Raw genomic sequence first — 56,996 nt, 5'->3', positions numbered from 1 at the left:
TGCTACAACACCTGGTATTCCAATTGGTTCTATGCAACTTTTAGGAGAAAAGAGGACTGATACGTCTAGTAAGGCTTAACTTAGAGACCGTTTTAGTTCTCCTCTTTCTCTTATTTAATATATAAATTCAAAGTAAAGGAGACCGTTGTATGCCATTAGAGCAAAACTGTAACAATAATCCTGTTACATCGTCAAATTTATTATGAACACTAATAGCAAATATTCTATGGGGTTACATAAAGAACAGAAGCAATCGATTAAAACTGCAAGAATAACAGGCGTATGGTATTTAATGATGGCTATTTCAGGGATTTTAGGGTTTATGGTCTTTCATTCTGAAATATTTGTCTCTGGTAATCCTGAACAAACGCTAACGAATTTAGTGGAACTAAAATCTACGGCAAGAATTAGGTTGTTATTAGAGTTTGCCATAGTAATATCACAAGCACTTACCGCAGTTTGGTTTTATAAATTATTTAAAGACAATTATGAATGGGAAGCTTGGACTCTAGGTATATGGGGAATGGTGAATGCTTTAGCCATTATGATAAGTGCAATTTCAATCGCCTCTGCCTTAGGTGTTGCCAATTCTGATATAAGTACTATGGGAGACAAAATTTTACTAATTCAGGTTTTTCAAAATATAATTTCAAATGCTTGGGGTATTGGTGGTCTTTTCTTTGGACTTTGGCTATTTCCTATGGGATATATAGTCATCAAATCTAAAAGAATGCCTGTCTGGTTAGGAAGAGTTATTGTTTTAGGTGGTATTGGCTATCTAATTAGCACTGTTATCCGCTACGCAGGAATTGATTTTAGCTTTAATAGATTTCTTATTCTACCCGCAACCATTGGAGAATTTTGGATGATAGGTTATTTGCTAATTTTTGGAATAAGACCTATCAATGAGTAAAATTAACAGTGGTTATACGTAATGGCACCGTTCTTACCTGCCCGTTCGCTTTCCTTAGGGTAGCATGAAGTCTTCCCCAAACTACCCACGCAGCTCCTAAACTAAAAATCACTACCTTAAATCCCGTAACCAACGGGTATGCAAATCGTTGTGCATTATTCTGAAAAAGGAAACCCAATGGTAACCGGGATAGCCGAAAACCGACCAAAGTAGGCCCAAACCATCTGGATTATGAAAAAACAAACCACCCGACAAACATTGCTCACTACACTTTTTATGCTGGCTCTTATGTGCCATAGTTGTGAACAAAAACAACAGGAAGAAGCCAAAGAAATTGAAAAGGAAGTCATAGCTGAACCCAAAAAACCTGAATATTTCCTTTTGCGACCTGAAGTAGAAAAGGCCTACGGATATTCCCACGCCGTAAAAATTGGAAATGACATTAAAATATCCGGGGCTGTAAGTATGGACGGTGAAGGAAATCCAACGGCCATTGGCGATCTGGAACAACAGATGAAAAACTGTTATGCCGATTTGGAAAAAATATTAAACCACTTTGGCTGCACATTTGACGATGTGGTAAAAGAAGATATTTTTACAACTGATATGGCACAAATGCTGGAAAAATCAGCATATCGGGCTGAAATTTATAAAAACGGATTTCCAACTGGCTCTTGGCTTGAAGTAAAGGGATTGGCATTACCTGAGTTTATGGTGGAAATTGAACTTGAAGTACATAAATCTGAATAAAAGTACAAACGCGCATCAATGCCTATAGGCAATTGCCGTCCCTAGCAACTACTCATACACAAACCGTTGTGCATAATTTGGAGCAATTTTTGAGGTATTATTCAATATGAAAAGCTTTTACTTTTTACTGATTTTTTTATTGTTAGCTGGAAACTCGATTTTTGGACAGAACGATACAATTTCTGAATTTGACTTGTATGGTTGCTGGAAAATGAAACTTGCTACAAAAGAAAATGGAATTAAGAAATGGATATATGTCCCTTGCGACATTTCCGAAACAGGAAATTCCATAAAACAATTTGGCATTGTTTTCAAAGCCTATAATAAATGTGAATTCTCAGCAACAATTCAAGATGCCCTTTGCCCAATTATTTATGAAAGGGTCGAAGGGTCTTGGACATATGACATGAAATCTGGAATTGTTGAAGTTTATTACCCCAAGGAATTCCAGAAAGAGTTTTGGGACACTTTAAAAGAAGAAAATCCTGAATTGGAAATTCCCAGCCCAAGAATGAAAACGAAGTTCAAAATAGTAGGACTTGAAGATGGGAAAATGGAAATAGAAAAAACCACGCCCAACAATGGCTAAATCCATTGCTTCTATCTCCTTTCTACTGTATTTGAGTCAATCTAGAAACCTCCCCAAATTTCCCACATAACTCCTAAACGAAAAGTCCCTACTTTAAATTCTGTAGCCCTTTTACTGGAGCTTAGGTTACTGAAAGTGAAACTGCCATTTCAATATTCAAGAATATTTGTAAAGTTCCCAAACCTAGTTGACATAGGGTTGTCATATTTCCCTCAGACCTTTGGTTCATTATCAATTAAAAATGTAAAGAAATGAATCAGAATGAAATTACCGAAGTATCCAAAATGTACCCTAAAGCCTTTAAAGAGCTCAATACAGACCTGATAGATACGTACTTTGCCAAAAATGCAACCAAAACCGGATTTATTTACGATCATGAATCCAAAAAATGGTTAGATCTCTCCACAGTTGGAATTGATGAAATCAAACAATGGGTTTCTTCATACAATACAGAAGGAATCATGCCCGAGTCTAAAATTGATATCGAAATTTTAGATGTCCAAGAGAGGATAGCAGTAGTTAAAATTGACATGTATTGGGCAAAAAACAGTAAGGGATGTGATTATTTGTTTCTTGTAAAAGAGAACGGTTCTTGGCTTATAGATAAAATCCTTTATCAAAGTGTGCTATAGGCATTATAACACCGAATATTCAATTGCAAAAAATTGCCGGCAACATTAGCCAAAACTAATTTGACTCTGAAATTTCCCATCCCAATACGCCTAACGGTTCTTTGATACCTGCTTGGCTAACAGTGACATAAAATCAACAGGGACGATACCCTCTTGTGACATTGTTGAACGATTGCTATATTTTCTTAAAAATCCCGCAACCACCGTTTAGCGGGTGGTTATCCGACAACCTGCCTATCATGCTTCCAAATAAAATACACAAAAGGAACAAAAGAAAAAGCCAAAAATGCAATAGCTATCCGTTGAAATAAAGGGTCTATTAAATTCCCTATCAACACCAACAACCAGTTAATCAATAGAACAATAGTGATTTTATTCGGCATGTTTTTCTTCCAAAATAAAGAACAGGTCAATAAAAATAAAGCTAAAAAAACCATGTTAGGCAGTTTATAAAACAAGGTGTCTATTAAAGGAGTATTGTAAAGCATACCATGTACTTGTATAGCCTCTCCCCCTGCATCTGCAAGCAATGGCATAACAAAATCAATAGCGTATTGTCCAGCTAACAAAACACTTGTTAAAGCAATTACAACAACTAGACCTGTTGCTATTTTTCCAACTATTCTATGTTGTAAAGTAAGGCGGATGCTTATCGCTGCAGGAAGCAAGAACACTGTGCTTAATAATAAAATAACATGCGCTCCCAGCCAATCACTTCGATTACTTATTAGCTTATCAAAAAAAAGTCCGGATGCGTTCTCTACCCTAAGCAACCAAATCATACCAACTCCAGCCAGCACAAAGGTTAAGGGAATCGATAGTAATCCTATTTTTCGGAGTGTAACCATTGTTTTGTTTTTAAGGACAATGAAAACAAAGATCTGTTACAGTTATTTAATCCAGATTGCATAAATCATTAAGAATGGTTACTTCAACATATTATCTTTTACACCCAAATCAAATTTTTATTGAAATTCACCTACACCAAAAGAGAAGTTTAAAGGGAAGTTACAATCAATACGCAGATACATAGAGCCAAAATATTCAACGGGATTGGATATTGAATTGTAGAAATTAAGCTTGGAATAAAAATAAAAGCGTTTTTCAGCAATGGCTATAATCCATTGTAGCGGATTTACTAAACTGAAATACTTACTTTTAGGCTAAGGTAAAATTGTTGGTTACGATTCTAAAAATGAAAATACGATTTCTACTATTTTTTCTCGCTATAAGTTTGACTTCATGTTCGCAATCTAACCAATACGTTGGAGAGTATGTTTCCAATAATAATAGTTCCGGAATAAAGCAACGCTACAGATTGACTCTAAATTTAAACGGAACCTTCGAGTTTGAGCAGTATTGGGCACAAATTGGGATGAACAGCGAAACCCAAGCCACTGGAATCGAAAAGGGAAAAGGCACATGGACTATTAAAAGTAAGTTGATTATGCTCAGTTGCAACAGTATGACCGATATAACCCAAGATTATCGATTGGATTTTGATGACACCAAAGTCAGTATTTTAAATGATTCTATTGTTCGTTTTGTTGATTCTAAAATGTTCTGGGTGGTAAACATGGAATTGAAGAAAAGAATATAATAACCCAACACAACAAGGGCTATAATTCAGCGTGGCCAATGAACTCAAAACAAAATCATTAACTTTAAAATGGCTCGATTTCTAATTCAAAAATCGATTATGAAAAAACGCAAAATTTTAGCACTATTCATAATTCAATTATTATTTCTCAATGCCTGTAATGATATAGAAGAGCAGCCATTGGAAGAAGTAAAGATCAACAATAACGAAAAATATCAGGCATTACTAATTGGAACTTTTCACTATAATAATCCTGGTGCGGATGTAGCAAAAACAAAATCATTTGACATTTTAAGCGATTCCTCCCAAGAAGAATTGGAAGCCATAGCTGAAGACATTAAAACATTCAATCCAACCAAAATTTTTGTTGAATGGCCATATGACAAGCAAATAGAATTGGACTCTCTTTATAATCTTTACAGAAAAGGGCTTTATTTTGAAAATGATAGCCTTTCCGATTTTTATAAAAAGAATGAAATATTTCAATTAGCTTTTAGGGTTGCAAAAAAGAATAATTTGAAAAAAGTAATAGGAATTGATTATAAAGACTCAGAATTCCCTTTTGATAGCTTAATGACCGTCATTTCAAATGCCAAACAGACAAACTTACAAAGCGAAATTGAAAGCGTCATTAATACATTTACCGCAGATTTTAATGATAAAATTGAGAGTGGAGCAACATTACTGGACTTGACCAATTATTTAAACACTCCCGAACTGCGTAAAATGAGCAATAAGTTTCATAATGAGATTCCTTTGATTGCGGGAGAAAAAGGAAATTTCATTGGGCCGTTCTTGACGTCGGAATGGTACAAGAGAAATTTATATATGTGGTCGATAGCTGAAAAACAAATCGAAGTAAATGATGAACGAATTATGATACTTTTAGGAGCAAGCCATATTGCCACTATAAAAGGTTTTATTGACGAAAATGAGAAATGGGAGACCATTGAACTGATAGAAATCAACAAATAAAAATCTATGCACAATAGTAGCTACAAGTAATTTCTTGTTCCCTCCCACTTTCCTCAGTGCTTGGGGCAGACTGCAATCCTCCCCAAATTTCCCACATAACTCCTTCACCAAAAATCACTACCTTAAATCCCCGTAACCAACCGACCTTTGTGGGACACCATTTAAGAAGAACCCCCTCATATCTCAGTGAAACCATACAAGAAACATGAAAAAACTACGATACCACATAGACATCAATGCATCCGCTGAACTGGTATATAACAACATGCTCGGTTTGGTTAACATTAAGACATACGAGCAATGGACGGCTGAATTCAATCCAACCTCTTCCTATGAGGGTAGTTGGGAAAAGGGAACAAAAATCTATTTTGTGGGAACGGATGAAAATGGAAAAAAGGGTGGAATGGTATCTGAAATTGCCGACAATATCCCTTTCCTGTTTGTTTCCATTCGCCATTATGGAATCTTGGATGGTGAAAATGAAATCACAGAAGGTCCCGAGGTCGAGAAATGGGCCGGCGGGCTTGAAAATTATTCATTCCATGAGAACAATGGAGTAACAACTGTAACCGTGGAAAGCGATGTGACCGAGGATTATCTAGATTATTTTGATACCACTTGGCCCAACGCTTTGAAAAAACTGAAAGCGCTGTCCGAAGAATAGAACTGTATTTACTATATAAAAAGCCTACATACAAATAATCGCTTCCAAAGCATAAGAAAAAATACACAAATCAATGCCTTATGAGATTATTGATTCTACAAACATTGATATTGTTCCAAGTCAACTTCGTGATTGCCCAAACCTCCCTCGATAAAATCAACCATGAAAACGGAAAACACAAGGTGGGGTTTCGCCACTACACTGCTTCCGATAGTACAAGAACGTACAGCAGGGCCATGGATTATACCAATGAGAAAGTGGCCCGCCCCATTTCCATAAGTCTGTGGTATCCCGCAGCACAAATTGCAGAGGGCGTGGAACCATTGCAGGTTCAGGATTACCTTGAAATCCTGAAAGAGGAAGAGGAATGGGAACATTTGCCTAATGAACAAATTTTAAATTGGTTTTACTACCCCAACACCTCCTCCAACCAGAAACATCTTGTAGAACAGACAACTGCCTTTCCCGAACCAAATTTTATCAAGGGGAAATTTCCGGTAGTGGTCTATGCCCCTAGTTTTATGGCATCCTCCATAGAAAACTTTGCTCTTTGTGAATATTTGGCAAGTCATGGCTTTGTAGTAATTTCCAGTCTAAGTCGCGGCACTGAGACCCGTTGGTTCAGTAATAATAATGCCAAAGAGATGGAAACCCAGGCCAGGGATATAGAATTTCTATTGAAGGAAGCAGGGAAGCTCCCCATGGCAGATTATGATAAAATTGCCTTAATGGGTTTTAGTTTTGGGGGGCTATCCAATATCATCGTGCAAAATAGAAATGATAATATCAAAGCCATTGTAAGTCTGGATGGTACGGAAAGATATCAATACGCGCTACTGGAGCAATCCTACTTTTTTGACGCCGAAAAAATAGATGTGCCTTACCTCCATATGGCACAGAAAGACATTCCCGACATCGTCTTGAAAGAAGACAAAATTGATGCTGAGCTTAATATAAAGTTCCAGTTGTACGACAGCATATCCCGAGCCACCGCTTACCGATTGAAGTTCCATGACCTCACGCACAGCTATTTTAGCACATTGGGAGTTCTATTTGCCGATAGGGACAAAAGGCAGGACAAAACCGATTCGGAGATCATGGAATCCTATAAATGGGTTTCGGTCTACACCTTACAATTTTTGAATGCCGTGCTAAAAAAGGATGATAACGCTCTGCATTTTATTGAAAATAACCCTTCTGAAAATGGAGTTGCCGATGGTTTGATAACCCAAAGCATCAAACCATCGAAAAAAAGAGCCTACACGTTTCAGGATTTCAACGACTTGGCCTCAATACAAAACTATAAAAACCTACCCCAACTGTATGACTCCATAGTAAAAAGTCATCCTGCTTTTACCATCCCGGAAGGCAATTTGAACACGCTTGGGCTACAGTTGGTCTTCAACCCAAAAACATCTTCGGAAGGAATAGAGGTGTTTTTGTTGGCTACACGCCTTTTTCCCGATTCTGCCAATCTCTATGACAGTTTAGCGGAGGGATATCTGTACATTGGCAATACAGAGAAGGCCATTGAAAGTTTTGAAAAATCTTTGGCATTGAACCCCAAAAACCAAAATGCCATCAACAGATTGGAGCAATTAAAAAAGTAACGCTTTGAAAAGAACAACATTTTCCCTTCTAACCCTTATTTTTTGCATGGCCCAATTGGCCCTTGCCCAAACTCCAAAACAACCCAATGTGATCATCATAATAACGGATGACCAAGGGTATGGCGATTTGGGCAGTACTGGTAATCCCCATGTACAAACACCTGTCTTGGATAAATTTGCCCAAGAAAGCGTCCGTTTCAATAATTTTTATGTGTCTCCAGTCTGTGCGCCAACACGATCTAGTGTCATGACAGGTCGATACAGTTTGCGTACCGGCATCAGGGACACCTACAATGGCGGTGCCACCATGGCGCAAAGCGAGGTGACGATTGCCGAAATGCTCAAGATGGCCAACTACCGGACTGGGATTTTTGGCAAATGGCATTTGGGAGACAATTATCCGTTCAGGCCCAACGATCAGGGGTTTGATGAATCTGTGATACATCTGGCCGGGGGAATGGGACAAGTGGGAGACATCACCACTTATTTTAAGGGAGACCGCAGTTATTTTGATCCCATACTTTGGCATAACGGAGTACAGGAAGCTTATAATGGTTATTGCTCGGATATCTTTACCCAAGAAGCCATGGATTTCATTCAAGAAAACTCAGGGCAGCCATTCTTTTGCTATTTATCCTTCAATGCACCACACACACCATTGCAAGTACCTGATAAGTACTACCAAATGTACAAGGACATAGACCCTTCCTCTGGATTCGACAACGATGGCAGACCTTTTCCCCATATGTCCGAAAAGGATAAGGAAGACGCCCGAAAAGTGTATGGCATGGTCACCAATATCGATGAGAATGTGGGTAAATTGCTGGATACCCTGGAAAATCTGAATATCGCTGATAACACCATTATCATTTTTATAACCGATAATGGTCCACAGCAATCCAGATATATAGCGGGCATGCGAGGAAAGAAAGGTAGTGTCTACAGAGGAGGTGTCAGGGTTCCCTTTTTTATAAAAAACCCTGCATTTAAAGCTGATAAAGAGGTGGAAACGCCAGCAGCACACATAGACCTATTACCCACCATTGCGGAACTGTGCCATGTGAACCTGCCGAAATCCAAAACAGTGGATGGGCGTAGTCTGGTTCCCTTGATCAATTCTTCAAACCCTAAATGGCCGGAAAGATATTTATTCTTCTACTGGACCCGTCGTTATCCCGAACTTTACAACAATATTGCCCTACAGAAAGGAGATTATAAGTTGGTGGGGCATACTTCCTATGATTCACATATTACCGAATTTGAATTGTTCAACATAGAAAAAGACCCCTATGAACAATCCAACATCATTTTAGAAAATACGGAGCTTGCCGAAACCTTCAAAAAGGACTTGGATGACTTATACTACGAACTGATTTCCTCAGAGAACCTAATACACCCTCCACGAATTGAAATAGGAAACACCAAAGAGAACCCCACCATATTGAACAGAAACGATGCAGATGGGGAAAGAGGTATCTGGAACCAGGAGGAAGTTTATGGAAAGTGGAACGTAAAGGTCAATGCCGGGATGTATCATATAAAATTGAAGTTCATCAAACCTGTGGTAACAGGAGGAAACTTGTTGTTTGAAGCTGGCAGCGTGGTCCATAGAAAAGAAGTGCAGGGTCCTGATACGGACATCCTTGAAATGAAGAATGTTTACCTCCCCGAAATGGAATGTGAGATACTGCCCTACTATTTTGTGGACAACAAAAAGATATTTCCGTTCTGGGTCCAAATGGAGAAAATTAATTAAAAGTTCAGGTTTACTAAGATTGGAAAACTCAGCGAACAGATGCTTATCTTTACGGCTTGTTATGCCCTAATCCATGAGCGAACAGATCCTAACGGAACACATCAGCAGCTACGTCAACTTTTCAGAAGAGGAGCTATCGGAAATCGCATGCTTTTTTGATATTAGATCCTATCGCAAAAAAGAAAAATTGCTCCACGCCGAAAAACGCTGTGACACGCTATTTTTTGTGGCAAAAGGATGTTTGCAACTCTACTTCATTGATGATTTGGGCAACCCCAAAACCACCCAGTTTGCCATGGAGACCTGGTGGCTGACCGATTTTCTGGCCTTTCAAAACCAAAGACCTTCCAATTTCTATGTGGAAACTTTGGAAAAATCAACGGTTTTATCCATCACTTTTTCAAAATACCAAGAGCTGCTGGAAAAGTTCCCAAAGATGGAGAAATATTATAGGGCCATTCTGGAAACGGCCTATGGAGCGGCGCTCATGCGCATCAAGTACATCAACAGTCTGTCCAAGGAAGAAATGTTCTTCAGTTTCCGGAATAGTTTCCCGGAATTTGTGCAACGTGTACCCCAATATGTGTTGGCCAGTTTTCTTGGCCTGACCCCAGAATACTTGAGCGAGATCAAAAAAAAGTGATTTTCTTAAACCAGCTTAATTTTTATTGAATTTCGTTTGACCACCTTTGTGTCATGCAAATACGGGAAAAGTCAGAACATGGCGGACGCTAAAAAAATTGTTGTGGTAGGTGGAGGTTTTGCAGGTCTGGAACTTGTAAAACAATTGGGCAATTCAGATGCTTACCATATCACTCTAGTGGACAGTAACAATTACAATTTTTTTCCACCCTTGATCTACCAAGTATCAACCGGCTTTATGGAACCTTCGGCCATAAGCTATCCGTTTCGAAAGATCTTGAGGAAATTGAAGAATGTACGTTTTAGACTTGGTTCCCTTGAGAAGGTTGTACCCGAAGAAAACAAAATACTGTTGAGCAACGGAGAACTGGAATACGACATTCTGGTGATGGCAACGGGTACGGAAAGCAACTTTTTTGGAAACAGGAACATTGAAAAGTATAGCCTGCCCATGAAAACCATCAGTGATGCCCTGTCCCTTAGAAATGTCATCCTGACCCGATTGGACCGTGCTACCCGAATCGATGACGGGGAAGAGCGAAAAAAGTACCTCACCTTTGTCATTGCAGGTGCAGGACCTACGGGAGTTGAACTTTCCGGCATATTGGCCGAAATGAAGACCACCATCATCATCAAGGATTATCCAGAACTACAGGCAAACGATATTGGACAGATTCATCTCATAGATGGTCAAGATTCCGTCTTGGCAGCCATGTCTAAAAGTGCCCAAACCTATACCGCCAAAAAACTGTCAGAATTGGGCGTTACACTCACCATGAACACTCTCGTTAAGGATTTTGATGGGGAAACAGTTCTATTGTCCAATGGCGCCGAAATTCCATCCAAAAACCTGATTTGGGCTGCGGGCGTGTCCGCCAAAACCTTTGAGGGATTTCCAAAAGACAGCTTTGGCGCCGGTAGAAGGCTGATAACGAATAAATTCAACCAAGTGCATCTTTGCAAGAATATTTATGCTCTGGGAGACTGCGCTTTGGTCGTTGGGGATAAAAACTATCCAGACGGACATCCACAATTGGCACAACCAGCGCTACAACAAGCAAAAAATTTAGCTGATAATTTAAAACGGCAAAGCCAAGATTGGAAACCGTTCCGCTATACCGACAAAGGTTCCCTGGCCATCATTGGCCGGAACAAGGCCGTGTTGGATTTCCCGGGACAGAAACAGTCCCTAAAAGGCTTTAGTGCATGGCTTATATGGATCTTTGTACACATCATGGGGCTCGTGAACTTTAAAAATAAAGTGCGAACGCTGTACAACTGGCTTGGATATTACATCTACAAGGACCAATATTTTAGAATGATCATTAAACCCACAGAAAGAAATAATACATAAGCATGAAACATCTAGGACTACTTGCATCCCTATTCTTTGCTGCCATTCTTTTGAGCTGCAATACTGAAAAATCAAAATCCAGCCCTGAGATTGAACAAACCGATTACGTGGAGGTTCCCTCGGATACACTCACCAAACACTTAAAACCCTTCAAACCGGAATTGCCCACCATAGGACTTCTCATGTTCAATGGCGTGTTGCAGGGAGAGGTCATAGCCACATCGGATGTTTTTGGAAAACCCAACCAAAATATGGAGCAACTTTTCAATGTGATTACCATAGCGGAAACCAAAAAACCCATCACTACCGAGGAAGGTATGCATTTTGTCCCTGACTATACTTTTGAGAACTGCCCTAAACTTACGGCTCTATTTGTTCCAAGTGGTTACGATATGTATGCCCAGGTCCGTAACCAGAAAATGATAGAATTCATCCAAAGGAAAAACGAGGAGACCCAATACATAGTGAGTAATTGTGCCGGGGCACAACTCATCGGGGAATCCGGAATTGCAGACGGACATAAAATCGTGACCTATATTGGTGGTGGAAAGGAATTACAGGAGACTTATCCCAATTTAAAGGTCCAGGATGATAGTGTCGTCACTTTTGTGGAGGATGGAAAGTTCAGTTCCTCCAACGGAAACTTGACCAGTTATATTTCTGCCTTGAATTTGGTTGAAAAAATGACCAGTCCCGAACACAGGCAGTTTGTGGAAGACTACTTATACATAGACCGACTTAAAAATTGGGAGGAATAGGTTTCCCTCACTCCTGCCAGTCATTTCGACAGAGTCCTGAGGACTATCGGGGCGACGAGAAATCTCAATGATGTCTGGACTGCGCTCGACATGACAGGGCCATTGCAATCCGTGAAAATTTGTGCCATTCGAGTCGGAAAGCCAAAACATAGATTTCTCACATTCCCCTAGCTCCCTCGCAAGCTCGGGACAGGGGTTCGAAATGACCACGAGGCCCTGAACGTCATTTCGACAGAATCCCGATGACTATTGGGGCGACGAGAAATCCCACTGATGTCTCGACTGCGCTCGACATGACAGGTACATTACAATTCGTGAACATTGGTGCAACTCGTGTCGGAAATCCAAAAAAAAATAGATTTCTCACATTCCCTTAGCTCCCTCGCAAGCTCGGGACAGGAGTTCGAAATGACCATAAGGCCCGCAACGTCTTTTCGACAGAGTCCCAATGATTGTCGGGACGACGAGAAATCCCAATGATGTCCCAACTGTGCTAGACATGACAAGCACATTGTAATTCGTGAACATTGGTGCCATTCGTGTCGGAAAGCTAAAAAATAGATTTCTCACATTCCCTTTGGTCAGTTCGAAATGACCATAAGGCCCGCAACGTCATTTCGACATGAGGATAAAAACGACGATTAAAAAATCCCAAACCTTTGTATCTTTGTACCGTGGAAGAAAACAAAAAAATAATCCTATTTGATGGTGTCTGCAACCTTTGCAATGGCGCAGTTCAGTTTGTGATTAAACGTGATAAGAAAGATGCTTTCCGCTATGCAGCCCTGCAAAGCGAGATAGGTGAAAAATTATTGAAGGAGCGCTCCATTGACACCAAAGTGGTGGATTCCATTATCCTAATTGAGCCAGGCAAGGCGTACTATACCAAATCAGATGCCGCACTGGAAATTGGTCGCAGTTTTGGTGGAGGTTATGCTCTTCTGGCCATATTTACTTGGATTCCCAAGTCCATTAGAGATGCTATTTATGACTTTGTGGCCCGTAATCGTTACAAATGGTTCGGAAAGGAAGAATCGTGCATGATTCCCACACCTGAGCTAAAGGCAAAGTTTTTGGGATAACACTTCTAGATATCGCTTTCTACATCAACCTATTTAAGATTGTTCAGGATAAAATCCAAGGTTTTGTTGGTGTTCAATTTTTGGTCAAAGGAATAACTCTTGTGGGCAATGGGCTGCGATAGGCCCAAACTTTTCAGATATTGAATGGTCTCTTCATAATCCAATGACACTTTTCCAGTGAGCAGCACATCCATACCCTCTTCTTTTTGATAGCGCTTGTATATTTTCCGAAGCCCGCTGAGGTACAATCGGTCTTTGGTAAAGCCCCCTCCCCTATGTGCCCGGAGGGTAATACTAAAAGCATCATCCCGGTTGAGCTTGTATTGCCCATGAATCAAGTTGAAAGTGTCCGCAAAAGAATAACCCTTAATTAAACTGTCAGCGGCCAACACCCTGTATGCCAATTCTTTTAATCGTTTCAAGGTCAATGCTCCTCCCATATATTCGCTAAAAACCGCCAATCCTTCCTGAGTCTCCACATTTTTGGGCAGACCGTTGGAAAAAATCTTCAAAGGTTGTTTCAAACCATTGTAGGTAGTGACCAAGTGCACCCCAATTTCATGGTTGGCCAAAGTCAATAGCTGATTCTTGCTAAACTTAGTGTTCTTTTTAATAAGTAGTGACTGGGAACTGTTGCTCACCATAGCCTCCGCAGCAATATTGGTGGAGAACTTAATATTCAACGGAAAATCGTACTGCTTTACAAAATCTTCAAAATAGGAACGGGCCTGTTCAGCAGAAAACACTTTTTCCATATCCGAGACCATGGGTTCATCCCCAAAATGGAGAATGAAACGTGCATTTTGCACATCTTTTTCGGTTGGGGTACCATAAACCCGAAGCGAGTTGTAATAAAAATTCTTGCCTTTACCAATGGTTTCTATGCACTGTACCATGTTGGAATAGTAATAAATGACCTCTTGGTACAATTTGCGGATTCTGTCATCCGAGATTCGCTCTAAACGCTGGGAGAAGAACAGCCTATGCAATTTATAGGGGTCGAACTTGAGTTTGGGATACTTAAACTCGGGCTCAATGGTATATTTTGAAGCGAAGAAGCGGTTTTTTTCCTTTTCAATGTTCAATGGGTTAATATAGCTCAACAGCTCAATACGGCCTACCAAACGATCCAGATTGGCATCAATTTCAAATAGGTCGCCATATTCCCTAGCCAATTGCTGTGTTTCCTTTTCTCCTATCATACGTTCGCCTTTTCAAAAGCAGTTACCATTTCAGGAATCAAAATCTTTAATTGTCGTTCTACGGCCCAAACTACTTCGGGAAAAATTATCCCGGTATGCTCATCACAATAGATTTTCGAGATTTCAGTCGCCAAAACTAAGGTATTATTAAATTCATGGGTTATAAATTTTAGAAAATGGCCATTCCCTTGGAAGGTATCATTGATTTTTGAAGTGGACGGTGTTCCATGAGGAAGCTCAATCGTCTGTAATCTTTCTCTCCACAGTTCTGCCAATCCCCCAAATCGCTCATTGTCAATATTGGAAATACCCAAATTCCAAACCGGTACTTCCCGCTCCCATCGCTTCCAATTATAACTGTGCATATCAAACACCAATACCTTGGGGAACTTGGACTCCAGCTTGTTGATCAGAGCATGCACTACTTTGTAGAAATTGCGATGTTTTTGAAGGCTTATCTCCCGTTCGATTTCCGATATAGGGCTTTTCCACAATTGTTTGCCCCAAGCATCGGTATAGATTGCAGTTTCTTCCGGTCGGTTCAGGTCGTACTCGAACCTACTATCGCACCCAGCAATTACAATGGGATGGGATTGCACCATTTGCTTGGTGCAGGGGTCTTCCTCATACCATCGTTCATAATCAGTATGCATACAATTGTCCCACAGCGATTTTCTGAATTGGTGCCCATCATGAACAGCCCCACAGATGTAAGGGACATACCCATCAATCTTTAGGGTAAAGGAATAGTCTTCAGAAACGGCCTCAAAACATTCTTCGTTGTTGATGCGAAGAATAATGTCATCAATGCTGCACCTAAGCATTTTCAACTTCGTTACGTAAACGGGACCTACGGTCAAAAGCGGTCAGCTTGTCCACAACCTTACTTTCGATAAAATCAATGACCTTGGTCTGCACCTTGGTTTTATAGGCTTTATTGATGTAGGTAATGCCTCCAGGGGACATGACATTCACCTCCACCAATTTACCGCCGATTACATCAATGCCCACAAAGTAGAGTCCATCATTCACCAATTTGGGACCGATCTGCTTACACAAAGCCTTTTCCTGTTTAGTAAGGGTGTGCTTGGCCACAGAACCACCGGCCGATACATTGGAACGATGATCATCTGAGCCCGGAATCCTCCGCATGGCCCCAATGGGCTCTCCATTAAGCAGTAAAATACGGATATCCCCTTGGTCCGCACCTTCAATGTATTCTTGAAGTATGACGTAGTTAGAAGTTCCATCTGAGTTGGTTACATAAAAATCCAACAACGAGTTAATGTTGGACATAGCTGATTTTTCAATAAGGATTACTCCAGAACCCCCATAACCGTTCAAGGGCTTTAAAATCATCTTGTCCGCAGTTGAGGCTTTAATCTGTTGGATTAGATATTTCTTGTTTTTGGACACATGGGTCGCTGGGATGATATTGCTATGACTATCCCCAAAAGCGGCCGTGTACAATTTATTATTGGCCTCTCGCAACCCTTGCAGTGAATTAACAATGAACACATCATCCTTTACGGAATCCAAAAAATTAAGCATCAGGGGATCCAAGGGTGGATTAGCTCGCATAAATATTACATCAAATCCTGCCAAAGGAAGCATTTCTTCGCGCGTACTGGCCTGCTTGTAGAAGGTTTTCGGACTACTGGAAATCTTTTCCTGCCTATTGATCACAGTACAAAAAGCGCTGGTAACACTGTTCCTAATGGTTAAATTGGCCGGCGTACACAAAGCCACGCCGTGCTTTCGTCTTACACATTCATGGATCAAGGCCAAACTGGTATCGTTTTCCGGATTGATTTGATCCCACGGATACATTAAAAAACAGATGTTCATCACAGTACGTTTTTGTTATTTTACTTCATCGTAATTGTCGTCCCATTCTTCAACGTGTGGGTCTCCGAGCTTATCAACAGATTTGGCTACCACCATGGAAACAGTGGCATCACCTGTCACGTTCACCACAGTTCTGCACATATCCAAAGGTCTATCCACCGCAAATATCAAGGCTAGACCTATGGCCAATTTATCTGCGGGGAAACCGATTGATTCCAGTACAATCACCAACATTACCATCCCCGCACCAGGTACGGCGGCAGAACCGATGGAAGCCAATAGAGCCGTTAACACTATGGTCAATTGATCGGCAAAAGTGAGTTCAAAGCCAAGAGCTTGTGAAATGAAAACAGCGGCGACTCCTTGGTAAAGACTTGTCCCATCCATATTGATGGTAGCCCCTACCGGCAACACAAAGCTGGACACTTCTTTATCCACACCAATGTGTTCTTCCACTCTTTCCATAGTTACAGGCAGGGTTGCGGCACTGGAACTGGTAGAGAAAGCCAAAAGTTGGGCCGGACTTATTTCCTTTAAAAACCAAAAAGGGTTTTTCTTGGTAAAAGTAGATACCACGACAGCGTAAAAAACTATCATAAGAGCAAGCCCCAAAACCACCACACCGGCATATTTCAATAGGGCCAATAACAAATCAGGGTCACTCGAGGAGACCACAACCGCCGCCAATAGTGAAAAAACAGCATAAGGTGCAGTAAGCATAATCAAATCCACCATCTTCAGGACCACATCATTAAGCGAATCGAAGAAATCCTTTAAGGGTTTTGCCTTTTTTTCCCCTATCAATAACATGGAAATCCCCAAGAAAATGGTGAAAAAGATGACCTGTAGCATCAAGCTATTGTCACTCATGGCCGACAGAGCATTATCCGGGACCATGTCTACCAAAAACTGCAACGGACCGCTGTCCTTTTGTCGCGAAGCTTCTTCCAACTTGGAGGTGACCCCTGCATCATTCGCATAGGTTTCGGTAAGCTTGGTTACCGTTTCTTGGGAAATCCCTTTTCCAGGGCGTACTGTATTCACCAATATCAAACCAATGCTAATGGCCACTACAGTTGTGATGATGTAGATGCCTATGGTACGTAAACCTATATTCTTAAACTTGGAAATATCTTTTAGGTCTGAAATCCCCTTCACCAATGAAGCGATGATGAGTGGAATGGCAATCAATTTAAGCAGTTTCACAAAAACGGTTCCCAGAGGCTGGATCCAGTCAGAAACAAAATCATTTCCCCAATCCACGAGGGTCATTCCAAATCCAAACAATATCCCCAAGAGCATACCGATAAGGATTTGCCAGTGCAGTTCAAGTTTACGCATATTTACTTTTTAGGAAAGTAATATACTATTTTTGATGGGAAACGCCGTAAAGCTGGTTAGATTTTGTTGGATCGGGCCAATAGCGTATAATCTGCCAGGACTAGAGCAGCCATAGCTTCCACAATGGGAACAGCTCTTGGAACAACACAAGGGTCGTGCCTACCTTTACCCTGGGTAGTCACTTTTTCCCCTTCTTTATTTATGGTGTCATAAGCCTGAAGTACCGTGGCAACAGGCTTAAAGGCTACACTGAAATAGATATCCATTCCATTGCTGATACCACCTTGGATGCCGCCGCTACGATTGGTTTTTGTGGTGCCGTCCGTATTATAAGCGTCGTTGTGTTCACTGCCCTTCATCTTCACACCATCAAACCCACTACCATATTCAAAACCTTTCACTGCGTTGATGGACAACATAGCTTCTCCCAATTTGGCATGGAGTTTATCAAAAACAGGCTCTCCAAGACCGATAGGTACATTTTGGATAACACAGGTAACCACTCCACCAATGGTATCGCCTTCTTTTTTTATGGATTTGATGTATTCCTCCATCTGGCTGGCCATTTCCATATCCGCACAGCGCACTGGATTGGATTCAATTACGGAAAAATCGAGTTGATTGTAATTTTTATCCAACTTAAGCGCTCCTACTTGGGAAACATAGGCTGTTATTTTGATGTCTTTCAACAATTGCTTGGCGATGGCTCCTGCCACAACCCTACTTGCTGTTTCCCTGGCCGAGCTCCGACCTCCTCCGCGATAGTCACGAAAGCCATATTTCTGGTCGTAGACATAATCGGCATGGGACGGGCGGTATGAATCCTTGATATGAGAATAATCCTTGGATTTTTGATTGGTATTCCGAATAGCAAAACCAATAGGTGTTCCTGTGGTCTTTCCTTCAAAAACACCGGAAAAAAACTCCACCGTATCTGGCTCTTTGCGTTGGGTTACTATAGCCGACTGTCCTGGTTTTCTCCTGTCCAACTCCTCCTGAATCATTTGCAAGTCCAATTCAACACCTGCAGGGCAACCATCAATGACCCCGCCCAAGGCAACACCATGTGATTCCCCAAAAGTGGTCAGTCTAAAAAGTTGTCCAAAAGAATTCCCAGCCATCCGGTATAAAATTTAAGAATTTCAAAGGTAGATGTTAAAAATCGAATTCAAAAACAACCCAGCCACTTAATGTTATTGTAACAAATTGCTTTTCTGGTTGATGATTATTTAACGATATGCTCATGAAATATTGATTTGAATTTGATTTTAAGTTTATTCCTACATCCTTAATTTGTAATTAAACCCTATTCGATTGAAAAAAAGGAAGATAGAACTCGCCGTCATATCCGATGTACATTTGGGCACTTATGGTTGCCATGCCCATGAACTCATTGCCTACCTCAATAGCATTCAACCTAAAAAGCTCATTTTAAACGGGGATATCATTGATATCTGGCAGTTTAAAAAACGGTATTTTCCGGCTGCCCATTTAAAGGTTCTCCGTAAAATAATAGGAATGGCCTCAAAAGGCACTGAGGTTTACTATATCACTGGAAATCATGATGAAATGCTCCGTAAGTTCAGTGATACTTCAATGGGTAACTTTAAAATTTCCAACAAATTGGTGCTGAACTTGGATGGTAAGAAAGCCTGGATTTTTCATGGGGATGTTTTTGATGTCTCCATCCAAAATGCCAAATGGCTGGCCAAACTGGGTGGGTACGGATACGACCTCCTTATCCTCATCAACAGTTTTATCAACTGGGGCTTGGTAAGAATGGGCCGTGAAAAATATTCCCTTTCCAAAAAGATAAAAAATAGCGTAAAACAGGCCGTAAAGTATATCAATGATTTTGAGCGCACTGCAGCCGACCTCGCCATAGAAAATGATTACGATTACGTCATCTGCGGACACATCCATCAACCTAAAAAGGAACGCTACGAAAACAAAAAAGGAAGCTGCGTATACCTTAATTCCGGAGATTGGGTGGAAAACCTGACCGCTTTGGAATATTCCTTTAAACGTTGGAAGGTCTACCATTACAACCATGACCGATTATCTCCTTTCTTTGCTGATGAGGACCTCAAGGAAATGGACATGAATGAACTCATTGCCTCCATAACCGACAAAGAGGTGGAAATTGAAAACGTTACCGAAGAGTACGAAAACCAAAAACTGGAAAGCGAAAAATCCTTAAACGACCAAAGCCTGTCTCAAGATTGATACCGGATGCTGGGCATCCCGTTCCGTTCCATCCTTGATTTGATGCCTACAACTGGTTCCATTGGCCGAAATCAATGTGTCTGCATCACTTTTCCGTACTGCGGGGAACAGCTTCAAATCTCCTACCTTCATACTGGTATCATAATGCTCTTTCTCGTACCCAAAGGAGCCCGCCATTCCACAACATCCTGATGCAATTATGGTTACTTTGTAGTTTTTGGGCAGATTAAGCACATCAAAGGTCACCTTCTGGTTGCTCAATGCCTTTTGATGGCAGTGATTATGGATTTTAACCGTTCTTTCTTCCTGCGTGAAACTATCGGAAGTAATATGACCTGCAGCAATTTCCGAAGCCAAGAACTCCTCTATCAAAAATGATTTTGATGCCAGTTTTTGCAACAGCGGCTTGTCCTCATAAAGTCGTTGGTACTCATCACGGAACGAGAGAATTGCTGAAGGCTCCAATCCCACAATAGGGATGTCCCGGTCCAAAATCCCCTTCAGTCCCTCCATATTTTTTGCTACCAACCTCTTGGCTTGCTTTAAAAACCCCTTGGACAAATACGTCCTACCACTTTCAGCATAAAACAACTCCACATCATACCCCAACTTGCACAACAGCTCTATGGCATCCCTTCCAACTTCGATGTCCAGATACTTGGTGAATTCATCCAAATACAGCACCACTTTCTTCTTGGAAAGGTCTGTGTTTTTTAAGTTGAATTGCTTCAAATGCTTCTCAAAACTAAATCGATATACTTTGGGCAGGCTACGCTCTTGGGCCACTCCGGAAGTTTTCTTCAAAAATCCTCCGATAAGCTTGGAATCATACATAGCATTGGTCAACCCGGAAAGTTGGCTCCCCAAGGCATTCAATTTGGTGTTGTACGCAAACAACTTGCTCCGCAAGGGGTAGCCATTACTTTCTTGATACTGATACAAAAATTCAGCCTTTAAAGTAGCCACGTCCACATTACTGGGGCATTCACTGGCACAAGCCTTACAACTCAAGCAAAGATCAAAAACCTCCTTAAGTTCTTTTTGATCAAACTTATTGGCTTTCTCGGTATTGGTCAAAAATTCACGTAATGCATTGGCCCTACCTCTTGTGGTATCTTTTTCATTTTTGGTGGCGTGAAAACTGGGGCACATGCCTCCAGACATATGATGACTTTTACGGCAATCCCCACTGCCATTACATTTTTCGGCCGCCTTGAGGATACCCTCACTATCCGAAAAGTCCATCAGCGTAGTCACTTCGGGTTCTTCTCGGTCCACTTCGTACCTCAAGGATTCATCCATGGGGTAGGCATCCACAATTTTCCCGGGGTTAAAAATATTATTGGGGTCGAACAATGATTTTACCCGTTTCAGCAATTCATAATTCTCCTCCCCGATCATCATGGGGATAAACTCGGCACGGACAATGCCGTCTCCATGCTCCCCGCTGAAACTTCCTTTATATTTTTTGGTGAGTTTGGCCACATCGGTGGTGATGGAACGGAACAATACCACATCCTCTGACTTCTTCAGGTTGAGAATGGGTCTTAAATGCAGTTCTCCAGCTCCGGCATGGGCATAATACACGGCATCTTGGTTGTAATCCTTCATGATTTGGGTGAACTCCCCGATAAAATCTTTCAAATCCTCCAAAGCAACCGCTGTATCTTCAATACATGCCACAGCTTTGCGATCCCCAACCATATTCCCTAAAAGTCCCAAGCCCGCTTTTCGAAGCTCAATGGCCTTGTTGATATCGTCACCCATCAAAACAGGATTGGCATAGCTTAACCCTGATTTTTCTAGCGTATCCAATAAATCCTTTAACTGTTTCTTCAATTCTTCCTCGGTATGGGCCCTTACCTCCAACATAAGAATACCAGCTGGGTCTCCATCCACAAAAAACCGATTGGCCAGCTGCGCCCTGTTATTCTTGGTACAATCCAAAATAACCTTATCCATCATCTCGCAGGTATGCAGATTATGCTGCATCACAGGAGCCACATCACCTAAACAATCCTCCAAAGTTTTATAATGTGTGGCGACCATGGCAGACATTGGTGGAGGTAAATCATCCACTTGCAAGGTAATCTCAGTGGTAAAGGCCAGAGTACCTTCACTCCCGGACAATAACTTGCACAAATTAAAGTCTTCCTTAAACTCACCGAACAAGTTGTTTTTCAACAATTCGTCCACTGCATATCCCGTATTTCTACGGTGAATACTGGCTTTGGGAAACTCCGCTTCAATATTATCCTGATTCTGCTTGTTGGAAAGCTCTTTCTCCAAGTTGGTATAAATGGTTCCCTCCAATGAGGCCTCCTGTTTCTTCTTATGAAATATCTCTTTTGAGACTCCAGCGAATGAAGCTTCGCTACCGTCGGATAAAATACAGTTCAAGGCCACTACCTTGTCCCTAGTCACCCCATACTGGATGGAAGTTGTTCCTGAGGAGTTGTTGCCGACCATTCCTCCAATCATACACCGGTTGGAAGTGGAGGTGTTGGGCCCAAAAAACAAACCAAATGGTTTTAAAAATAGGTTGAGCTCATCCCGAACCACGCCCGGCTGCACACGTACCTGCTTTTTCTCCTTGTCCAGATGTAGAATCTGTGTGAAATTTCGTGATACATCAACAACAATGCCCTCGCCCACACATTGGCCAGCCAACGAGGTTCCTGCGGTCCTGGGAATTAAACCTATATTGTTGTCTGTTGCAAAACGGACCAAGGTTTTAATATCATCTATATTTTCAGGGTATGCCACAGCGGTGGGCAATTTACGGTATACCGAAGCATCTGTGGCGTACAATGCCCTGCTAAGGTTATCCATCAACAATTCTCCGTTCAGCTTTTGCGACAGAGATTTTAACAAAGATTTATCCAATATGGAACAATTTTTGGTGACTGAAAGAGTTTCAAAAGTGTCTTAAAGACATTACAAAATTATTTTAATTTTAATTAAAAAGAGAACCTTATGAAGATTACCACACTATTTGCAGCGCTTTTTTTGTTTGCCTCAACCGCGGTGAGTGCGCAAGACATTGCCAATCACGCTCTTGGACTCCGTTTGGGGGACAGTGATGGCTTTGGAGCGGAAATTTCATATCAAAAATCCATAGCCCAATATAATAGGGCGGAATTCAACTTAGGCTGGAGGGACAGCCGTTATTTTGATGCCTTTAAACTTAGTGGTGTTTATCAATGGGTACACCAATTGGATGGCAATTTTAACTGGTACTACGGTGTAGGTGGAGGATTGGGAAATGTGGATTTTGATCCGGGACCCGATTTTGACAATGATAACGATGGCCTGTTTGTGTTTGCGGCAGGTGATATTGGGGTGGAATACAATTTTGACATCCCTCTACTCCTTTCCCTCGATTTTAGGCCTGAAGTGGGCTTGGTGGGCTATGATGGGTTCAGTGACAATTTTGACTTTGACATCGCCCTGGGGATTCGATACCAATTCTAAAAATACAGTTTAAAGATATTTTCACCCTTGTACCTTTTTGATAGGTACAAGGGTTTTTTTATGCCATATGGAATGAATACCTTAGCAACTTAAACTACAAGATATGAAATACGTATTTGTAATTGCTTTCGGAGTTTTACTATTGGCTTCGTGCAATTCTGAACCGAAAGGATATTCATTGAATGTTACTGTTACTGGCGAACCAGAGAACGGGACCAAAATATTTCTAAGAACCACCGATTCCCTAAACCAGCTTGTGGATTTGGACACTACCACCATAGAAAATGGAGCTTTCAGCTTTACGGGAACACAGGCCCAACCAAAGCTTTCATATCTATTTATGGAATCCGGTAGAGGAAACATTCCTTTTATTTTGGAAAACGGTGACATCAAAATCAAGTTTCAAAAAGACAGCATGACCTATGCCAAATTGGAAGGTACTCACCAGAATGATCTTTTCATGGATTTTTTGGATGACTCCAGGGTACTGTCCGAAAAAGCAATGTCCATGCAAAACGATATGCGTATGGCCGCCCAACAGCGCGATACCGCAACCGTTACTGCGCTACGGGAAGAATTTATAGAGTTCCAGGAAGAAGCTAAAAACTTCAATGTTGAATTCGCCAAAAACAATCCAGATGCATTAATCTCTGCTTTGATCATCGGTAACCTTATGGCCAGCAAGGCTTTACCCCATGAGGAAATCAAAGCCATGTTCGAAGCCCTATCCCCTGAGGTAAAGGCTTCAGAACCTGGAAAACAAATCAAAGAACAGTTGGATAAGATGAAATCCACCGAAGTTGGTGTAAAGGCTCCTGAATTCTCAGCGCCAACCCCAGAAGGTGATGTTTTGGCATTGAGCGATGTTACCACAAAAGGAAAACTCACTTTGGTCGATTTTTGGGCAGCATGGTGTAGACCTTGCCGGGAAGAAAACCCCAACATTGTTTCTGTGTACCAAAAATACAAGGATAAAGGTTTCAATGTGATCGGGGTTTCTTTGGACGCTCGTGCAGAAGATTGGAAAAGTGCCATCGAATCAGACGGATTGGTTTGGAACCATATTTCCAACTTAAAACGTTTTCAAGACCCTATTGCCCAATTGTACAACATCAATGCCATCCCAGCTGCATTCCTTTTGGATGAAAATGGGGTGATCATTGCCAAAGATCTTCGCGGACCCGCCTTGGAACAAAAGGTGGCCGAGGTTCTTAATTAAAGAAAATATTCCCTTCAGATTTAAAAAGGCCCTTGATCAAGGGCTTTTTTATTGATTTATATTTTTCCCATTTTCTCCAAAACAAAGAGAATCACAATAGGCACGGCTAATAAAACCACAATTAAAGTATCTGTCACAAACAATTCCGGCTTAAACAATAAAGTGACCACATAGCCTCCTATAGCTCCCCCAAAATGAGCGGTATGTCCAATATTCCCCAACCTACTCTTCATCCCATAAATCGAATATAAAAGATAGGCTATCCCCAATACATAGGCTGGTAGAGGAATGGGAATAAACATGATTCCCAGCTGCATATCCGGATTCAACAGGATGGCCGCATATAAGATTCCTGTTACCGCGCCACTTGCCCCAACAGCACTGTAATAGGGTTCATCCTTATGAAAAAACAAGGCCAATAAGCTACCCGCCACCAAACTGACAAAATAAATGACCAAAAATTTTCCGGGACCAAACCACCCAATCACCACATTGGCGAAAAAATAGAGGGTGAACATGTTAAAGAACAGATGGGAGATGTCAACATGCAAAAAGCCAGAAGTCACTATTCTGTCGCGCTGTCCAGCCCGAATTCCACTGATATTGAACTTATATCGGTCAAAAAAGTCCGTATAGTTGAATCCTCTAAGGGAAACAATGACATTGGCGGCCATAATGGCAATAGTAGCGATGTGTAAATTGAACATGAATAGTAAAGTTTGGATTCAAATATAGCTATATTTGCACACACGAATCGCCTATGCAGTTGACCATATTCATCCTTGTCTATCCCTTGCTCTGGTTGGTCTCCAGACTCCCCTTTAAACTGATCTACTTACTTTCGGATGGCGTGTACGCGCTATTGTATCATGCCATCGGATATCGCAAAAAAGTGGTTCGTAGCAACTTGGCCTTGGTTTTTCCCGAAAAGTCCCAAGTGGAACGGCTAGTAATAGAAAAAAGGTTCTACAAGCATATGTGCGATATGTTCTTGGAAATGATAAAGACCATGGGCATTAGTAAAGAAGAAATCCAAAAACGGTTTACAGTAACCAATTTTGAACTGCTTCATAGCCTTGAAGAAAAAGGGACCAATACCATGCTTATGCTTCCCCACTACGCCAGTTGGGAATGGGTTTTGTCGTTAAACCTTCAAATACAGTCCAAAGGCTATGGCATCTATCAAAAAATAGAGAACAAGTATTTTGATAAACTCATCCGTCAGATAAGGGGGAAATTCAACACTACTTTAATATCAACAAGGGAGTCCAGAAAAATCCTGAAAGCTGCCAAAGAAAGCAATGAGTTGTTGATGGTGGGTATAATCAGTGATCAATCCCCGATGGTCAGCAGGGCAAAGTATTGGACGGATTTTATGGGGATTGTGGTTCCCGCCCACGTTGGAGGTGAGGAAATCTGTAAAGCCAATGACATTGTGCCGGTATACCTTAAGGTTAAAAAGAAGAAAAGAGGATATTACGAAGGCACTTTCAAAATACTTTCCGAAAACCCTTCTGAAGTAGAGGACTACAAGATAACAGATGCTTTTTTGAGAGAAACTGAAAAATCTATACGCGAAGCTCCAGAGTATTATTTCTGGACCCATAAACGCTGGAAACACAGAAATAAGGTTCCCTTAGAGTTTCAGAATCAGTAGGTAAGGTTTAAAATAGTGAACCACTTGACGTAGGTGGGATGCAATTTGTTGTTGGTCGAAATTTTATAGAATTTTTTTCCTAGTTTTCTACTTTCTAAACCAACTAAACAAACTTTCATGGAATTATTGCAAACACTTTACAATGAAGTCATAGGTTTTCTGGGCATTTCCCAAGCTTGGGAAATACTAAAATCTGGCGATTATTCATCTTTCACCACCTATGATGGTATTGTATCCCTGATTTATCCCATTATCCCTCTTTTGCTTATTCTTGAGCTTATTTTGGGATTGATATACAAGAAACCACACGCCAAGGTCTACAAGGTCAATTTTCTGATTTACATCTTCAATAGGTTTGTAGGGCGATTTATTGCCATTGCCATGGTTGCCTTTTGCATTGGATTGTTTCAACAATATGCACCGTTCCAAACCACCATGACCTGGTATTGGTTCATCTACGGATATATTGTTTGGGAATTGGGCCATTTTGTCTATCACTATCTGGGCCATAAAGTTAGACTGTTCTGGTGTTTGCACTCCACGCACCATGCTCCGGAAGATATGAACCTGTCCGTGACCCATGCTCATTTTTTTCTGGAGGCCCCATATGCCGATAGTATCCGAACTACCATCTGCATTCTATTGGGTGTACAACCCGAATTACTGTTTCTGATCATGTTCATTGATGGCACCTATGGTGCTTTCATCCATGTTGGGGAGAATTTATTGAAAAATGGTCGATTGGGTTTTTTGAACAAAATCATCCTGACCCCGTCACACCACAGGGTACACCACGCCAAGAATCCGCTCTATATGGATACCAATTTTTGCAACCTGCTCAACATCTGGGACAAGGTGTTCAAGACCTATCAAGAGGAACAACACGATATCCAAATTGAGTATGGCATCACACGCGAAATGGACTCTGGCAACTTTCTGGATGTATATTTTGGCGAAATAGTGGCCTTGGCCAAGGATGTTTGGAATGCACCTGGCATCCTTAACAAATTTCGATATCTGGTCATGCCCCCGGGATGGAGCCATACGGGCGACCACAAAACCGCCAAAGTGGTTCGAGGCGCCTATTTGGAGTCGGTACATAGCTAAATCATTTGGAGGCCTGCCCCTTTATTGGACAGCATCCAAAATCATATACTTTTCTTAAAAGAGAACCGCAAGTTGGTTCTCTTTTTTATATTCAACAATCATTCAATCAACAAAAAATGAAACAGTTAACTGCTATTGTGCTCTTCTGCACTTTTGTGCTGTCCTATGGACAACGACCTCCTAAAGACATTCCCCAAGAAACCTTGGAAGCCATTAAAACAGAAGTTTGGATTCCGTTCATGGAAGCCTATGACCAATCCGACTCCCAAAAATTAAAGTCGATCCATACCCAAGATATTTTTAGGGTGACCCAAGATCAAAATCAAGTGGAGACCGGGGAAAGCTATTTGGAAGAGTTTGGGAATTTTGTGGAAACCGTAAAGGCCCGGGGCAGCCAAATAGGTATTGCCTTTGCCATTCGGTCCACGGCCCTCAACGATGATGGTGACATGGCCTACCAAACAGGATACTATCGTTTCAGCTCCAAAAGAGGTGATGATGAAAGCCTAGTGGTAAGGGGGTATGGTGAATTCAATGTGGGATTGCGCAAGGAAAACGGCACATGGAAAATATGGCTGGATGCGGACAAGCGCATCCAGCTATCGCCAGAAGATTTCAATGCACAGGAAATCGTATACGAGTTGGAAAAATCCTAGCTCAATCCAGCCACTTCCTTAATCTCATCAATGATCCTATCCGCAAGACCATCGGCTTCCGCTTGGGATTTGGCCTCGGTATAAATTCGAATAATGGGCTCGGTGTTGGATTTTCTCAAGTGCACCCAATTTTCAGGAAAGTCAATCTTTACTCCATCAATGGTGGATACTTCTTCGTTTTTGTACTTGTTGTGCATGGCATCCAGAAGGGCATCCACATCCAACTCGGGAGTAAGCTCTATCTTCTTTTTACTCATGAAATAGCTGGGATAACTGGCCTTAAGTTCGGCCACTGTGCCTCCTCTTTCGGACATCAACATTAAAAAGAGAGCGGTGCCCACCAAGGCATCACGACCGTAATGGCTTTCAGGATAGATGATTCCACCATTACCTTCACCGCCAATAATGGCATTGTTGGCCTTCATTTTGGTCACCACATTTACCTCTCCTACCGCAGCTGCCTCATAGGTGCCGCCATGCTTTTCCGTAACATCGCGCAAAGCCCGTGAGGAGGATAGATTGGATACCGTATTTCCCTTGGTCTTTCCCAAAACATAATCGGCACAAGCCACCAAGGTATATTCCTCGCCGAACATTTCACCGTCATTGCTGATAAACGCCAAACGATCCACATCAGGGTCCACCACAATACCAAAATCGGCTTTTTCCTCCACTACTTTTTTACAGATGTCCCCCAAATGCTCCTTCAAAGGTTCCGGATTATGTGGAAAATGACCCGTAGGGTCACAATACAATTTCACTACTTCAACCCCCAGTTCTTCCAACAATTTTGGAATGGCAATACCTCCAGTGGAGTTCACACCATCGACCACTACCTTGAATTTTTTCTCGCGAATCACATCGGCATCCACCAAGGAGAGTTCCAATACTTCATCAATATGAATGTCGATATAGGAATCGTTTTTGGTTATGGTCCCCAAATCATCCACTTCAACAAAGTTAAAATCCTCTTTGTCGGCCAAGGTCAATATTTTCGCCCCTTGCTCCGCATCCAAAAACTCACCGCGTTCGTTCAATAACTTTAATGCATTCCACTGTTTGGGATTATGACTGGCGGTCAAAATAATACCACCATCCGCTTTTTCAATAGGAACCGCAATTTCTACCGTAGGGGTTGTGGAAAGTCCCAAATCAATTACATCAATGCCCAGTCCCACTAAGGTAGAGACCACTAAATTTTGGATCATCTCACCGGACAAACGGGCATCCCTGCCAATCACCACGGTCAATTTCTCTTTTTGGGAATACTCCTTCAACCATGTGCCATAGGCCGCCGCAAATTTTACGGCATCCACCGGGGTCAGGTTTTCATTGGTTCGTCCTCCTATAGTTCCTCGTATTCCAGAAATTGATTTGATCAGTGTCATAGTGTTAAAAAAGTTTTTGCAAATATATAGGGCCCATCTGTATTCCATGTTTGGAATTTGTAAATTTCGATGGAAAAGAAATTTGCCTCGATGAACTTCCTCGCCCACATCTATCTGTCCTTTGATGACAAGGAAATTACCTTAGGAAATTTCTTTGCCGACCATATCCGAGGCAATAAGTACAAACATTTCCCAGAACGAATCCAAAAAGGCATTTTATTGCACCGGGAAATAGACACCTATACGGACTCCCACCCCATTCCCAAACAAAGCAGCAAGCGGCTTCATAAGAATTACAGCCATTATAGCCGTGTTATCGTGGATATTTTTTACGACCATTTTTTGGCCAAAAATTGGAGCGATTATTCCAAAATTCCACTTGAAGACTATGTGGAAAACTTTTATGACCTATTAGAGGATAACTACGACCTGCTTCCATTGGGCACCAAACGGATGATGCCCTATATGATTACGGACAATTGGCTGCTCAATTATGCCAATCTTGCCGGTATTGGCAGAGTACTCAACGGAATGAACCGAAGGACGCAGAATAGGTCGAAAATGAATTTCGCCATTTTGGACCTCGAAGAACATTATACTGACTTTGAAGCGGAGTTCACCGCTTTTTTTGAAGAATTGATTACCTTTTCCAAGCAAAAATTCATTTCCCTATGCGAAGAATAATACTCCTAGCCCCCCTCCTTTTCCTGTTCTTGAACTGTAAGCAGCAACCTGCGGTCCCTACGGGACTGGTCACGGAAAAAGCCATGGTGGTCTCGGCCCGTGAAGAAGCCTCAAAAATTGGAACGGACATCATGAAAAAAGGCGGGAATGCCTTTGACGCCATGGTGGCCACAGAACTGGCTCTCGCGGTTGCCTATCCCTTTGCCGGAAATCTAGGTGGCGGTGGTTTTATGGTCTATCGAAAAAACAATGGCGATATCGGTGGAATCGACTATCGCGAAAAAGCCCCGCTTGCTGCCCACAAGGATATGTATTTGGATTCCCTTGGGAATGTGATTCCGAATATGAGCATCGTTGGAGCCACTGCAGTTGGTATCCCCGGGACCGTGGCCGGGGTCATGGCAGTATATGAAAAATTTGGCTCCCTACCCCTGTCCGATATCATGGAACCGGTAATCGCCCTGGCCCAAAAAGGTGTGGTGGTTACCGAAAAGCAAGCCAAGCGATTGGAAGGTTACAAGGAGCGTTTTATAGAGGTAAATGGTGACAGCACCAAGTTTGCCGCCAATTTCAAGAAAGGAGACACTATAAAATACCCTGAATTGGCGAATACCCTTAAAAAGGTTCGAGATAACGGAAAAGATGGCTTCTACAAAGGTGAAATGGCCCAAAAACTGGCGGCCTTTGTACAGGAAAAGGGAGGCTATATGACCGAAGAGGATTTAGCACTATATGAAGCCAAGTGGCGTGACCCGATTGTGTTCGACTATAAAGACCTACGCATTATTTCCATGAGTCCGCCCAGTAGCGGCGGGGTGACCATCAACCAAATCTTTAAGATGATGGAACCCCATGACGTTTCCAAATTCGGACACAATTCCGTGAAGACCATCCAGCTCTTCACCGAAGCAGCGCGACGTGCCTACGCGGACCGAAATTATTTCTTGGGCGATCCTGATTTTGTGGATATTCCCTTGGAAACCTTGCTTAGTGATGCCTATCTAAAAGAACGCATGGCCAATTTTTCATTTGACCAAGCCACCCCTTCTTCAGAGGTGAGCCATGGGGAGGTTGAAATTGTGGAAAGCTCCGAAACTACTCACTATTCCATTGTGGACAGCGAGGGGAATGCCATTTCGGCCACCACCACCTTGAATGGTGGGTTTGGCTCCAAACTCTATGTAGATGAATTAGGGTTCTTTTTGAACAATGAAATGGACGATTTCAGCTCTAAACCTGGAGTGCCCAATATGTTTGGGTTGATCGGTGCCGAAGCCAACAGCATTGCCCCCGAAAAAAGGATGTTGAGCAGTATGACCCCCACTCTTGTGGAAAAAGACGGAAAGCTCTATATGGTGGTTGGTACACCCGGAGGCTCCACCATCATTACCGCAGTGGCCCAAACGATTCTCAACGTATACGAGTTCAATCTGAGCATGCAAGAAGCGGTAAATGCTCCTCGGTTCCATCACCAGTGGCTACCCGACATGATCATCTTTGAACCTGAAGGGTTTCCTGAAACCCTTACCGATGAACTGAAATCAAAAGGATACATCATCAATGAAGAAAGAACCCCCATCATTGGAAAAGTAGACGCTATCCGTGTGCTCCCCGATGGCCGTTTGGAAGGCGGAGCCGATAAAAGAGGGGACGATACCGCTGTTGGATTTTAAAGTTTGCCTATGAGTTTTGATGTCGTTGTACTGACCGACCCAAGATATATCAACCCCAAAAAAGAAAGCGCCTACATAGAAAATGTCCTTCTTGAAGACCGTTTAGTCTTGGAAGCACTGCAACGTTTAGGGCTGAATGCCATACGAAAGTCTTGGGACGACCCGGATTTTGATTGGTCATCCACCAAATATGCATTGTTCAGGACCACTTGGGATTATTTTGACCGATATCAAGAGTTTTCCAAATGGTTGGAATCCGCCTCCAAACAAACGAAATTCATCAATTCCAAAGACCTTATTTATTGGAACATTGACAAACATTACCTGAAGGACTTATCAGATGCCGGAGTGAATATCCCCAAAACCATTTTTATTGAAAAAGGGACCCAAACCACACTTCGCGACACTATTGAAGATGCGCTCGAAAATCAAGGGTTCATAGATGACATTTTTATCCTGAAACCTTGCGTTTCTGGAGCGGCCCGCCATACCTACAAAATCCTAAAGGAAGACATTCCAAAGTACGGAGCCATCTTTCAAGAGTTGATTGGCGAAGAAGCCATGATGCTCCAAGAATTTCAGGAAAACATTGTTAAGGAAGGAGAAATTTCCATGATGGTATTTAACGGAAAGTTCACCCATGCGGTACTCAAAATTGCCAAACCGGGGGATTTTAGGGTACAAGATGATTTTGGTGGAACGGTACACGATTACATCCCCTCCAAAGAACAGATTGCTTTTGCCGAAAAAGCGGCTCAAGCCGCATTGGAACTCCCGATATATGCCCGGGTGGATATTTTTAAGGACAACGACGGGGATTGGGCCTTGGCCGAGCTCGAAATTTTTGAACCTGAGCTTTGGTTTCGATTGTATCCTGAAGCGGCCAACATTCTTGCCAAAAGTATCAAGGAAACCTATTTCAAGTAATTTTTAGGTGTTGACCTGCCCCATTTGGCGTTTGAGCTCTTCCATGGACTGCTGCAACTGCTTCAGCAAACCAGTTTCTGTTGTGGCATCCACATTAAAGGTCAATTTGCTACTCACTTCCCAAATTTCTTGGATTTGGAAGGGCTTAATGTCGTAAGGTGGATACGCCTCGTTCAAGGAAACCAAAGTGATATTATTGGAATTGGGACGTTTCTCAATCTTTTTGACCATCACCGAATCCTGAAGCACCACCACATACATTTTATTCGGGCTCACATGATCTATGTGTTCAATGGCACGGGCCAACACCCAATCATTGGGCTTTAGATTGGGCAACATACTGTCGCCTTCGACTTGAAAACCACGATAGGTGGCATTTCTGAACTCCGGAATGGGCAGATCAAACGCCGGTAATTGTTGATACCAACTGGTATCTGTAATATTTTGGGGATACCCCGCTGCGGCCCGGGCATTCACCAATACCATATTGTCCTGGTCTGAATTGTCAACAGTAACCACTTTGGGAATCACACTGGTTTTGGAAGTGTCCAAATGCTTTTGATCACTCTCTCCGAACAGCCACATGGGATTTATCTTGAACTGTTTCAACAGCTCTGTCACCACTTTCCCGGATAGCTTGGTCCTTCCCCGCTCAATATCGGCCGTGGTATTCTTGACGCCCAACAATTGGGCAAACTCTGCTTGGGTAAATCCCAATTCACGTCGGATATCCGTAAATCGTTTTAAGGTTAGTTCATTTTCCATTTCATCCGTTCTTATATGAGATTGAGGCCTGAATTGTCATTATTTAACCTAAGAACAAAGACCTCTCGATTGCGGTCGAGGTGACCAAATAATTTCAAATATACATAATTTGGATTATTTCCAAAATATTTAATGGATTATATCCAATAATTGGAATATTTCCATATCTTTGATTGGAATATTTCCAAGTTATGAATTTTGAACGGATACGGGAAAAGTTGAACATTCTGGCTGATGCCGCCAAATATGATGTGTCCTGCGCCAGTAGTGGTAGTGACCGGACAAACAAAAGTCAAGGGTTGGGCAATGCCTCCAAAATGGGAATATGCCATAGCTATACGGAAGACGGCAGGTGTATCTCTTTATTGAAGATCTTATTGACCAACCACTGCATTTTCGATTGCGCCTATTGCGTAACACGGAAAAGCAATGATGTCCAACGTGCCGCTTTTAAAATCCAAGAAGTGGTGGACCTCACCATTAATTTTTATCGCAGGAATTATATCGAGGGGCTGTTCTTGAGTTCCGGAATTTTTAAAAATGCCGATTACACCATGGAACGTTTGGTGACCGTGGCCAAAAAACTACGGGAAGAGGAAAATTTCAACGGATACATCCATTTAAAATCCATTCCCGGGGCCAGTGATGAGCTCATGTACGAAGCAGGATTGTATGCAGACCGACTTTCCGTGAACATTGAGGTACCTACCATTTCAGGATTAAAGTTATTGGCTCCCGACAAAAAACATGAGGATTTCACCAAACCCATGCTCAAGGTGAAAAATGAGATTGTCCGCTACAAGGCTGAACGAAAAATCATCAAGAGCACTCCAAAATATGCCCCTGCCGGACAAAGCACCCAGATGATTGTGGGCGCTTCCGGGGAAACCGACAAGGACATCATGTATTCTGCAGTCCATTATTACAAGAATTACCAAATGCGCAGGGTCTATTATTCGGGCTATGTTCCCGTAGCAGATGATATGAGACTGCCCGCCATAGGCTCACAAGTGACCATGTTGCGCGAAAACCGACTGTACCAAACGGATTGGCTCCTTCGGTTTTATGGCTTTGCCATTAACGAAATCCTGAACAAGGAACATCCCAACCTGGATATGGATGTAGACCCCAAACTCTCTTGGGCGTTGCGCAATCTGCACCATTTCCCCGTTGATGTCAACAGTGCAGACAAGGCTCTATTGGCACGAATCCCGGGAATTGGGATGCGTTCTGTGGATAAAATCCTTAAGGCACGCCGCTTTAGAAAACTGAACTGGGACCACCTTAAAAAAATCGGGGTGGCCCTCAACCGTGCCCAATACTTTATGGTATGTGATTCCCGCCATTGGGAACGTAGGGATTTGGATGCGGAGAAAATCAAGGGTATGATCCTACAGACTTCAACAGGCAAGTTTCGGAATCAGTATAGCACCCAATTGTCATTGTTCAATTAAACATCAAAAATGAGCACTATGAAACCTTCAAAAACCCTAATTTACGATGGTAGCTTCAATGGCTTCCTCACTGCCGTCTTTGTCGCCTTCGACGAAAAAATTAATGTGGCCGACATCCAAAAAAATGGCCAAGGTCAGAACGGATTGTTTTCCGAATCAGAAACCATCTTCACCCATGTGGAAAAGGCCAAACGGGTCTGGAACGGAATCAGAAACAAGAGTCATAATGCCATTGCCAATGTGTATTTTGCTTTTTTGAGCGAAACCGAAGGGGTAGAATTGATGCTCTACACCTACATTCAAAAACTGATGGCCACCACCCTTGGAAAGCAAATGGATTATTCCGATGGGATTGTACTTTTCATTGACCAATTGGCCAAAAAAGTGGGTCGCGAAAAACACCGTATGGAAGCCTTTGTTCGCTTCCAACTGACCAAGGACGATATCTATTTTGCCAACATTGAACCCGATTTCGATGTGTTACCCCTGATTTCAAAACATTTTCGCAACCGCTACGCAGACCAGCAATGGCTGATCTATGATGTGAAACGTAAATATGGTATCTACTATAACTTGGACCATGTGGAAATGGTCTCGCTCAATCTGAAGGAAATCCATTTTAACAAAATCCATAAAAGTGATGCTTTTTTGAACGAGGAATACGATTACCAGACCCTATGGAACGATTATTTTAAAAGTACCGGCATCAAATCCCGTATCAACCCAAAATTGCACACGCAACACGTACCCAAACGGTATTGGAAATATTTGAGCGAGAAGAAAGAGGCGGTATAACCAGTTCTCTTAATTTTGGACGTATCTTCCAAAAATAAAGAGTATGGCTTATAAGCAGTTAAAGCTTTGGTTTGATGTGGAATTGGCCCAACTATTGGCCAATAAGCTATCTGAAAAAGGTATTCCTATAAATCACGAATCGTTTACAAGTACAGTTTCGGAAAGAGTTGGCAAACTGGAGCTGAAAGATAGAATTGAGTGTATAGCCGATGCCTTGGAATCCCATTTAACTGGTGATTACCTTACCAATTTAAATTGTTTGTTAGCCATTTTGGGTCCTGAGAATAAAAAAGAGACAGGCATGTTCAAAGAGTTTTATTGGATTATGCCGATTGCCAAATATGTTGAAAAGTATGGCCATGATCATTTTGAACAATCCATGGAGGCCATTGGGGAAATCACCAAACGCAATACTGGGGAGTACGCTATCAGGCCCTTTCTTGAAAAGTACCCTGAACAGACAGTAAAGGTGCTTATTCAATGGTCTAAGAGCCCTAACAAACATGTACGTCGTTTATCCAGTGAAGGGGCAAGACCCCGCTTGCCATGGGCCAAAAAGCTGAACATGTTTGTACACGACCCATCCCCCATCTTTCCAATTCTGGAGAATCTTAAGGACGACCCCAGTAAATATGTCCAAACCTCGGTAGCCAACACCATCAATGACATCCTGAAAGACAACCCTAACAAAGCCAAAAAACTGGTTGAATCATGGGTGTCTCAGGCCACAATAGAACGTAAGTGGATTATTAAACACGCTGTTCGGAACCTGAGAAAATCAAATGATCAATGGGCCATGGAAATAATAACCAAACTATAGTGTTACTTACTCCGCTCCCCAACAAAATGATCGCTCTTATTTTTGAACAGCACATTGAAGCTGGTCAAGCTGCCATAGATGCGGGTAATATATTGCTGCAGGTCTATCTTTTCTTGGTCATCCAAGTTATTGCTACTATTTATTTTTTGTTCCATCACCCTGATGCGGTCACGCACCATCACGATCTTATGGAAGAAGGTCTCAATGGGCATTTCCTTGCTCTGCGTGGCATCACCTGGGTCTAAAATCAATTTTCCACCTTTCCATTTATCGGCAATTGCCACTTTCTCATGGGTATCACTCCATTTTTCCAAAATCTTCACCAAGGAACGCTCCACATCAAAAAAACTCACTGTATCCACTTCGTCCTCTACAGCTTCAATCACCTCAAATTCGGAATCCAAATCAATGGTTTCCAATCCATTTTCCAAAAATGTGACCCAATAATGCTTCGATGATACATTAGTCACCACCCCTTTACCGTACTCTGGATGTTCAATTCTGGAACCAATACCCAATAATTTCATTTTATATAGTTAATGTCATTTCGTAGAAGCTTTGCATCTGAGAAATCTAGATTTCTCCCATTTGGTCGAAATGACTGTTTTCAAACTCAAAAATAAATCATCAATTAACAAAAACGAAACTTGGGGCCACTTCATTTTTACATCCCAAATCGCTACTTTTGAGGTTTGCTATGATTTTATGGTCAACTACGAAGAACATATTGAGGTTAAAGGCGCCAGAGTCCATAATCTGAAAAATATAGATGTTACCATTCCGCGTGAAAAGCTCGTAGTAATCACCGGTCTTTCGGGCAGCGGAAAATCCTCTTTGGCCTTTGATACCATTTATGCTGAAGGCCAGCGACGCTATATAGAAACCTTCTCGGCCTATGCCCGGCAGTTCTTGGGCGGATTGGAACGTCCCGATGTGGACAAAATTGATGGTCTGTCCCCTGTGATTGCCATTGAACAGAAAACCACCTCAAAATCGCCCCGCTCTACCGTTGGGACCATTACCGAGGTGTACGACTTTCTCCGATTGTTGTTTGCACGAGCTGGTGATGCCTACAGTTTCAACACTGGTGAAAAGATGGTCAGCTATAGCGATGAACAAATCAAAGATTTGATTATTGAGGCCTATCTCGATAAAAAAATAAACGTATTGGCCCCAGTGGTCAAATCCAGAAAGGGTCATTATCGGGAATTGTTCGAACAAATCGGCAAACAAGGATTTGTAAAAGTGCGTGTTGATGGCGAAGTGTTGGACATCACCAAGGGAATGAAGGTAGACCGCTACAAAACTCACGACATAGAGATTGTCATTGACCGCTTGAAAGTTTCGGAAAGTGAGGATTTCCATAAACGCTTGGGCGAGACCATCAATACAGCCATGTACAGTGGTGACAATGTGCTCATGGTCTTGGAAGAAGGAGAAACCGTTCCTCGGTATTTCAGTAGAGATCTTATGTGTCCTTCTACGGGCATCTCCTACCCCACTCCGGAACCCAATACCTTTTCCTTCAATTCCCCAAAGGGCATGTGCCCAGATTGTAACGGTTTGGGGCACGTTCATGAAATCAACGAGCAAAAAATCATCCCCAATCCAAAATTGTCCATCAAGGCGGGTGGACTCGCCCCCTTGGGGGAATACAAAAAATCTTGGGCCTTTAAACAATTGGAGACCATTGCCCAGCGCTATGGTTTTGAACTGACCGACCCCATTGAAAAAATCCCGGCGGAAGCCATAGAAATCATTTTGAATGGCGGAAAGGATAGCTTTGAAGTGGATTCCAAAACCTTGGGGGTAAAAAGACAATACAAAATTGATTACGAAGGCATTTCCAACTTTATAAAAACCCAGTTCGAAGAGGCCAATTCCACTTCCATTAAACGGTGGGCCAAAGACTATATGGACAAGGTCCAATGCCCTTCCTGTGAAGGTGCACGGCTACGGAAAGAATCGCTCTATTTTAAGATTGGGGAGAAAAATATTGCTCAACTGGCCCAAATGGACATTGCCGAACTGTTCATTTTTTTCGAAAAGCTTGAAAGCTCTCTCGGGGGCAACCAAAAAATCATAGCCGAGGAAATCATCAAGGAAATCAAGACCCGGGTGCAATTTTTATTGGATGTGGGCTTGGACTACCTCTCCTTGAACCGAAGCTCCAAATCGCTTTCGGGAGGTGAGGCACAGCGTATACGATTGGCCACACAGATCGGCTCCCAATTGGTGGGCGTTCTCTATATTCTGGACGAACCCAGTATTGGTCTGCATCAACGGGACAACGAACGATTGATTCATTCCTTGGTATCCCTTCGCGATATTGGAAACTCCGTAATTGTGGTGGAGCACGACCGGGATATGATAGAACATGCAGACCACGTTATCGATATTGGTCCTAAAGCGGGCCGCCATGGAGGGGAGATCATTTCTGAAGGCACTCCTGCAGAACTTAGGAATCATCATACCCTTACCGCCCAATACATTACAGGGGAACAGGAAATTCCCGTTCCTACCGAGCGCAGGAAAGGAACTGGTAAAAAAATCGTGCTTTCAGGGTGTACGGGTAACAACCTAAAAAATGTTACTGCCGAGTTCCCTTTGGGAAAACTGATAGGCGTAACTGGGGTATCCGGTAGTGGAAAGTCTACTTTGATCAATGAGACCCTCTACCCCATTATGAATGCCCATTACTTCAATGGGGTTAAAAAACCCATGCCCCATAAAAAAATTACCGGGCTCCAGCATATCGACAAGGTCATTGATATCAACCAATCTCCCATTGGACGCACACCACGCTCCAATCCAGCCACCTACACGGGTGTTTTTAGCGAGATTCGCGCGCTTTTTGCCAAGACCACGGAAGCCACTATCCGAGGGTACAAACCAGGACGGTTCAGTTTTAATGTGGCCGGGGGACGCTGTGAAACCTGTCAAGGTGGAGGCTTAAAAGTCATTGAAATGAACTTTTTGCCCGATGTTTATGTGGAATGTGAAACCTGTAATGGGAAGCGTTTCAATCGGGAAACCTTGGAAATTCGATACAAGGGCAAGTCCATTGCAGATGTGTTGGATATGACCATAAACGAAGCTGTGGATTTCTTTGAGAACATCCCTAAAATTTATCGTAAACTAAAAACAATAAAAGACGTGGGATTGGGTTATATATCTCTGGGGCAACAGTCCACAACCCTTTCAGGTGGAGAGGCACAACGGGTAAAGTTGGCCACAGAGCTTTCCAAACGAGATACCGGAAATACTTTTTATATCCTCGACGAACCTACAACTGGCTTGCATTTTGAAGACATCCGGGTGCTTATGGAAGTGCTCAACCAATTGGTGGACAAAGGAAACACCATTCTCGTCATTGAGCATAATATGGATGTAATCAAAATGATGGACCATATTATAGATATTGGCTATGAAGGTGGCCGTGGGGGCGGAATGGTCGTAGCTACTGGTACTCCCGAGGAAGTGGCCAAGGATACGAAAAGCTATACGGCAAAGTTTTTGAAGAAAGAATTGGAGAATACAAAACAGAAAATTGCAAAGGCAGTTTAAATCATAATTATGCAGATGCGAAAAGAACAACATACCAAAGGATGGAATGAGATAAAGACAAACGATTCATGGGCCATATTCAAAATTATGGGTGAGTTTGTCAATGGATTTGAGAAAATGAGCCAGATAGGTCCCTGTGTATCCATATTTGGTTCTGCTAGAATTCGTCCCGGACAACCCTATTACGACTTAGCCGTTAGGATATCACAAAAAGTAGCTGAAGCAGGCTATGGTATCATTACAGGAGGTGGTCCCGGCATTATGGAAGCTGGTAACAAAGGTGCCAATATGGCTGGAGGAACTTCCGTTGGATTGAATATTGACCTGCCCTTTGAACAGCATGACAATCCATTCATTGATGATGACAAATCTTTAGACTTTGATTATTTCTTCGTACGAAAGGTAATGTTCGTGAAATACTCCCAAGGGTTTGTGGTAATGCCTGGAGGCTTTGGTACGTTGGATGAGCTCTTTGAGGCCATCACCCTGATACAGACGCATAAAATTCAGAAGTTTCCCATTATTTTGGTGGGCACCGAGTTTTGGAAAGGATTATTGGATTGGATCAAAAACACTATGCTTGAAGCAGGTAACATAAGCCCAACCGATTTAGATCTAATCCGACTGGTGGACACGGAGGAAGAAGTGGTTGAAATCATTGATGCATTTTACAGAGGGCACGATCTCAGCCCGAACTTCTAAAAACTTCTTTATTGACGGCGCATTTCTCTTTAGTTCGGATTTCTTTGCTGTTTTTTACGGTATGCTCCTCTCTGTGGGGACAACACACCAATGAAATCACCGCAATTCTGGACCATGAATCACAACAAATACAGGTGCGGCAGGGATTCACATACGTTAATGCATCCCAAAATGGGATATCCACCCTCTACTTTAACGATTGGAACCACGCCTATGCCAACAAGAATACCGCATTGGCCAAACGATTCGCAGAGGAATTCAACCGTAGCCTACACTTGGCCAAGGACAAGGAGCGAGGATATACCGAAATAAAAACCATAGTCGGAAATGATTATTCTGGATTGGATTGGAAGCGTGTTGAAAACAGAGATGTAATTGCCGTTAAACTAGAACAAGTTCTAGAGCCTGGACAATCTATTCAGCTGTTCTTCACGTATACTGTTCATCTACCCAGTGCCAAGTTCACCACCTACGGATTTACTGGTCAGGGGTACAACCTCAAGGATTGGTACCTCACCCCAGCAGTTTTTAACGAAGGATGGCTTTTGTATGACAATGTAAACTTGGATGATCTGTATACCGATGTCACCAATACATCCATCAATCTAAAATATCCTGACAAACTGTTTTTGGCCACGAATTACGATGAGTCCAATACTACCAAGTTTCCTAGGGGACAATATGTAACACTTACTGGAAAAAACCGGAAAAGCTGTGAAATCATTTTGAGCCCTTTCAAGAGGTTCACCAAGCATGTTACCGGCCACCTAACTGTTACTTCGGACTTGGAGTCCAACAAATATGATGAGATATCCCAGGGCATATCAATAAACAAAGTGTCTCAGTTTCTTGAAGAAAATTTAGGGGAATATCCGCATGACAATCTGCTGGTAAGCGAGTTTGCCTATAACAAGGCCCCTTTGTACGGCATTAATCAACTTCCCTCCTTTATAAGGCCGTATGATGAACGTTTCCAGTTTGAAATGAAGTTTCTGAAGACAGCCATCAATAGTTTCCTGAAAGAAACCCTATTCCTTGACCCAAGACAGGAGCGTTGGGTGAGCGATGCCATCGCCTATTATCTGATGATCAAATATGTGGAAGACCATTATCCCAAACAGAAATTGGCCGGAAAACTATCCAAGATTTGGGGGATTAAAGGCTTCCATTTGGCTCAAATGGACTTTAACGAACAATATGCCTTGTTGAGCATGTTACCTGTCCGGAAGAATATTGACCAAGCATTAACTGTCCGCAATGACTCATTGATTAAGTTCAACCAGAAAATCGCCAATGGGTACAAGGCAGGATTGGGCATGTCTTACCTTTCCGAATATTTAGGAGACAAAAAGGTAGACAGCAGTATCATCGAGTTCTACAAAAACCATCGTTTAACGTCCAAAGTAAATGCTTTGGATTTTAGAAAAACCTTGGAGCAGTTTGCTGATAAGGATATAAAATGGTTCTTTGATGAGTATGTAACTACTGATAAAAAGATTGATTTTAAAATCAAGAACATAAACAAGACCGAGGATTCCATTACTTTGGTCCTGAAAAACAAAAGAGGCACCAACGTGCCCATTTCGCTATTTGGTCTTCAAAAGGATTCTGTGGTTTCCCAGTATTGGTTCACCGATATCGATACTACCAAGACCGTGACCATACCCAGGAATGGGGAAGATCGGATGGTGCTCAACTATGACCAAAAGATTCCGGAGTTCAATCAACGTGACAATTGGAAAACCCTTAACGGTTTTTTCTCAAGCAACAAAAAACTAAAATTCCAATTTTTCAAGGATACCGAAGACCCCTATTACAACCAAGTCTTCTATGTGCCCATTGCCAACTTCAATATTTATGATGGTATAACGCCGGGAATGCGCATCTATAACAAGACCTTTTTGGAACGCCCCTTTCAATACGACATTTCGCCCACCTATTCTTTTTTGGAACGAACCCTTGTGGGCAAAGCTACCATGCACTACAGGAAATATCACCAGAAAACGGGGCTATATGTCACCAATTATTCTATTACAGGTTCTACCTCGCATTTTCAGGTCAACTCCCGCTTTTCAACACTTACCCCGGCTGTAAGCTTTGGGTGGCGGCCCAATGATTTGCTGTCCAACCGTAGACAAAGTCTACTTTTTAGATACCGGAATGTTTTTAGAAGTATCGATGACAATATTGCGGATCAAATCGACACCGATCCAGACTATAGTGTAATGAATGTTCGCTTCATAGATGTGGACAACAATATCCTAAACTACAATTCATGGTTTTTGGATGCACAACATTCCAGTGATTTTACCAAACTCGCTTTTGAAATGGAATACCGCAAACTATTCCAAAGTAACCGACAGCTGAACCTTAGACTATTTGCTGGTAAGTTTTTACGCAACAAAACCGATTCCGATTTTTTCAGTTTTGCCCTTGATCGCCCCACCGATTATATGTTCGACCTAAGTTATTTGGGACGATCGGAAAGTTCTGGGCTTTACAGTCAACAAATTATTATTTCCGAAGGTGGTTTTAAATCAAAACTTGAGAATCCCTTTGCCAACGATTGGATGATCACCGCAAATGCCAGTACTAATATTTGGCGATGGATTGAGGCTTACGGGGATGTTGGCTATCTTAAAAACAAGGGCGAAGATGCCCGCTTCGTATATGATTCTGGCATAAGGCTCAATCTGGTCACCGATTATTTTGAACTATACTTTCCTGTATATTCCAATAGAGGATGGGAAATTGCCCAGAATAATTATGAAGAACGCATTCGTTTTGTGGTCACGATCAGCCCTAAGACGCTCATAGGACTCTTTACCCGGAAATGGTTTTAATATTATCATATTCCCAAAAAACACCCCACAAACAAACATCAATTTTAAAATATCTTTGTTTTTTAAACAAATTTTTATTGAATTGATATTTTATTAACAGGGTTTCATATTGCTGTTTTGAATGTATTTTAGTACTTTCGCAGAAATCTTAGACCGTCCATGAAACCCGATCCAAGTACAAGCAACGATATTTCCTTTGATGACTTTCAATCCCAAATCCTTCAGGATTATGAGGTTGCGGTCACCAGTAGGGAATGCAGCTTACTCGGAAGACGGGAAGTATTGTCGGGAAAAGCCAAGTTTGGCATATTTGGGGATGGTAAGGAACTGCCTCAGCTTGCCATGGCCAGGGCCTTTCAAGATGGGGATTTTAGAAGTGGGTACTACAGGGACCAAACCTTTATGATGGCTCTAGGATATCTCACTCCAAAGGAATTTTTCCACGGTCTTTATGCCACCACAGATTTGGAAAAGGAACCCATGAGTGCTGGAAGGCAAATGGGCGGGCATTTTGTTACCCATAGCCTTAATGAAGATGGCACATGGAAGGACCTTACCAAACAAAAAAACAGTAGTGCCGACATTTCATGTACTGCCGGACAAATGCCGCGACTTCTTGGATTGGCCCAAGCCTCTAAGATATATCGTAATGTCAAGGAAATGGATCAGACCAATTTTTCCAACAATGGAAATGAGGTCGCATGGGGCACCATTGGAAATGCCAGCACCAGTGAAGGACATTTTTTTGAAACTGTAAATGCTGCCGGGGTAATGCAAGTGCCCATGGTCATCTGCATTTGGGATGATGAATACGGTATTTCCGTACCCGCTGAATTCCACACCACCAAAGGGGATATTTCCGAGATGCTAAAAGGCCTGCAACGCAATGAAAATGCTGCAGGATATGAAATATTGAAAGTAAAGGGGTGGGATTACACAGCCCTTACCCATACCTTTGAAAATGCATCTGATATTGCCCGGGAAAACCATGTTCCAGTATTAATCCATGTTACAGAACTCACCCAACCCCAAGGACACTCCACATCTGGATCACATGAGCGATACAAGTCTGCAGATCGTTTGGAATGGGAAAGGGAAAACGACTGCAATAAACGATTTAGGGAATGGATTCTTGAAAATGGAGTAAGTACAGAAGAGGAACTCAAAAAACTGGAACGGGAAATAAAACAAAAAGTCAGGGCTGCAAAAAAAGAAGCATGGCTAGAATTCCTGAAACCGCATCTTGTAGCTAAAAAACAGCTTGTGCAGTTGTTGTCCAATGCTGCTGACAAAAGTTCAAACCGTGCTTTCATCACTAAAATAAAGAATGATTTAATCGCCATTGAAGAGCCTCTTAAAAAAGATTTGGCTTCCAAGTCCAGGACTGCCCTTCGCTACGTCTTGGGTGAAGAAAACCAAGAAAAAGAGCAGCTTCAACAATGGGTTCAGGACTTTTTAAATGAGTCTCAACCAAAATACAGTTCGCACCTTTACAGTGAACTCCCCAATAGTGCTGCCCACGTAAAGCCAATAAGCCCTACTTATTCTGAAAAAGGCGAGGAAGTAGACGGAAGAATCATACTTCGCGACAATTTTGATGTGCTCTTCAACAAATATCCAAAAACCATGGTCTTTGGAGAAGATACAGGTAACATAGGTGATGTTAACCAAGGACTGGAGGGCCTTCAAAAAAAATATGGAGAGCTTCGCGTGGCCGATACCGGCATTAGAGAAACCTCCATTATAGGGCAAGGTATTGGTCTAGCGTTGAGAGGTCTTAGACCCATTGCAGAAATCCAATATTTGGACTATATCCTCTACGCCATTCAAACTCTAAGTGATGATTTGGCCTCATTGCTGTATCGCACCGTAGGAAAACAAAAGGCCCCATTGATCGTACGTACCCGAGGGCACAGGCTGGAAGGCATTTGGCATTCCGGTTCACCTATGGGCGGATTGGTACATTTACTAAGGGGAATGCACATCCTAGTACCTAGGAACATGACCCAAGCAGCAGGTTTTTACAATACACTATTGAAAAGTGACGAACCTGCCTTGGTCATCGAAAGCCTGAATGGATATCGTCTCAAAGAGAAAAAACCTTCCAATCTGGGGGAATTTTGTACGCCGATTGGAAAAGTGGAAACCCTAAAGGAAGGGTCTGACATTACCCTACTATCCTACGGTTCTACCCTTCGCATAGTGGAAAAAGTGGCCCAAGATCTATTGGAAGTCGGTATTGATGCCGAAGTAATCGATGTACAATCACTTCTCCCTTTTGATTTGGATCATGATGTGGTAAAAAGTCTTCAAAAAACCAATAGACTATTAATTATTGATGAAGATGTTCCTGGAGGCTGCTCTGCTTATCTACTTCAAGAAATACTGGAAAAACAGGACGGATACCGCTTTTTGGACAGTGCGCCACAAACCTTGACCTCAAAGGCCCACAGACCTGCCTATGCTTCAGATGGAGATTATTTTTCTAAACCCAATGCAGAGGACATCTTTGAAAAGGTATACCAAATTATGCAGGAAACCGATCCCAACTCCTTTCCAAGTCTAAGGTAATTCCGTTTTTTGTCCAAAATAAAAGTTAGCAGCACATTTTTATGTGCTTTTCTTGCATGAATTAAAAACTTAATTAATATTTTCACACGGACAAAAAATCCCCCAAATGAAAAATAACACATTGGTCCACTTGGGCTTGGCACTGTTAAGAATTGTTCCTTCAGTGTTCATGTTGACCCATGGATATCCAAAACTCTTAAAACTTATCAACGGAAATACAGAATTTGCCAACCCATTTGGCATAGGCGAAGCTCCTTCCCTATTTTTGGCTGTAATCGGTGAATTTATCTGTCCGCTTTTGATGATCATTGGCTTTAAAACCAGATGGGCTGCCATTCCAACAGCGATTACCATGGCTGTGGCCGCCTTTATGATCCATGGGGCGGACCCTTTCGGAACCAAGGAAAAGGCACTGCTCTTTTTTGTGGTCTTTGTTGTTATTTTTCTTTTGGGTCCCGGCAAGTATAGTGTAGACAAGAAATAGCTCTAGACAATTTCGGTCAGTAATTCTTTAAGTAAATCTGCCTGTGCCATATTATTGGCCCCCACCCCTTTGCCCTTAAGGTCCAAATTCCTTAAGCCTGATATAATCCCGCTAACTCTTTTCATGGGGTAGTTTTTGGCGGCAACCGAGTATTCTTTAACGAAATATGGGTTTACACCCAATACTTTGGCCACATTTCCTGGAGAATGGTCACTTAGTCCATGATATTGCAGCAATTGGGTAAAGAAGGTGTTCAGCAAGGTTACGGTTACCACAAACGGGTTGTCCTTGGGGTTTTGCGCAAAATAATCAATGATACGGGATGCTTTGGTCACATCCTTTTCCCCTATTGCTTTCTTTAATTCAAAATTGTTGAAATCCTTGCTGATTCCTATATTTTCCTCTATTACCTCGGGGGTGATTTCCGTAGAAGGCTGCACTACCAAGGTCAACTTATCCAGTTCGTTGTTGATTTTCCCCAAATCCGTTCCCAAAAACTCAACCAATAACATACATGCCTTGGGAGAAATCTTGTACTTTTTACTGGCAAGGGTCCTTCTTATCCACTCCGACACCTGATTCTCGTAGAGTTTCTTGCTCTCAAAAAGTTCCCCTTTCTTTTGAATGGTTTTATAGAGCTTCTTACGCTTATCCAACTTTTTGTATTTATAGCAGATAACCAAAATGGTCGTGGGCTGCGGATTTTCAGCGTAGGATGTCAGGTTCTCGATGGTTCTCGAAAGGTGTTGGGCCTCCTTAACGATCACCACTTGGTGCTCGGCCATCATAGGAAACCGTTTGGCATTGGAAATTACTTCGTCCACGCTGGTATCTTTTCCATAAAGTACCATCTGGTTAAAACCTTTTTCATCTTCAGTAAGGACGTTGTCAGAAATATACTTTGAAATCCTATCGATGTAATAGGGTTCCTCTCCCATTAAAAAATAAATGGGTTTTGGGTTTCCTGCGTCTATTTCAGCTACAATTTCCTTTATCCTATCCATTCAGAAAAAAATCATCAAATTTGCCTAATGCAACCTTTAAACTTTCCAGCGTACTCGTTCCGAATCAAAAATAGCCAAAATAGACACTATATTTTTGACGGAATACGCAAAAAATTTGTGGTGCTCCAACCAGAGGAATGGGTACGCCAGCATGTACTTCATTTTTTGGTCTTTACAAAGAAATATCCCAAAAGCCTCATAAATGTTGAAAAGCAGTTGACGGTGAATACGTTGAAAAAAAGGTATGATGTGGTCGTTTTTAATCCCGATGGCTCTATTTTCCTGTTGGTGGAATGCAAGTCACCCGAAATCAAAATAAACCAATCCACTTTTGATCAAATTGCCCGATATAACCTGCAATTACAGTCCCAATACCTCATGGTAACCAATGGACTGGAGCACTATTATTGTGAAATGGACCATCAAGAGGAAAAATATAGGTTTTTAAAGGAAATTCCTGATTTTAGCCGTTAATTTGCACCCGTTTTGAAAGTTGCCGTAGTCATACTCAATTGGAATGGGGAAGCCTTGCTCAAAAGGTTCCTTCCTTCTGTAATAAACCACTCTGAAGGTGCAGATATTTATGTGGTGGACAATGCCAGTACTGATGGCTCCGTTGCATTCATTAAACAACACTATCCCACTATTGGCATTGTACAAAATGATCTTAACGGCGGTTTTGCCAAGGGGTATAATGATGGACTAAAATCCATAGACGCCGACATCTTCTGCCTATTGAATTCAGATGTGGAAGTAACCCCAGATTGGCTGACTCCAATCATAAAGATTTTCAATACCCAACAAGACATTGCCATAATACAGCCCAAAATATTAGACCTAAAACAGAAGGATCATTTTGAGTATGCCGGTGCAGCCGGGGGATTTATTGATATGTTGGGGTACCCGTTCTGCCGAGGTAGAATATTTCAGGCATTGGAAAAGGATACAGGCCAATACAATGATGTAAAGGAAATTTTTTGGGCCACAGGAGCCTGCATGTTCATCCGTCGAAATGTGTTTGAATCGCTGAATGGTTTTGATGAGGACTACTTTGCCCATCAAGAAGAAGTAGATCTCTGCTGGAGAGCTAAAAATGCTGGCCACAAAATTCTTTATGTAGGCCATAGCCATGTATTCCACTTGGGCGGGTCTACATTAAAGAACATGAATCCTAAGAAAACCTTCCTCAATTTCAGGAATTCTCTCTACTCTATCACCAAGAACCTTCCTAGGAAAAAAGCCTTTCCCATTATTTTTATGCGCTTGGTTTTGGATGGTATTGCTGCCCTAAGGTTTATCTTTCAATTAAAATTCAATCATTGTCTGGCAATTCTACGAGCGCATATCAGTTTTTATGGTAACTTTAGAAAAATGTACAAAAAGCGGGAAAAAGCTAATTTTATATTAAAGTACCACACCACGACATCCATTGTATGGTCACATTTCGTACATCAAATAAAGAATTTTAACATTTTAGTAAAAGATTAACTATACCGAAATAAGGAAGATTTGCATTTTATCTAATTTTGGTCGAGATTTTTTACAAAGAGATATCTAACAATCCTTAAATTATATTCTGAACTATGAAAAAAGTTTTTCTAGGAACATTGGCGATGACAGTTCTACTATCATCTTGTGTATCACAAAAGAAATATGCTGATCTGGAAGCCAAGCAAAAAGAAACCCAAGATTTATTGAACTCTGCCACTGTTAAGTTGAACGACTGTTTGGAAGAGAAAGCAACGGCAGATTCAAGACTTCAGACCCTTGAAGATCAAAACGCCTTCCTTAAGGCCAATAACCAAGAGCTCATCAACAACATGGGCAACTTGACCACCCTTACCACAAAAGGTGCCGAGAACCTTGAAAAATCTTTGGAAAGCTTACGTGAAAAAGATCTTACCATCAGAAAATTGCAAGATGCCGTTACCCGAAGGGATTCTGTTAACCTTTCTTTGGTACAGAGCTTGAAAGGTGTATTGGGCAACTTGGATGATGAAGACATTGAAATCAGTGTTGAGAAAGGTGTTGTATTCGTTTCCATTTCTGACAAACTATTGTTCAGAAGCGGTAGCTACAACGTAACCAACGCAGCCAAAGAAGTATTGGGCAAAGTAGCCAAGGTAGTAAACAACAAACCCGATTTTGAGTTCATGGTAGAAGGTCATACCGACAATGTACCTTACAGAAGCGGTGTTCTACTGGACAACTGGGACTTAAGTGCCAAAAGAGCAACTTCTGTTGTACGAATCCTTCAAAATGATTTCGGTGTAGACCCAGCTAGGATGACTGCTGCTGGACGTAGCTACTATATTCCTTTGGTAAGCAATGAAACCTCTGCCGACAGAGCCAAAAACAGAAGAACCCGTATCGTGGTACTTCCAAAAATTGATCAGTTCTATAGCATGATCGAAGAAGGCATGAAAGATCCTGCCATCGGCGGTGGCGGAAAATAAGATCTTAGTAATTATACTAAACGAAAAGCGGCTCAATTGAGCCGCTTTTTTTATGCTAAAAAATATCCGAATCTCCCTTCCCTTCCCTTACCACTTCGGGCACACCGGTTGATAGGTCTATGACCGTGGAAGCCATGTTATCTCCATAGCCACCATCTATCACAACGTCCACCAAATTTTGCCACTTCTCATAAATAAGTTCCGGATCTGTGGTGTACTCCAAAATATCATCCTCATCATGTATGGATGTGGAAACTATGGGATTTCCCAATTCTGTGACCAAAGCCCTGGCAATAGCATTATCGGGAACCCGAATCCCCACGGTTTTCTTTTTTTTGAAATCCTTGGGAAGATTGTTATTTCCGGGAAGGATAAAAGTATAGGGGCCCGGCAGTGTACGTTTTAATATTTTGAAGGTTGAAGAATCAATCTGCCTAACATAGTCCGATAGATTGCTCAAATCCGCGCAGACAAAGGACCAATTGGCCTTTTCCAATTTTATCCCCTTAATCCTTGCGATACGCTGCAGGGCTTTGGAATTCGTAATATCACAGCCTAATCCATATACCGTATCGGTAGGGTAAATTACCAGCCCACCCTTCCGCAAAACATTGCCAATTTTCTCAACCTGTCTTGGGTTTGGGTTTTCTTCATAAAGTTTGATAAACTCTGCCATACATGCCTAGAAATGGCTCCAATGCCAATCTCTACGCAAGGTAACAAAGTTTACTTTGAAAACATACTTCCCTAAAAAAGGTCGCTTTAGTTAAAAATATGATAAGACACTCAACCCATGATCTCTTTTTGCATCCATCCAATCAAAACAGCTATTCATCAAATAGATTAGGGCATTAATAAATTAAGGACCCTTTTATCAAGTTTAAACTGGGAAGTTTGCATAATAAGTGAATCAGAATCTCTATTGCTATGAAATTCAACCATATACTACTACCTGTCATTTTAATTGCCTGTTTTGGGCTGTTGAATTGCACCAACAAGCAAAATAACCTAAAAAAATTCAATACCGGTAAAGCGTTGATTTACTCCTTGGATAGTTTATTCATTAATCTTTCCAATGTCCCCACGAAAGCTAAAGGTTCATCCGAAGCTGTGGTTCATATTAATGAAGAAATACGAAAAACCATAGAAAGTATTGATGCTCCACAATTATTGGAAGAATTGGCGGTTGAGTTCAAATCCAAAAAACATGATTTCACATTTATAGTATCGAAAGATAAAAAAGTGGGGGTGTTCTCTTGGGATACTCGGATGGGCTCGTCGGAACAAAGTATTAAAAACATAGCGCTGTACAAATCAGGAGACCGAGTACTACCCACCTCTTTGTACGGAAAACCAATGGTTTATGACAAAGTCTACCAAATTGAACCTGTATCAGGAAATACCATCTACACATTCCACGGTCACAGTGAAGCCATGGGGCACCCTAATTTTCGATTGCATGCGTACACCCTAAAAAGTGGCCATTTGGAAGAAACTCCGGTTTTTCCGTTGAATACCACGTTTATCTCATCGGAAAAATCCTTTGCCGATAGTGATATTCAATCAATGGATTTTGAGGTTTCAAAAAATGGTTCCCATATTTTAATTTCCAAGGCTTTGGATTCTGCCACCGTTATTAAAACCTTGGCATTTGATGGCGAAAAGTTTGCGTCAGCTGAGGAAAAACTGGAAATATCCTATAAATAATTCCTTTTTCGGGTCAATTTTTTAAAACCTCCAGCTTTGCGAAACGGAGCAGCAGCTTTTTTATTCCACCCTGCTCAAACTGAATTTCTGCTTTCCTATCGTTTCCTACACCCTCAATTTTCACAACCCTGCCCCTACCAAAACGGGTATGGTTCACTAGGGAACCTTCCGTTAAATCGGAATCTATCATTGGATTACCCGCTGAAGGCGAAGCCAAATCAGGTTTCAATTTTCGTAGTTTGCGCAATTGATTTTCATTGGGGCGTTGCACGCTGGGCGGCGTACCATTGCTTGGTTTCACCTGTCGGAGTTTGCTCTTGTCGACCTCACCAAAAATATTGGCATTGATCATGGATTTATACCGATACCCATCGTTTACCGGGGTAAGGTTCTCCACATATTGTTCATCTATCTCTTCTAAAAACCTACTGGGCTCAGCATCAATAAGTTTACCCCACCGATATCTATTTTGGGTATAGGTTAAATAGGCCTGCTTTTCGGCTCTAGTAAGCGCCACGTAGAACAATCGCCTTTCCTCTTCCAACTCACTACGGGTGTTCATGCTCATAGCCGATGGAAAAAGGTCCTCTTCCATCCCCACAACATACACATAAGGAAACTCCAATCCTTTAGCCAAGTGGATGGTCATCAAGGCTACCCTATCATCATCACCAACATCCTTGTCCATGTCTGTAGCCAAGGCCACATCTTCCAGAAACTCCGTTAAGCTTCCTGTGGCATCCGCCAACTCTTTTTGCCCTTCCACAAAGTCCTTGATTCCGTTCAAGAGCTCTTCAATATTTTCCATTCGTGCAATTCCCTCCGGGGTCCCATCTTTCTTGAATTCCAACAACAAACCGGTCTTCTTGGACACGTGTTCTGCCAAGGTGAACGCATCAGAACCTTCGTTCATGATTTGAAAACTCTTGATCATGGTCACAAAATCCTGCAACTTGCGTTTGGTTCCAGTATTTATATTGAGGTTGAGCTTCTCCAAATGTTCCATCACTTCATAAATGGAACGTCCGTAATGATTGGCAGCGACAATGAGTTTATCTATGGTGGTTTGCCCAATACCCCTAGCTGGAAAGTTGATGACCCGTTTTAGGGCTTCTTCGTCCTTGGGATTGACAATCAATCGCAAATAGGCCAAAACATCCTTGATTTCCTTGCGTTGGTAAAAAGACAATCCACCATAAATTCGATATGGGATATCCCGCTTTCGAAGAGCATCTTCAATGGCCCTCGATTGTGAATTGGTACGGTACAGCACAGCAAAATCCCCATTTTGCATCTGTTGCTGCATCTTATTTTCAAAAATGGAACCTGCCACATATCTCCCCTCCTCTGCGTCGGTGATACTTCTATGGATAATGATCTTATTGCCTGCATCATTGGAAGTCCATACCACCTTTTCCAACTGATCTTTGTTCTTTTCGATGATGGAGTTGGCAGCATTGACAATGTTCTTGGTGGATCGATAGTTTTGCTCCAGTCGATAGACCGCCACATCATCATAATCCCTTTGAAAATTTAGGATGTTACTGATATTGGCCCCACGGAAGGAATAGATACTTTGGGCGTCGTCCCCAACTACGCAAATATTTTGGTAACGGTCCGACAAGGCCTTTACAATAAGGTACTGCGAGTGATTGGTATCTTGGTACTCATCCACCAAAATATATCGGAACCTATCTTGATACTTCATCAGAACCTCTGGAAAGCGCGTTAGTAATTCATTGGTACGCAACAAAAGGTCATCAAAATCCATAGCACCGGCCTTAAAACAGCGGTCCACATAATTCTGGTATATTTCTCCCATCCGGGGACGCTTGGCCATGGCATCGGCCTCTACCAATTCTGGATTCTGAAAGTAGGCCTTTACGGTAATCAAACTATTCTTGTAGGACGAAATTCTATTCTGAATCTGTTTGTACTTGTAAATATCCTTGTCTAACCCCATCTCTTTGATAATGGAAGCTATCAAACGTTGGGAATCTTGGGTATCGTAAATGGTGAAATTGCTTGGGAATCCCAATTTATCCCCATCAAACCGTAATAACTTGGCAAAAACAGAATGGAATGTCCCCATCCAAAGATTTTTGGCTTCGGAAGTACCCACAATATCGGCAATCCGTTTCTTCATTTCACGAGCTGCCTTGTTGGTAAAGGTTAGGGCCAAAATGTTGAAGGAATCCACCCCTTGGTTCATCAAGTGGGCTATGCGATAGGTCAATACCCGTGTCTTCCCCGAACCGGCTCCTGCAATCACCATTAACGGGCCATCCTTATGCAATACAGGGGCTCGTTGTGCATCGTTCAATTCATCCAAAAAAGTACTCAAATGCTCGGCTTTTAAAAAGTAGGGGTGAAATTAGCCAATAAAGCCCTCATGCTAAAATCATCCTGTCAATATTTATAAACACGAAGGAGTTTTGATTTGAATTGAATATATTTAACAACTCAACTTTTTGCTGATGAAGTATTCCCGTTTTTTACTCATTTCATGTTTTTTTATTGGACTTATGATAAATGCACAGGAGAAGAAAACAGGCCCTGTCCTCGAGAAACATGGAGCGGTGTGGGCTGTGGAAAACCAAGATTTCAAGACCGATACAAGTGCTGAATTCAAAGTGGTGTTCGATATCATGGACAGTCCTGACTCCCACACAGAAATCAATAAAAAGATAGAAACTGCGGCACGTTTTTTAAACATGCATGCCCAAAATGGTATTCCGCTATCCCAGCTAAAAGTAGCATTGGTAGTTCATGGGGGTGCTACCAAGGACCTTGCCCACAATGAAGCTTACCAAGACCGTTTCGGAACCATAAATCCGAATTACGATTTGGTAAAAGAGTTGCAGAATGCTGGAGTACAGGTTATTTTATGCGGACAATCTTCGAATTCCCGAAAATATCCCAAAGAGGATTTGATTCCTGGGAGTAAGATAGCCCTTTCGGCCATGACCGCCCTTATTCAATTACAAAACCAAGGATATCGACTTATAAAATTTTAAACTGATTTCTTATGAACAAAATCATCACTCTCGTGTTTTTGGCATCTGGCCTATCCCTTTGGGCCCAGGACGCCAAATTGGAAAAAGATTACCAGAATATTGAAAGTAAAGTCATTGAATGGCGCCGTGATATCCACCAAAACCCAGAACTTAGCAACCGAGAGTTCAAAACAGCCGAAAAGATTGCGAAGCATCTAAAATCCTTGGGTATAGAAGTGCAAACCGGGGTCGCACATACCGGAGTAGTTGGTCTACTCAAAGGAGGAAAGCCCGGTAAAGTGGTTGCTTTAAGAGCGGACATCGATGCTCTTCCGGTAACAGAGCGCAACGACCTTCCATTTAAATCTACGGTAAAATCGGAGTTTCTGGGAAGCGAAGTAGGCGTTATGCACGCATGCGGGCACGATACCCATACAGCCATTTTAATGGGGGTGGCTGAAGTATTGTCCAAAAACAAGGACAAAATTAAGGGCACTGTCAAGTTTGTCTTTCAACCTGCTGAGGAAGGTCCACCTCCCGGTGAAGAAGGCGGTGCCAAACTAATGGTCAAGGAAGGTGTTCTTCAAAACCCCGATGTGGATGCCATTTTTGGTCTCCACATTAATTCCCAAACTCCCATCAATACCATTAAGTACAAACCTGGGGGGGCTTTGGCAGCTGCCCAACGTTTTGTTATCAATGTAAAAGGAAAGCAAACCCATGGTTCACAACCTTGGGCAGGTATAGACCCTATTATGATAAGTGCCAAGATTATTGATGGCCTCCAGACCATCATCAGCCGCGAGACCAACCTAACCAATGAAGCTGCGGTAATTTCTGTGGGTAAAATCACTAGTGGGGTACGATTCAATATCATCCCTGAAAGTGCGGAAATGATCGGTACCATCCGAACTTTGGATTACGATATGCAAAAGCACATCAATAAGCGTATGGAAGAAATGGTACCTGCCATCGCTAAGGCCTATGGTGCTGAAGCAACCATTGAGATCACCACATCCACAGCCATAACTTTCAATGATTTGGATTTAACGGCACAAATGGCCCCTACCCTTGAAAAAGTAGCGGGCAAAGACAATGTTACCATTCACAAAGCTATTACAGGTGCCGAAGACTTTAGCTATTTCCAAGAGAAAGTGCCGGGTATGTTTTTCCTTTTGGGCGGAATGGCCCCGGGAACCACGGAGTCCTTTCCACACCATACCCCTGATTTCAAAATTGATGACAGCGGACTTCTTTTGGGCGTAAGGACCATGACCCAACTGACTTTGGACTATTTGAACATGTAATTATGGAGTCTATATTGGATTTTCTTGGAAGTATCCCTTGGTGGGGCTGGATACTTATTTTTCTTTTATTGGTAGCCATTAGAGATATTTTTTTTCAGAAAGCGCACACCATCAGTCATAATTTTCCAGTGGTAGGTCATTTACGATATTGGTTGGAGAGCATTGGTCCGGAAATGCGTCAATATTTTGTGGCCAATAATCGCGAAGAACTACCTTTCAACCGTATTGAACGTTCTTGGATTTATGCCTCGGCCAAAAAAGAAAATAATTATGAGGGCTTTGGTACGGATCGTGACATCTATGCCCATCAACACATTTTTGTGAAGAATGCGATGATAGGATATCAAATATCCGATACCCATCCCAATATTACCGACCCTTGTTTTCTGCCCTGTGCAAAAGTCATTGGCGCTCACAACAAACGAAGAAAACCTTTTCGACCTGCTTCTATAATAAATGTATCCGCCATGAGTTTTGGCTCTTTGTCCGCTGCAGCAGTGACCGCCATGAACCAAGGAGTTGAAAAATCCGGAGCATACCACAATACAGGGGAAGGAGGACTATCCCCATATCACAAACAGGGTGGTGATGTTATTTTTCATTTCGGCACAGGGTATTTTGGCGTAAGATCAAGAGATGGCAATTTCTCGATGGAAAAGCTAAAAATACTGGTTGATGAAAACCCTTGTATAAAAGGAGTGGAAATAAAGCTTTCACAAGGAGCCAAGCCTGGAAAAGGCGGGGTTTTGCCTGGTGCTAAAATAACCCATGAAATTGCCGATATTCGAGGTGTTGAAG

At 42.0% G+C, this 56,996-nt stretch carries 51 protein-coding genes (1 of these 51 only partly in view); 37 read left to right on the top strand and 14 right to left on the bottom strand.

Annotation, left to right across the window (positions count from 1 at the left end; translation table 11 throughout):
* The first annotated feature begins 226 nt into the window (after positions 1-226).
* From EZV76_RS12805 to EZV76_RS12790, 4 genes are all read left to right on the top strand, one after another.
* Positions 227-913 carry a DUF4386 domain-containing protein gene (locus tag EZV76_RS12805; protein ID WP_136566963.1) on the top strand — a complete coding sequence of 229 codons (687 nt, stop codon included), beginning with the start codon at positions 227-229 and terminating at the stop codon, positions 911-913.
* 231 nt (positions 914-1,144) lie between these two features.
* Positions 1,145-1,663, top strand: a complete 519-nt coding sequence (locus EZV76_RS12800; protein ID WP_201741860.1) for a RidA family protein — start codon at positions 1,145-1,147, stop codon at positions 1,661-1,663.
* 139 nt (positions 1,664-1,802) lie between these two features.
* Positions 1,803-2,252 (top strand): hypothetical protein, encoded by a 450-nt coding sequence (locus tag EZV76_RS12795; protein ID WP_136566958.1) that lies wholly within the window; start codon positions 1,803-1,805, stop codon positions 2,250-2,252.
* A gap of 251 nt (positions 2,253-2,503) precedes the next feature.
* Entirely contained in the window at positions 2,504-2,884 is a 381-nt protein-coding gene (locus EZV76_RS12790) for a nuclear transport factor 2 family protein (RefSeq protein ID WP_136566957.1), read from the top strand.
* Positions 2,885-3,102: 218 nt separating this feature from the next.
* Here EZV76_RS12790 and EZV76_RS12785 read toward each other — a convergent pair whose 3' ends face one another.
* Positions 3,103-3,732, bottom strand: coding sequence for a hypothetical protein (locus tag EZV76_RS12785; RefSeq protein ID WP_136566956.1), 630 nt, complete (start codon positions 3,730-3,732; stop codon positions 3,103-3,105).
* Positions 3,733-4,079: 347 nt separating this feature from the next.
* Between EZV76_RS12785 and EZV76_RS12780 the strand changes: the two genes are divergently transcribed.
* From EZV76_RS12780 to EZV76_RS12740, 9 genes are all read left to right on the top strand, one after another.
* The gene (locus EZV76_RS12780; RefSeq protein WP_136566955.1) at positions 4,080-4,484 is read left to right on the top strand and encodes a hypothetical protein; all 405 of its coding nucleotides are present in this window, start codon (positions 4,080-4,082) and stop codon (positions 4,482-4,484) included.
* A gap of 99 nt (positions 4,485-4,583) precedes the next feature.
* Positions 4,584-5,459 (top strand): DUF5694 domain-containing protein, encoded by an 876-nt coding sequence (locus EZV76_RS12775; protein WP_136566954.1) that lies wholly within the window; start codon positions 4,584-4,586, stop codon positions 5,457-5,459.
* Between the two features lie 205 nt (positions 5,460-5,664).
* The gene (locus EZV76_RS12770; RefSeq protein ID WP_136566953.1) at positions 5,665-6,123 is read left to right on the top strand and encodes an SRPBCC domain-containing protein; all 459 of its coding nucleotides are present in this window, start codon (positions 5,665-5,667) and stop codon (positions 6,121-6,123) included.
* 80 nt (positions 6,124-6,203) lie between these two features.
* On the top strand, positions 6,204-7,733 hold the full coding sequence (locus tag EZV76_RS12765) for an alpha/beta hydrolase (protein WP_136566952.1): 1,530 nt from the start codon (positions 6,204-6,206) through the stop codon (positions 7,731-7,733).
* 4 nt (positions 7,734-7,737) lie between these two features.
* On the top strand, positions 7,738-9,489 hold the full coding sequence (locus EZV76_RS12760; protein WP_236640918.1) for an arylsulfatase: 1,752 nt from the start codon (positions 7,738-7,740) through the stop codon (positions 9,487-9,489).
* Between the two features lie 73 nt (positions 9,490-9,562).
* Positions 9,563-10,132: a Crp/Fnr family transcriptional regulator gene (locus EZV76_RS12755; protein ID WP_136566951.1), complete on the top strand. Its 570-nt coding sequence runs from the start codon at positions 9,563-9,565 to the stop codon at positions 10,130-10,132.
* 78 nt (positions 10,133-10,210) lie between these two features.
* Positions 10,211-11,485 carry an NAD(P)/FAD-dependent oxidoreductase gene (locus EZV76_RS12750; RefSeq protein WP_136566950.1) on the top strand — a complete coding sequence of 425 codons (1,275 nt, stop codon included), beginning with the start codon at positions 10,211-10,213 and terminating at the stop codon, positions 11,483-11,485.
* Between the two features lie 2 nt (positions 11,486-11,487).
* Positions 11,488-12,243, top strand: a complete 756-nt coding sequence (locus EZV76_RS12745; RefSeq protein ID WP_136566949.1) for a DJ-1/PfpI family protein — start codon at positions 11,488-11,490, stop codon at positions 12,241-12,243.
* Positions 12,244-12,902: 659 nt separating this feature from the next.
* On the top strand, positions 12,903-13,325 hold the full coding sequence (locus tag EZV76_RS12740; protein WP_136566948.1) for a thiol-disulfide oxidoreductase DCC family protein: 423 nt from the start codon (positions 12,903-12,905) through the stop codon (positions 13,323-13,325).
* Between the two features lie 29 nt (positions 13,326-13,354).
* On the opposite strand, the gene EZV76_RS12735 is transcribed toward EZV76_RS12740, so the two are convergent.
* Genes EZV76_RS12735 through aroC form a run of 5 tightly spaced genes read right to left on the bottom strand, consistent with a single transcriptional unit; the run spans position 13,355 to position 18,837 of the window.
* On the bottom strand, positions 13,355-14,527 hold the full coding sequence (locus EZV76_RS12735; protein WP_136566947.1) for a peptidase MATCAP family protein: 1,173 nt from the start codon (positions 14,525-14,527) through the stop codon (positions 13,355-13,357).
* Complete coding sequence (locus EZV76_RS12730) at positions 14,524-15,351, bottom strand: N-formylglutamate amidohydrolase (protein WP_136566946.1); 828 nt, start codon at positions 15,349-15,351, stop codon at positions 14,524-14,526. The genes EZV76_RS12735 and EZV76_RS12730 overlap by 4 nt, the downstream gene beginning before the upstream one ends.
* Positions 15,344-16,375 carry a glutathione synthase gene (gshB, locus tag EZV76_RS12725; RefSeq protein ID WP_136566945.1) on the bottom strand — a complete coding sequence of 344 codons (1,032 nt, stop codon included), beginning with the start codon at positions 16,373-16,375 and terminating at the stop codon, positions 15,344-15,346. The genes EZV76_RS12730 and gshB overlap by 8 nt, the downstream gene beginning before the upstream one ends.
* A gap of 15 nt (positions 16,376-16,390) precedes the next feature.
* Positions 16,391-17,716: a dicarboxylate/amino acid:cation symporter gene (locus EZV76_RS12720; protein ID WP_136566944.1), complete on the bottom strand. Its 1,326-nt coding sequence runs from the start codon at positions 17,714-17,716 to the stop codon at positions 16,391-16,393.
* A gap of 56 nt (positions 17,717-17,772) precedes the next feature.
* A complete protein-coding gene (aroC, locus tag EZV76_RS12715; RefSeq protein WP_136566943.1) occupies positions 17,773-18,837 on the bottom strand; it encodes a chorismate synthase in 1,065 nt (354 codons plus the stop codon).
* A 193-nt stretch (positions 18,838-19,030) separates the two neighbouring features.
* Between aroC and EZV76_RS12710 the strand changes: the two genes are divergently transcribed.
* Positions 19,031-19,942 carry a UDP-2,3-diacylglucosamine diphosphatase gene (locus EZV76_RS12710; protein ID WP_136566942.1) on the top strand — a complete coding sequence of 304 codons (912 nt, stop codon included), beginning with the start codon at positions 19,031-19,033 and terminating at the stop codon, positions 19,940-19,942.
* Here EZV76_RS12710 and EZV76_RS12705 read toward each other — a convergent pair.
* Positions 19,913-22,828 (bottom strand): FAD-binding and (Fe-S)-binding domain-containing protein, encoded by a 2,916-nt coding sequence (locus tag EZV76_RS12705; RefSeq protein ID WP_136566941.1) that lies wholly within the window; start codon positions 22,826-22,828, stop codon positions 19,913-19,915. The genes EZV76_RS12710 and EZV76_RS12705 overlap by 30 nt on opposite strands.
* Before the next feature lie 90 nt (positions 22,829-22,918).
* Between EZV76_RS12705 and EZV76_RS12700 the strand changes: the two genes are divergently transcribed.
* Together EZV76_RS12700 and EZV76_RS12695 are read left to right on the top strand one after the other, a co-directional pair.
* Positions 22,919-23,416 (top strand): hypothetical protein, encoded by a 498-nt coding sequence (locus EZV76_RS12700; protein WP_136566940.1) that lies wholly within the window; start codon positions 22,919-22,921, stop codon positions 23,414-23,416.
* A gap of 103 nt (positions 23,417-23,519) precedes the next feature.
* Positions 23,520-24,635 carry a TlpA disulfide reductase family protein gene (locus EZV76_RS12695; protein ID WP_136566939.1) on the top strand — a complete coding sequence of 372 codons (1,116 nt, stop codon included), beginning with the start codon at positions 23,520-23,522 and terminating at the stop codon, positions 24,633-24,635.
* A gap of 56 nt (positions 24,636-24,691) precedes the next feature.
* On the opposite strand, the gene EZV76_RS12690 is transcribed toward EZV76_RS12695, so the two are convergent.
* Positions 24,692-25,342, bottom strand: a complete 651-nt coding sequence (locus EZV76_RS12690) for a rhomboid family intramembrane serine protease (protein WP_136566938.1) — start codon at positions 25,340-25,342, stop codon at positions 24,692-24,694.
* Between the two features lie 53 nt (positions 25,343-25,395).
* Here EZV76_RS12690 and EZV76_RS12685 point away from each other — a divergent pair, with 53 nt between their 5' ends.
* The 3 genes from EZV76_RS12685 (at position 25,396) to EZV76_RS12675 (ending at position 28,055) form a co-directional block, all read left to right on the top strand.
* Positions 25,396-26,292, top strand: a complete 897-nt coding sequence (locus EZV76_RS12685; RefSeq protein ID WP_136566937.1) for a lysophospholipid acyltransferase family protein — start codon at positions 25,396-25,398, stop codon at positions 26,290-26,292.
* A 117-nt stretch (positions 26,293-26,409) separates the two neighbouring features.
* On the top strand, positions 26,410-27,399 hold the full coding sequence (locus EZV76_RS12680; RefSeq protein WP_136566936.1) for a sterol desaturase family protein: 990 nt from the start codon (positions 26,410-26,412) through the stop codon (positions 27,397-27,399).
* A 116-nt stretch (positions 27,400-27,515) separates the two neighbouring features.
* A complete protein-coding gene (locus tag EZV76_RS12675; protein WP_136566935.1) occupies positions 27,516-28,055 on the top strand; it encodes a YybH family protein in 540 nt (179 codons plus the stop codon).
* Here EZV76_RS12675 and glmM read toward each other — a convergent pair.
* Entirely contained in the window at positions 28,052-29,443 is a 1,392-nt protein-coding gene (gene glmM / locus EZV76_RS12670) for a phosphoglucosamine mutase (RefSeq protein WP_136566934.1), read from the bottom strand. The genes EZV76_RS12675 and glmM overlap by 4 nt on opposite strands.
* A 90-nt stretch (positions 29,444-29,533) precedes the next feature.
* On the opposite strand from glmM, the gene EZV76_RS12665 reads away from it, so the two are divergent.
* From EZV76_RS12665 to EZV76_RS12655, 3 genes are read left to right on the top strand one after another with little or no spacing between them, the layout of a single operon-like run.
* Positions 29,534-30,127, top strand: coding sequence for an acyl carrier protein phosphodiesterase (locus EZV76_RS12665; RefSeq protein WP_136566960.1), 594 nt, complete (start codon positions 29,534-29,536; stop codon positions 30,125-30,127).
* Complete coding sequence (ggt, locus tag EZV76_RS12660) at positions 30,115-31,800, top strand: gamma-glutamyltransferase (protein ID WP_136566933.1); 1,686 nt, start codon at positions 30,115-30,117, stop codon at positions 31,798-31,800. The genes EZV76_RS12665 and ggt overlap by 13 nt, the downstream gene beginning before the upstream one ends.
* A gap of 9 nt (positions 31,801-31,809) precedes the next feature.
* Positions 31,810-32,727, top strand: a complete 918-nt coding sequence (locus tag EZV76_RS12655) for an ATP-grasp domain-containing protein (protein WP_136566932.1) — start codon at positions 31,810-31,812, stop codon at positions 32,725-32,727.
* Positions 32,728-32,730: 3 nt separating this feature from the next.
* Here EZV76_RS12655 and EZV76_RS12650 read toward each other — a convergent pair whose 3' ends face one another.
* A complete protein-coding gene (locus EZV76_RS12650; protein WP_136566931.1) occupies positions 32,731-33,492 on the bottom strand; it encodes an XRE family transcriptional regulator in 762 nt (253 codons plus the stop codon).
* 191 nt (positions 33,493-33,683) lie between these two features.
* Here EZV76_RS12650 and EZV76_RS12645 point away from each other — a divergent pair, with 191 nt between their 5' ends.
* Genes EZV76_RS12645 through EZV76_RS12635 form a run of 3 tightly spaced genes read left to right on the top strand, consistent with a single transcriptional unit; the run spans position 33,684 to position 36,561 of the window.
* Positions 33,684-34,946, top strand: coding sequence for a putative DNA modification/repair radical SAM protein (locus tag EZV76_RS12645; protein ID WP_136566930.1), 1,263 nt, complete (start codon positions 33,684-33,686; stop codon positions 34,944-34,946).
* Positions 34,947-34,964: 18 nt separating this feature from the next.
* Entirely contained in the window at positions 34,965-35,741 is a 777-nt protein-coding gene (locus EZV76_RS12640; RefSeq protein WP_136566929.1) for a TIGR03915 family putative DNA repair protein, read from the top strand.
* A gap of 43 nt (positions 35,742-35,784) precedes the next feature.
* Positions 35,785-36,561: a DNA alkylation repair protein gene (locus EZV76_RS12635; RefSeq protein ID WP_136566928.1), complete on the top strand. Its 777-nt coding sequence runs from the start codon at positions 35,785-35,787 to the stop codon at positions 36,559-36,561.
* Positions 36,562-36,563: 2 nt separating this feature from the next.
* On the opposite strand, the gene EZV76_RS12630 is transcribed toward EZV76_RS12635, so the two are convergent.
* On the bottom strand, positions 36,564-37,088 hold the full coding sequence (locus tag EZV76_RS12630; RefSeq protein WP_136566927.1) for a DUF8685 domain-containing protein: 525 nt from the start codon (positions 37,086-37,088) through the stop codon (positions 36,564-36,566).
* Between the two features lie 178 nt (positions 37,089-37,266).
* On the opposite strand from EZV76_RS12630, the gene uvrA reads away from it, so the two are divergent.
* The 5 genes from uvrA to EZV76_RS12605 all read left to right on the top strand — a co-directional run bounded on the left by uvrA (position 37,267) and on the right by EZV76_RS12605 (position 46,728).
* Positions 37,267-40,128 (top strand): excinuclease ABC subunit UvrA, encoded by a 2,862-nt coding sequence (uvrA, locus tag EZV76_RS12625; RefSeq protein WP_136566926.1) that lies wholly within the window; start codon positions 37,267-37,269, stop codon positions 40,126-40,128.
* A 15-nt stretch (positions 40,129-40,143) separates the two neighbouring features.
* Positions 40,144-40,830, top strand: a complete 687-nt coding sequence (locus EZV76_RS12620) for an LOG family protein (RefSeq protein WP_136566925.1) — start codon at positions 40,144-40,146, stop codon at positions 40,828-40,830.
* An 11-nt stretch (positions 40,831-40,841) separates the two neighbouring features.
* Positions 40,842-43,673, top strand: a complete 2,832-nt coding sequence (locus tag EZV76_RS12615; RefSeq protein ID WP_236640917.1) for a gluzincin family metallopeptidase — start codon at positions 40,842-40,844, stop codon at positions 43,671-43,673.
* Between the two features lie 159 nt (positions 43,674-43,832).
* Complete coding sequence (locus EZV76_RS12610; protein WP_136566924.1) at positions 43,833-46,244, top strand: alpha-ketoacid dehydrogenase subunit alpha/beta; 2,412 nt, start codon at positions 43,833-43,835, stop codon at positions 46,242-46,244.
* Between the two features lie 106 nt (positions 46,245-46,350).
* Entirely contained in the window at positions 46,351-46,728 is a 378-nt protein-coding gene (locus tag EZV76_RS12605) for a DoxX family protein (protein WP_136566923.1), read from the top strand.
* 2 nt (positions 46,729-46,730) lie between these two features.
* On the opposite strand, the gene holA is transcribed toward EZV76_RS12605, so the two are convergent.
* Positions 46,731-47,732, bottom strand: a complete 1,002-nt coding sequence (holA, locus tag EZV76_RS12600; RefSeq protein ID WP_136566922.1) for a DNA polymerase III subunit delta — start codon at positions 47,730-47,732, stop codon at positions 46,731-46,733.
* 27 nt (positions 47,733-47,759) lie between these two features.
* Between holA and EZV76_RS12595 the strand changes: the two genes are divergently transcribed.
* The 3 genes from EZV76_RS12595 to EZV76_RS12585 all read left to right on the top strand — a co-directional run bounded on the left by EZV76_RS12595 (position 47,760) and on the right by EZV76_RS12585 (position 50,188).
* Positions 47,760-48,206 (top strand): type I restriction enzyme HsdR N-terminal domain-containing protein, encoded by a 447-nt coding sequence (locus EZV76_RS12595; RefSeq protein WP_136566921.1) that lies wholly within the window; start codon positions 47,760-47,762, stop codon positions 48,204-48,206.
* 12 nt (positions 48,207-48,218) lie between these two features.
* Positions 48,219-49,220 carry a glycosyltransferase family 2 protein gene (locus EZV76_RS12590; RefSeq protein ID WP_136566920.1) on the top strand — a complete coding sequence of 334 codons (1,002 nt, stop codon included), beginning with the start codon at positions 48,219-48,221 and terminating at the stop codon, positions 49,218-49,220.
* A gap of 95 nt (positions 49,221-49,315) precedes the next feature.
* Positions 49,316-50,188, top strand: a complete 873-nt coding sequence (locus tag EZV76_RS12585; protein ID WP_136566919.1) for an OmpA/MotB family protein — start codon at positions 49,316-49,318, stop codon at positions 50,186-50,188.
* 55 nt (positions 50,189-50,243) lie between these two features.
* Here the strand turns inward: EZV76_RS12585 and EZV76_RS12580 are convergent, their stop codons facing one another.
* Positions 50,244-50,864 (bottom strand): L-threonylcarbamoyladenylate synthase, encoded by a 621-nt coding sequence (locus tag EZV76_RS12580; RefSeq protein ID WP_136566918.1) that lies wholly within the window; start codon positions 50,862-50,864, stop codon positions 50,244-50,246.
* 251 nt (positions 50,865-51,115) lie between these two features.
* Here EZV76_RS12580 and EZV76_RS12575 point away from each other — a divergent pair, with 251 nt between their 5' ends.
* The gene (locus tag EZV76_RS12575) at positions 51,116-51,895 is read left to right on the top strand and encodes a hypothetical protein (RefSeq protein WP_136566917.1); all 780 of its coding nucleotides are present in this window, start codon (positions 51,116-51,118) and stop codon (positions 51,893-51,895) included.
* Positions 51,896-51,908: 13 nt separating this feature from the next.
* On the opposite strand, the gene EZV76_RS12570 is transcribed toward EZV76_RS12575, so the two are convergent.
* Positions 51,909-54,239 (bottom strand): ATP-dependent helicase, encoded by a 2,331-nt coding sequence (locus EZV76_RS12570; protein WP_136566916.1) that lies wholly within the window; start codon positions 54,237-54,239, stop codon positions 51,909-51,911.
* 133 nt (positions 54,240-54,372) lie between these two features.
* On the opposite strand from EZV76_RS12570, the gene EZV76_RS12565 reads away from it, so the two are divergent.
* The 3 genes in view from EZV76_RS12565 to EZV76_RS12555 are tightly spaced (at most 11 nt apart) and all read left to right on the top strand, a layout consistent with a single transcriptional unit that may run on beyond the window.
* Positions 54,373-54,912, top strand: coding sequence for a DsrE family protein (locus tag EZV76_RS12565; protein WP_136566915.1), 540 nt, complete (start codon positions 54,373-54,375; stop codon positions 54,910-54,912).
* An 11-nt stretch (positions 54,913-54,923) separates the two neighbouring features.
* Positions 54,924-56,198 (top strand): amidohydrolase, encoded by a 1,275-nt coding sequence (locus tag EZV76_RS12560; RefSeq protein WP_136566914.1) that lies wholly within the window; start codon positions 54,924-54,926, stop codon positions 56,196-56,198.
* Positions 56,199-56,200: 2 nt separating this feature from the next.
* Positions 56,201-56,996, top strand: the 5' portion of a protein-coding gene (locus EZV76_RS12555) for an FMN-binding glutamate synthase family protein (protein ID WP_136566913.1). Its footprint extends 779 nt past the window's final position; only the first 796 of its 1,575 coding nucleotides appear in the window; its start codon is at positions 56,201-56,203; the stop codon falls past the right edge of the window.

Source organism: Flagellimonas alvinocaridis, from assembly GCF_004916895.1.
Taxonomy (GTDB): Bacteria; Bacteroidota; Bacteroidia; order Flavobacteriales; family Flavobacteriaceae; genus Flagellimonas; species Flagellimonas alvinocaridis.
The sequence above is the reverse complement of the archived record's forward strand: the minus strand, read 5'-3'. Positions and strand labels throughout refer to the sequence as shown.

What these genes read in the sequence shown, in the direction of transcription:
- EZV76_RS12770 (WP_136566953.1), top strand. Translation starts at nt 5,665, where the DNA reads ATGAAAAAACTACGATACCACATAGACATCAATGCATCCGCTGAACTG.
- EZV76_RS12785 (WP_136566956.1), bottom strand. Translation starts at nt 3,732, where the DNA reads ATGGTTACACTCCGAAAAATAGGATTACTATCGATTCCCTTAACCTTT.
- EZV76_RS12730 (WP_136566946.1), bottom strand. Translation starts at nt 15,351, where the DNA reads ATGCTTAGGTGCAGCATTGATGACATTATTCTTCGCATCAACAACGAA.
- EZV76_RS12735 (WP_136566947.1), bottom strand. Translation starts at nt 14,527, where the DNA reads ATGATAGGAGAAAAGGAAACACAGCAATTGGCTAGGGAATATGGCGAC.
- EZV76_RS12630 (WP_136566927.1), bottom strand. Translation starts at nt 37,088, where the DNA reads ATGAAATTATTGGGTATTGGTTCCAGAATTGAACATCCAGAGTACGGT.
- EZV76_RS12575 (WP_136566917.1), top strand. Translation starts at nt 51,116, where the DNA reads ATGAAATTCAACCATATACTACTACCTGTCATTTTAATTGCCTGTTTT.
- EZV76_RS12645 (WP_136566930.1), top strand. Translation starts at nt 33,684, where the DNA reads ATGAATTTTGAACGGATACGGGAAAAGTTGAACATTCTGGCTGATGCC.
- EZV76_RS12720 (WP_136566944.1), bottom strand. Translation starts at nt 17,716, where the DNA reads ATGCGTAAACTTGAACTGCACTGGCAAATCCTTATCGGTATGCTCTTG.
- EZV76_RS12755 (WP_136566951.1), top strand. Translation starts at nt 9,563, where the DNA reads ATGAGCGAACAGATCCTAACGGAACACATCAGCAGCTACGTCAACTTT.
- EZV76_RS12765 (WP_136566952.1), top strand. Translation starts at nt 6,204, where the DNA reads ATGAGATTATTGATTCTACAAACATTGATATTGTTCCAAGTCAACTTC.
- EZV76_RS12665 (WP_136566960.1), top strand. Translation starts at nt 29,534, where the DNA reads ATGAACTTCCTCGCCCACATCTATCTGTCCTTTGATGACAAGGAAATT.
- EZV76_RS12805 (WP_136566963.1), top strand. Translation starts at nt 227, where the DNA reads ATGGGGTTACATAAAGAACAGAAGCAATCGATTAAAACTGCAAGAATA.
- ggt (WP_136566933.1), top strand. Translation starts at nt 30,115, where the DNA reads ATGCGAAGAATAATACTCCTAGCCCCCCTCCTTTTCCTGTTCTTGAAC.
- holA (WP_136566922.1), bottom strand. Translation starts at nt 47,732, where the DNA reads ATGGATAGGATAAAGGAAATTGTAGCTGAAATAGACGCAGGAAACCCA.
- EZV76_RS12585 (WP_136566919.1), top strand. Translation starts at nt 49,316, where the DNA reads ATGAAAAAAGTTTTTCTAGGAACATTGGCGATGACAGTTCTACTATCA.
- EZV76_RS12745 (WP_136566949.1), top strand. Translation starts at nt 11,488, where the DNA reads ATGAAACATCTAGGACTACTTGCATCCCTATTCTTTGCTGCCATTCTT.
- EZV76_RS12750 (WP_136566950.1), top strand. Translation starts at nt 10,211, where the DNA reads ATGGCGGACGCTAAAAAAATTGTTGTGGTAGGTGGAGGTTTTGCAGGT.
- EZV76_RS12690 (WP_136566938.1), bottom strand. Translation starts at nt 25,342, where the DNA reads ATGTTCAATTTACACATCGCTACTATTGCCATTATGGCCGCCAATGTC.
- EZV76_RS12640 (WP_136566929.1), top strand. Translation starts at nt 34,965, where the DNA reads ATGAAACCTTCAAAAACCCTAATTTACGATGGTAGCTTCAATGGCTTC.
- glmM (WP_136566934.1), bottom strand. Translation starts at nt 29,443, where the DNA reads ATGACACTGATCAAATCAATTTCTGGAATACGAGGAACTATAGGAGGA.
- EZV76_RS12800 (WP_201741860.1), top strand. Translation starts at nt 1,145, where the DNA reads ATGAAAAAACAAACCACCCGACAAACATTGCTCACTACACTTTTTATG.
- EZV76_RS12610 (WP_136566924.1), top strand. Translation starts at nt 43,833, where the DNA reads ATGAAACCCGATCCAAGTACAAGCAACGATATTTCCTTTGATGACTTT.
- EZV76_RS12700 (WP_136566940.1), top strand. Translation starts at nt 22,919, where the DNA reads ATGAAGATTACCACACTATTTGCAGCGCTTTTTTTGTTTGCCTCAACC.
- EZV76_RS12595 (WP_136566921.1), top strand. Translation starts at nt 47,760, where the DNA reads ATGCAACCTTTAAACTTTCCAGCGTACTCGTTCCGAATCAAAAATAGC.
- EZV76_RS12580 (WP_136566918.1), bottom strand. Translation starts at nt 50,864, where the DNA reads ATGGCAGAGTTTATCAAACTTTATGAAGAAAACCCAAACCCAAGACAG.
- EZV76_RS12790 (WP_136566957.1), top strand. Translation starts at nt 2,504, where the DNA reads ATGAATCAGAATGAAATTACCGAAGTATCCAAAATGTACCCTAAAGCC.
- EZV76_RS12675 (WP_136566935.1), top strand. Translation starts at nt 27,516, where the DNA reads ATGAAACAGTTAACTGCTATTGTGCTCTTCTGCACTTTTGTGCTGTCC.
- aroC (WP_136566943.1), bottom strand. Translation starts at nt 18,837, where the DNA reads ATGGCTGGGAATTCTTTTGGACAACTTTTTAGACTGACCACTTTTGGG.
- EZV76_RS12775 (WP_136566954.1), top strand. Translation starts at nt 4,584, where the DNA reads ATGAAAAAACGCAAAATTTTAGCACTATTCATAATTCAATTATTATTT.
- EZV76_RS12680 (WP_136566936.1), top strand. Translation starts at nt 26,410, where the DNA reads ATGGAATTATTGCAAACACTTTACAATGAAGTCATAGGTTTTCTGGGC.
- EZV76_RS12780 (WP_136566955.1), top strand. Translation starts at nt 4,080, where the DNA reads ATGAAAATACGATTTCTACTATTTTTTCTCGCTATAAGTTTGACTTCA.
- EZV76_RS12650 (WP_136566931.1), bottom strand. Translation starts at nt 33,492, where the DNA reads ATGGAAAATGAACTAACCTTAAAACGATTTACGGATATCCGACGTGAA.
- gshB (WP_136566945.1), bottom strand. Translation starts at nt 16,375, where the DNA reads ATGAACATCTGTTTTTTAATGTATCCGTGGGATCAAATCAATCCGGAA.
- EZV76_RS12560 (WP_136566914.1), top strand. Translation starts at nt 54,924, where the DNA reads ATGAACAAAATCATCACTCTCGTGTTTTTGGCATCTGGCCTATCCCTT.
- uvrA (WP_136566926.1), top strand. Translation starts at nt 37,267, where the DNA reads ATGGTCAACTACGAAGAACATATTGAGGTTAAAGGCGCCAGAGTCCAT.
- EZV76_RS12695 (WP_136566939.1), top strand. Translation starts at nt 23,520, where the DNA reads ATGAAATACGTATTTGTAATTGCTTTCGGAGTTTTACTATTGGCTTCG.
- EZV76_RS12685 (WP_136566937.1), top strand. Translation starts at nt 25,396, where the DNA reads ATGCAGTTGACCATATTCATCCTTGTCTATCCCTTGCTCTGGTTGGTC.
- EZV76_RS12565 (WP_136566915.1), top strand. Translation starts at nt 54,373, where the DNA reads ATGAAGTATTCCCGTTTTTTACTCATTTCATGTTTTTTTATTGGACTT.
- EZV76_RS12635 (WP_136566928.1), top strand. Translation starts at nt 35,785, where the DNA reads ATGGCTTATAAGCAGTTAAAGCTTTGGTTTGATGTGGAATTGGCCCAA.
- EZV76_RS12655 (WP_136566932.1), top strand. Translation starts at nt 31,810, where the DNA reads ATGAGTTTTGATGTCGTTGTACTGACCGACCCAAGATATATCAACCCC.
- EZV76_RS12605 (WP_136566923.1), top strand. Translation starts at nt 46,351, where the DNA reads ATGAAAAATAACACATTGGTCCACTTGGGCTTGGCACTGTTAAGAATT.
- EZV76_RS12620 (WP_136566925.1), top strand. Translation starts at nt 40,144, where the DNA reads ATGCGAAAAGAACAACATACCAAAGGATGGAATGAGATAAAGACAAAC.